66 protein-coding genes (2 of these 66 cut by a window edge) are annotated in these 55578 nt (G+C 55.0%); 32 read left to right on the plus strand and 34 right to left on the minus strand.

Translation table 11 applies throughout. The features are described 5' to 3' along the window. Positions 1-566: the final stretch of an NAD(P)/FAD-dependent oxidoreductase gene (locus tag EL386_RS12470; protein ID WP_126456566.1), read on the plus strand. 706 nt of this gene lie to the left of the window's left edge; only the last 566 of its 1272 coding nucleotides appear in the window; its start codon lies beyond the left edge, outside the window; the stop codon is at positions 564-566. Positions 567-652: 86 nt separating this feature from the next. On the opposite strand, the gene EL386_RS12475 is transcribed toward EL386_RS12470, so the two are convergent. From EL386_RS12475 to recQ, 8 genes are all read right to left on the minus strand, one after another. After that, positions 653-1573 (minus strand): AEC family transporter, encoded by a 921-nt coding sequence (locus tag EL386_RS12475; protein ID WP_126456567.1) that lies wholly within the window; start codon positions 1571-1573, stop codon positions 653-655. A gap of 8 nt (positions 1574-1581) precedes the next feature. After that, entirely contained in the window at positions 1582-2766 is a 1185-nt protein-coding gene (locus tag EL386_RS12480) for a BaiN/RdsA family NAD(P)/FAD-dependent oxidoreductase (RefSeq protein WP_126456568.1), read from the minus strand. A gap of 65 nt (positions 2767-2831) precedes the next feature. Next, positions 2832-3293, minus strand: coding sequence for a hypothetical protein (locus tag EL386_RS12485; protein ID WP_126456569.1), 462 nt, complete (start codon positions 3291-3293; stop codon positions 2832-2834). Between the two features lie 114 nt (positions 3294-3407). Further along, positions 3408-5072: a sensor histidine kinase gene (locus tag EL386_RS12490; protein WP_126456570.1), complete on the minus strand. Its 1665-nt coding sequence runs from the start codon at positions 5070-5072 to the stop codon at positions 3408-3410. 42 nt (positions 5073-5114) lie between these two features. Beyond that, the gene (locus EL386_RS12495; protein ID WP_172597723.1) at positions 5115-5777 is read right to left on the minus strand and encodes a M48 family metallopeptidase; all 663 of its coding nucleotides are present in this window, start codon (positions 5775-5777) and stop codon (positions 5115-5117) included. 128 nt (positions 5778-5905) lie between these two features. Next, a complete protein-coding gene (locus EL386_RS12500; protein ID WP_126456572.1) occupies positions 5906-6496 on the minus strand; it encodes a hypothetical protein in 591 nt (196 codons plus the stop codon). A gap of 55 nt (positions 6497-6551) precedes the next feature. Continuing rightward, on the minus strand, positions 6552-7118 hold the full coding sequence (gene efpL, locus EL386_RS12505) for an elongation factor P-like protein EfpL (RefSeq protein ID WP_126456573.1): 567 nt from the start codon (positions 7116-7118) through the stop codon (positions 6552-6554). Positions 7119-7193: 75 nt separating this feature from the next. Then, entirely contained in the window at positions 7194-9341 is a 2148-nt protein-coding gene (recQ, locus tag EL386_RS12510; RefSeq protein ID WP_126456574.1) for a DNA helicase RecQ, read from the minus strand. A gap of 254 nt (positions 9342-9595) precedes the next feature. On the opposite strand from recQ, the gene EL386_RS12515 reads away from it, so the two are divergent. Beyond that, the gene (locus EL386_RS12515; RefSeq protein WP_126456575.1) at positions 9596-9982 is read left to right on the plus strand and encodes a glutaredoxin family protein; all 387 of its coding nucleotides are present in this window, start codon (positions 9596-9598) and stop codon (positions 9980-9982) included. Positions 9983-10030: 48 nt separating this feature from the next. Here the strand turns inward: EL386_RS12515 and EL386_RS12520 are convergent, their stop codons facing one another. The 3 genes from EL386_RS12520 to EL386_RS12530 all read right to left on the minus strand — a co-directional run bounded on the left by EL386_RS12520 (position 10031) and on the right by EL386_RS12530 (position 13424). After that, the gene (locus EL386_RS12520; RefSeq protein ID WP_126456576.1) at positions 10031-10381 is read right to left on the minus strand and encodes a YdbL family probable chaperone protein; all 351 of its coding nucleotides are present in this window, start codon (positions 10379-10381) and stop codon (positions 10031-10033) included. Positions 10382-10410: 29 nt separating this feature from the next. Then, positions 10411-10608 carry a YnbE family lipoprotein gene (locus tag EL386_RS12525; protein WP_126456577.1) on the minus strand — a complete coding sequence of 66 codons (198 nt, stop codon included), beginning with the start codon at positions 10606-10608 and terminating at the stop codon, positions 10411-10413. Between the two features lie 86 nt (positions 10609-10694). Then, entirely contained in the window at positions 10695-13424 is a 2730-nt protein-coding gene (locus tag EL386_RS12530; protein WP_172597724.1) for an intermembrane phospholipid transport YdbH family protein, read from the minus strand. A gap of 100 nt (positions 13425-13524) precedes the next feature. On the opposite strand from EL386_RS12530, the gene EL386_RS12535 reads away from it, so the two are divergent. From EL386_RS12535 to EL386_RS12575, 9 genes are all read left to right on the plus strand, one after another. Next, positions 13525-14160: a DUF2238 domain-containing protein gene (locus EL386_RS12535; RefSeq protein WP_172597725.1), complete on the plus strand. Its 636-nt coding sequence runs from the start codon at positions 13525-13527 to the stop codon at positions 14158-14160. Next, a complete protein-coding gene (locus EL386_RS12540) occupies positions 14153-14395 on the plus strand; it encodes a DUF3820 family protein (protein ID WP_126456579.1) in 243 nt (80 codons plus the stop codon). Before EL386_RS12535 ends, EL386_RS12540 begins: the two co-directional genes overlap by 8 nt. A gap of 160 nt (positions 14396-14555) precedes the next feature. Beyond that, positions 14556-14792: a hypothetical protein gene (locus tag EL386_RS12545; protein WP_126456580.1), complete on the plus strand. Its 237-nt coding sequence runs from the start codon at positions 14556-14558 to the stop codon at positions 14790-14792. A 41-nt stretch (positions 14793-14833) separates the two neighbouring features. Further along, positions 14834-15043 (plus strand): hypothetical protein, encoded by a 210-nt coding sequence (locus tag EL386_RS12550; protein WP_126456581.1) that lies wholly within the window; start codon positions 14834-14836, stop codon positions 15041-15043. 99 nt (positions 15044-15142) lie between these two features. Beyond that, entirely contained in the window at positions 15143-15478 is a 336-nt protein-coding gene (locus EL386_RS12555; RefSeq protein WP_197722087.1) for a cupin domain-containing protein, read from the plus strand. 78 nt (positions 15479-15556) lie between these two features. After that, positions 15557-16015 (plus strand): hypothetical protein, encoded by a 459-nt coding sequence (locus tag EL386_RS12560; RefSeq protein WP_126456582.1) that lies wholly within the window; start codon positions 15557-15559, stop codon positions 16013-16015. 159 nt (positions 16016-16174) lie between these two features. Continuing rightward, on the plus strand, positions 16175-16420 hold the full coding sequence (locus tag EL386_RS12565; protein ID WP_126456583.1) for a hypothetical protein: 246 nt from the start codon (positions 16175-16177) through the stop codon (positions 16418-16420). Positions 16421-16666: 246 nt separating this feature from the next. Next, entirely contained in the window at positions 16667-16963 is a 297-nt protein-coding gene (locus EL386_RS12570) for a hypothetical protein (RefSeq protein WP_126456584.1), read from the plus strand. A gap of 359 nt (positions 16964-17322) precedes the next feature. Further along, positions 17323-17709, plus strand: coding sequence for a hypothetical protein (locus EL386_RS12575; protein ID WP_126456585.1), 387 nt, complete (start codon positions 17323-17325; stop codon positions 17707-17709). Positions 17710-17954: 245 nt separating this feature from the next. Here the strand turns inward: EL386_RS12575 and fabB are convergent, their stop codons facing one another. Both fabB and fabA read right to left on the minus strand, forming a co-directional pair. Next, a complete protein-coding gene (fabB, locus tag EL386_RS12580; RefSeq protein WP_126456586.1) occupies positions 17955-19172 on the minus strand; it encodes a beta-ketoacyl-ACP synthase I in 1218 nt (405 codons plus the stop codon). A 12-nt stretch (positions 19173-19184) separates the two neighbouring features. Continuing rightward, a complete protein-coding gene (fabA, locus tag EL386_RS12585) occupies positions 19185-19700 on the minus strand; it encodes a 3-hydroxyacyl-[acyl-carrier-protein] dehydratase FabA (protein ID WP_126457360.1) in 516 nt (171 codons plus the stop codon). 203 nt (positions 19701-19903) lie between these two features. On the opposite strand from fabA, the gene purT reads away from it, so the two are divergent. After that, positions 19904-21103: a formate-dependent phosphoribosylglycinamide formyltransferase gene (gene purT / locus EL386_RS12590; RefSeq protein ID WP_126456587.1), complete on the plus strand. Its 1200-nt coding sequence runs from the start codon at positions 19904-19906 to the stop codon at positions 21101-21103. Here purT and EL386_RS12595 read toward each other — a convergent pair whose 3' ends face one another. Then, positions 21104-21316: a hypothetical protein gene (locus tag EL386_RS12595; protein WP_126456588.1), complete on the minus strand. Its 213-nt coding sequence runs from the start codon at positions 21314-21316 to the stop codon at positions 21104-21106. A gap of 9 nt (positions 21317-21325) precedes the next feature. Then, positions 21326-21568: an HP1242/YdcH family protein gene (locus EL386_RS12600; RefSeq protein ID WP_126456589.1), complete on the minus strand. Its 243-nt coding sequence runs from the start codon at positions 21566-21568 to the stop codon at positions 21326-21328. Positions 21569-21800: 232 nt separating this feature from the next. Here EL386_RS12600 and EL386_RS12605 point away from each other — a divergent pair, with 232 nt between their 5' ends. Beyond that, on the plus strand, positions 21801-23276 hold the full coding sequence (locus EL386_RS12605; RefSeq protein WP_126456590.1) for a protein adenylyltransferase SelO: 1476 nt from the start codon (positions 21801-21803) through the stop codon (positions 23274-23276). Here EL386_RS12605 and EL386_RS12610 read toward each other — a convergent pair. Continuing rightward, on the minus strand, positions 23260-24108 hold the full coding sequence (locus tag EL386_RS12610) for an alpha/beta hydrolase (protein WP_197722088.1): 849 nt from the start codon (positions 24106-24108) through the stop codon (positions 23260-23262). The genes EL386_RS12605 and EL386_RS12610 overlap by 17 nt on opposite strands. Before the next feature lie 60 nt (positions 24109-24168). After that, positions 24169-25314 carry an alpha/beta hydrolase family protein gene (locus EL386_RS12615; protein ID WP_126456591.1) on the minus strand — a complete coding sequence of 382 codons (1146 nt, stop codon included), beginning with the start codon at positions 25312-25314 and terminating at the stop codon, positions 24169-24171. 207 nt (positions 25315-25521) lie between these two features. On the opposite strand from EL386_RS12615, the gene EL386_RS12620 reads away from it, so the two are divergent. The 3 genes from EL386_RS12620 to EL386_RS12630 all read left to right on the plus strand — a co-directional run bounded on the left by EL386_RS12620 (position 25522) and on the right by EL386_RS12630 (position 27508). Continuing rightward, entirely contained in the window at positions 25522-25833 is a 312-nt protein-coding gene (locus EL386_RS12620) for a c-type cytochrome (protein WP_126456592.1), read from the plus strand. Between the two features lie 9 nt (positions 25834-25842). Beyond that, a complete protein-coding gene (locus EL386_RS12625) occupies positions 25843-27135 on the plus strand; it encodes an NAD(P)/FAD-dependent oxidoreductase (RefSeq protein ID WP_126456593.1) in 1293 nt (430 codons plus the stop codon). Positions 27136-27202: 67 nt separating this feature from the next. Next, entirely contained in the window at positions 27203-27508 is a 306-nt protein-coding gene (locus tag EL386_RS12630; RefSeq protein ID WP_126456594.1) for a hypothetical protein, read from the plus strand. 27 nt (positions 27509-27535) lie between these two features. On the opposite strand, the gene EL386_RS12635 is transcribed toward EL386_RS12630, so the two are convergent. The 4 genes from EL386_RS12635 to EL386_RS12650 all read right to left on the minus strand — a co-directional run bounded on the left by EL386_RS12635 (position 27536) and on the right by EL386_RS12650 (position 31518). After that, positions 27536-28822 carry a thioredoxin family protein gene (locus tag EL386_RS12635; protein WP_126456595.1) on the minus strand — a complete coding sequence of 429 codons (1287 nt, stop codon included), beginning with the start codon at positions 28820-28822 and terminating at the stop codon, positions 27536-27538. Positions 28823-28896: 74 nt separating this feature from the next. Next, on the minus strand, positions 28897-29118 hold the full coding sequence (locus tag EL386_RS12640) for an RND transporter (RefSeq protein ID WP_126456596.1): 222 nt from the start codon (positions 29116-29118) through the stop codon (positions 28897-28899). Between the two features lie 153 nt (positions 29119-29271). Then, the gene (locus EL386_RS12645; RefSeq protein WP_126456597.1) at positions 29272-31173 is read right to left on the minus strand and encodes an ATP-binding cassette domain-containing protein; all 1902 of its coding nucleotides are present in this window, start codon (positions 31171-31173) and stop codon (positions 29272-29274) included. 48 nt (positions 31174-31221) lie between these two features. Then, positions 31222-31518, minus strand: coding sequence for a DUF3175 domain-containing protein (locus tag EL386_RS12650; RefSeq protein WP_126456598.1), 297 nt, complete (start codon positions 31516-31518; stop codon positions 31222-31224). Between the two features lie 146 nt (positions 31519-31664). On the opposite strand from EL386_RS12650, the gene EL386_RS12655 reads away from it, so the two are divergent. The 5 genes from EL386_RS12655 to EL386_RS12675 all read left to right on the plus strand — a co-directional run bounded on the left by EL386_RS12655 (position 31665) and on the right by EL386_RS12675 (position 37101). Next, positions 31665-32714, plus strand: a complete 1050-nt coding sequence (locus EL386_RS12655) for a class I fructose-bisphosphate aldolase (protein WP_126456599.1) — start codon at positions 31665-31667, stop codon at positions 32712-32714. 49 nt (positions 32715-32763) lie between these two features. Beyond that, the gene (locus EL386_RS12660) at positions 32764-32970 is read left to right on the plus strand and encodes a dodecin (protein WP_126456600.1); all 207 of its coding nucleotides are present in this window, start codon (positions 32764-32766) and stop codon (positions 32968-32970) included. Between the two features lie 226 nt (positions 32971-33196). After that, a complete protein-coding gene (locus EL386_RS12665; RefSeq protein WP_126456601.1) occupies positions 33197-34918 on the plus strand; it encodes an ATP-binding protein in 1722 nt (573 codons plus the stop codon). A gap of 464 nt (positions 34919-35382) precedes the next feature. Further along, positions 35383-36228: a hypothetical protein gene (locus tag EL386_RS12670; RefSeq protein ID WP_126456602.1), complete on the plus strand. Its 846-nt coding sequence runs from the start codon at positions 35383-35385 to the stop codon at positions 36226-36228. Between the two features lie 180 nt (positions 36229-36408). Then, positions 36409-37101 (plus strand): methyltransferase family protein, encoded by a 693-nt coding sequence (locus tag EL386_RS12675; RefSeq protein WP_172597726.1) that lies wholly within the window; start codon positions 36409-36411, stop codon positions 37099-37101. Between the two features lie 103 nt (positions 37102-37204). Here the strand turns inward: EL386_RS12675 and EL386_RS12680 are convergent, their stop codons facing one another. The 3 genes from EL386_RS12680 to EL386_RS12690 form a co-directional block, all read right to left on the minus strand. Continuing rightward, complete coding sequence (locus EL386_RS12680; RefSeq protein WP_126456604.1) at positions 37205-39655, minus strand: spermine/spermidine synthase domain-containing protein; 2451 nt, start codon at positions 39653-39655, stop codon at positions 37205-37207. 68 nt (positions 39656-39723) lie between these two features. Further along, positions 39724-40413 (minus strand): protein-L-isoaspartate(D-aspartate) O-methyltransferase, encoded by a 690-nt coding sequence (locus EL386_RS12685; protein ID WP_197722230.1) that lies wholly within the window; start codon positions 40411-40413, stop codon positions 39724-39726. A 111-nt stretch (positions 40414-40524) separates the two neighbouring features. Next, positions 40525-41850 (minus strand): PQQ-dependent sugar dehydrogenase, encoded by a 1326-nt coding sequence (locus EL386_RS12690; protein ID WP_197722089.1) that lies wholly within the window; start codon positions 41848-41850, stop codon positions 40525-40527. 24 nt (positions 41851-41874) lie between these two features. On the opposite strand from EL386_RS12690, the gene EL386_RS12695 reads away from it, so the two are divergent. The 6 genes from EL386_RS12695 to EL386_RS12720 all read left to right on the plus strand — a co-directional run bounded on the left by EL386_RS12695 (position 41875) and on the right by EL386_RS12720 (position 44539). Continuing rightward, positions 41875-42120 (plus strand): TIGR02647 family protein, encoded by a 246-nt coding sequence (locus tag EL386_RS12695; RefSeq protein WP_126456606.1) that lies wholly within the window; start codon positions 41875-41877, stop codon positions 42118-42120. 14 nt (positions 42121-42134) lie between these two features. Next, the gene (ppnP, locus tag EL386_RS12700; protein WP_126456607.1) at positions 42135-42416 is read left to right on the plus strand and encodes a pyrimidine/purine nucleoside phosphorylase; all 282 of its coding nucleotides are present in this window, start codon (positions 42135-42137) and stop codon (positions 42414-42416) included. Between the two features lie 27 nt (positions 42417-42443). Beyond that, positions 42444-42800 (plus strand): HopJ type III effector protein, encoded by a 357-nt coding sequence (locus EL386_RS12705; RefSeq protein ID WP_126456608.1) that lies wholly within the window; start codon positions 42444-42446, stop codon positions 42798-42800. Next, complete coding sequence (locus tag EL386_RS12710; protein ID WP_126456609.1) at positions 42724-43485, plus strand: hypothetical protein; 762 nt, start codon at positions 42724-42726, stop codon at positions 43483-43485. The genes EL386_RS12705 and EL386_RS12710 overlap by 77 nt, the downstream gene beginning before the upstream one ends. A gap of 93 nt (positions 43486-43578) precedes the next feature. Next, positions 43579-43929 (plus strand): hypothetical protein, encoded by a 351-nt coding sequence (locus tag EL386_RS12715; RefSeq protein WP_126456610.1) that lies wholly within the window; start codon positions 43579-43581, stop codon positions 43927-43929. A gap of 40 nt (positions 43930-43969) precedes the next feature. After that, positions 43970-44539: a GNAT family N-acetyltransferase gene (locus EL386_RS12720; protein WP_197722090.1), complete on the plus strand. Its 570-nt coding sequence runs from the start codon at positions 43970-43972 to the stop codon at positions 44537-44539. Here the strand turns inward: EL386_RS12720 and EL386_RS12725 are convergent. Together EL386_RS12725 and EL386_RS12730 are read right to left on the minus strand one after the other, a co-directional pair. Then, positions 44525-45811 carry a TlpA disulfide reductase family protein gene (locus tag EL386_RS12725; protein ID WP_126456611.1) on the minus strand — a complete coding sequence of 429 codons (1287 nt, stop codon included), beginning with the start codon at positions 45809-45811 and terminating at the stop codon, positions 44525-44527. The two genes, EL386_RS12720 and EL386_RS12725, sit on opposite strands and share 15 nt — an antisense overlap. Positions 45812-45961: 150 nt before the next feature. Beyond that, positions 45962-46585 carry a DsbA family protein gene (locus tag EL386_RS12730; protein ID WP_126456612.1) on the minus strand — a complete coding sequence of 208 codons (624 nt, stop codon included), beginning with the start codon at positions 46583-46585 and terminating at the stop codon, positions 45962-45964. A gap of 90 nt (positions 46586-46675) precedes the next feature. Here EL386_RS12730 and EL386_RS12735 point away from each other — a divergent pair, with 90 nt between their 5' ends. Next, positions 46676-47341: an SH3 domain-containing protein gene (locus EL386_RS12735; RefSeq protein ID WP_126456613.1), complete on the plus strand. Its 666-nt coding sequence runs from the start codon at positions 46676-46678 to the stop codon at positions 47339-47341. On the opposite strand, the gene EL386_RS12740 is transcribed toward EL386_RS12735, so the two are convergent. The 7 genes from EL386_RS12740 to EL386_RS12770 form a co-directional block, all read right to left on the minus strand. Then, entirely contained in the window at positions 47328-47918 is a 591-nt protein-coding gene (locus tag EL386_RS12740) for a transglycosylase SLT domain-containing protein (protein ID WP_126456614.1), read from the minus strand. The genes EL386_RS12735 and EL386_RS12740 overlap by 14 nt on opposite strands. Further along, on the minus strand, positions 47918-48148 hold the full coding sequence (locus EL386_RS12745; protein WP_126456615.1) for a DUF350 domain-containing protein: 231 nt from the start codon (positions 48146-48148) through the stop codon (positions 47918-47920). Before EL386_RS12745 ends, EL386_RS12740 begins: the two co-directional genes overlap by 1 nt. Positions 48149-48218: 70 nt before the next feature. Next, complete coding sequence (locus EL386_RS12750; RefSeq protein ID WP_126456616.1) at positions 48219-48587, minus strand: sirohydrochlorin chelatase; 369 nt, start codon at positions 48585-48587, stop codon at positions 48219-48221. A gap of 16 nt (positions 48588-48603) precedes the next feature. Beyond that, positions 48604-49128 carry a 2-thiouracil desulfurase family protein gene (locus EL386_RS12755; RefSeq protein WP_126456617.1) on the minus strand — a complete coding sequence of 175 codons (525 nt, stop codon included), beginning with the start codon at positions 49126-49128 and terminating at the stop codon, positions 48604-48606. Between the two features lie 2 nt (positions 49129-49130). Beyond that, complete coding sequence (locus EL386_RS12760) at positions 49131-49928, minus strand: inositol monophosphatase family protein (RefSeq protein WP_126456618.1); 798 nt, start codon at positions 49926-49928, stop codon at positions 49131-49133. A 17-nt stretch (positions 49929-49945) separates the two neighbouring features. Continuing rightward, entirely contained in the window at positions 49946-50503 is a 558-nt protein-coding gene (locus EL386_RS12765) for a YecA/YgfB family protein (protein WP_126456619.1), read from the minus strand. 23 nt (positions 50504-50526) lie between these two features. Then, complete coding sequence (locus tag EL386_RS12770; protein WP_126456620.1) at positions 50527-51138, minus strand: NAD(P)H-dependent oxidoreductase; 612 nt, start codon at positions 51136-51138, stop codon at positions 50527-50529. A 243-nt stretch (positions 51139-51381) separates the two neighbouring features. On the opposite strand from EL386_RS12770, the gene EL386_RS12775 reads away from it, so the two are divergent. The 3 genes from EL386_RS12775 to sixA are packed head-to-tail and all read left to right on the plus strand — an operon-like array spanning position 51382 to position 54923. Then, complete coding sequence (locus tag EL386_RS12775) at positions 51382-52368, plus strand: ABC transporter substrate-binding protein (protein ID WP_126456621.1); 987 nt, start codon at positions 51382-51384, stop codon at positions 52366-52368. Then, positions 52365-54419, plus strand: coding sequence for an ATP-binding protein (locus EL386_RS12780; RefSeq protein WP_126456622.1), 2055 nt, complete (start codon positions 52365-52367; stop codon positions 54417-54419). The genes EL386_RS12775 and EL386_RS12780 overlap by 4 nt, the downstream gene beginning before the upstream one ends. Positions 54420-54458: 39 nt before the next feature. Next, on the plus strand, positions 54459-54923 hold the full coding sequence (sixA, locus tag EL386_RS12785) for a phosphohistidine phosphatase SixA (protein WP_126456623.1): 465 nt from the start codon (positions 54459-54461) through the stop codon (positions 54921-54923). Positions 54924-55000: 77 nt separating this feature from the next. Here sixA and EL386_RS12790 read toward each other — a convergent pair whose 3' ends face one another. Beyond that, the gene (locus EL386_RS12790) at positions 55001-55390 is read right to left on the minus strand and encodes a YbaN family protein (protein ID WP_126456624.1); all 390 of its coding nucleotides are present in this window, start codon (positions 55388-55390) and stop codon (positions 55001-55003) included. A 141-nt stretch (positions 55391-55531) separates the two neighbouring features. On the opposite strand from EL386_RS12790, the gene EL386_RS12795 reads away from it, so the two are divergent. Beyond that, on the plus strand, positions 55532-55578 hold the start of the coding sequence (locus EL386_RS12795; protein ID WP_126456625.1) for a cation:proton antiporter. 1123 nt of this gene lie beyond the right edge of the window; 47 of the gene's 1170 nt are visible here — the first part of the coding sequence; it begins with the start codon at positions 55532-55534; its stop codon lies off the right edge, out of view.

Consider the following 55578-nt stretch of genomic DNA (forward strand, 5'->3'; position numbering starts at 1 on the left):
TGAGTGAATACGATGAAAATGGCAATGAAAAGAAGCAGCATGAACTCCCGTTCAAATACAGCATGATGTTGCCTGCCTTTACTGGCATTGACGCAGTTCGGGATGTCGAGGGTCTCGCTAACCCACGTGGTTTCATTGTCATCGATGAATTTCAACGCAATCCCAAATACCCCAATGTCTATGGCGTAGGGGTATGCGTCGCCATTGCGCCGCCCGTTGCTACACCCGTGCCTACCGGCGTCCCCAAGACCGGCTACATGATCGAGACAATGGCCTATGCCGCTGCGGCCAATATCTGCGCGACCCTCGACGGCAAGGAAGCGACGGCAAAGGCGAGTTGGGATGCCATCTGCCTTGCCGACATGGGTGATACAGGTATCGCCTTTGTCGCAAGCCCACAGATCCCGCCACGCAACGTCAATTGGATGAAAAAAGGCAAGTGGGTACATCTCGGCAAAGTGGCCTTCGAAAAGTACTACCTGCGCAAGGTCAGGAAGGGGATCACCGAAAGTGTCTACGAAAAGTACATATTGAAGACCCTGGGCATCGAGAAGCTCAAGAGCTAAAGTTGGGGCGTAGTGATTATTGTTAAATCACCACACTCCCTCCAGTTCCATACATCGGCTATCAAGAACCTGTACCCAGGCCGTGTTTAGCCGATCAGCCAGCCATACCATAACGGCAAGGTGACCAGACTCAGGGCCGTGGTCACGGTGACTGCAGCAGCGTAGAGACTGACATCGAGCTTGAAACGATCACAGAGCACGAGGCCAATCACCATACTCGGCATGGCCGCCTCCATGACCACCGCGGCGCGCAGTTCGCCGCTCATGCCCAGACTGTTGGCTACCAGCATGACAATGGCTGGCACCAGTAACAGGCGCACGACCACCACCGGCACCAGGCTGGGTAACAGGTGCCAGCGTGAACGCGACCATTCCAGGCTCAAACCAAGGGAGAACAGCATCAGCGGCACTACGCCGCGCTCGAGCAGGGACAACATGCCATCGAGCACCAAGGGCAATGGCACATCACCCACATTCAGTATCACCGCCAGCACGGCCGCCCACATCGCCGGGATACGCAGCAGACTACGATAAATTGCATAACTCTTCTCACCACTGGCGCCGAGGCGCGACGCAACCAGCACACCGACGGTGAACAATAATGGCGTACAGGCGAACAGATCATATTGAATGGCCACACCACGCGCCCAGGGGCCGAAGGTCGCCTCCAGGACCGGCAGACCCAGGTAGGTGGCATTGGGGAAGGTCGCAGCCAGGATCACCGCCCCGGCCTCGGCCGAAGAATTCCGGCACAGGCGACAGGAGAGAAAACCGACCGCCAGTCCGGCAAAAATACCGACCGCACCGGCAATGGCGATCAATACCGAGGTCTCACCCAGCTCGGCCTTCCACAACACCGACAGCACTAATGCGGGGAGTAACAGATAATAAACCAGCGAAGTCAGCACGGTACGGGTCGGCATCGCCGCAAGACCTGCCGGCTGCAGCAGGCGCCAGCCAACCCCGCAGATTATCAGCCCCGCCATCTGGATAATCACTTCAAGCATGTGTGCACCTACACCGATTGTCCGGCCACATAGCCGGACGACCAGGCCCATTGAAAATTAAACCCGCCTAGCTGTCCACTGACATCGACCACCTCACCGATGAAATACAGGTCTGGCCGGGTCTTGCTCTCCATGGTCTTCGACGACAGGTCATGGGTATCGACGCCGCCCATGGTAACCTCCGCGGTGCGATAGCCCTCGGTGCCGGCCGGGGTCAATCGCCAATGATTAAGCTTTTTGGCGACCTCCAGCAGCTCCTTGTCGGCAAACTCGGCCATGGGTTTTTCTGCTGACTCCGGCCACCAGAGTTGTTCCAGCTCCGTGACCAGTTTCTTTGCTAACACGGCGTTCAACACCGTTCGCAGCAAGGACTTCGGCTGTTGCCGCTTGGCCTTGCTGACTAAATCCGCTGCATCCGTCTCCGGCAACAAGTCGATTTCGATCGACTCACCCTCCCGCCAGTAACTGGATATCTGCAACACCGCTGGGCCACTCAGGCCGCGGTGGGTAAACAACAACTGTTCAGGAAACGAGACCGACCCACAGCTTATACGCACAGGCAGAGACAGACCCGACAAACGCCCACTCATCTCCTTCAGCGCACCGGAAAGGGTAAAGGGCACCAGCCCGGCGCGACGCGGCAATACCTGCATGCCGTACTGTTGTGCGAGGCGGTAACCAATGTCCGAACCACCCAGTGTCGGGATCGACAGACCACCAGAGGCCACTACCAGCGATTGGGCATGGAATTCACCCAGGCTAGTGTCGAGGTGAAAACCGTGATCACACTCAACCTTGTCCAGTTCACAACGTGTGAGGATCTCGACACCAGCCTGCTCGCACTCCGCGAGCAGCATGGCCAGGATCTGTTTCGAGGAATCGTCACAGAATAATTGTCCCTGGGACTTTTCGTGGTAGGCAATGCCGTGTTTCTCGACCAGGGCGATAAAGTCCCACTGCGTGTAGCGGCTCAGGGCGGATTTACAAAAGTGCGGGTTGTGCGAAAGATAATTGCCCGGCTCGCTATACAAATTGGTAAAGTTACAGCGCCCGCCACCGGACATGAGGATCTTTTTACCGACCTTGTTCGCCCGCTCCAGTAGCAGCACGCTCTTGCCACGTTGCCCGGCGGTCATCGCGCACATCAGGCCCGCCGCACCGGCACCGATAATGATCACATCATAAGACTTCATAGGTCAATCTAACCATAAAAAAACGCCCTTGCGGGCGTTTTTTATTACCACTCAAGAAGTGTTATTTACGCAGCTTTTTTGGCACGCTTTTTACGACGCTTCTTCTTTGGCTTGTTGAGGATCTTGTCAGCCTTCTCAATAACCTTTGTATAGGCTGTGGCCACACGGTGACCCGCCTTCAGCGCAGCCAGTTCAGCGGCATGGACACTTTTTTCAATCTTGGCCTTGTCCAGAATCTTTTTGGTAGCAGCAATATCCTTGGCTACAGTCTTCAGCGCCTTACGGGTTTCGCCAGTTGAATCCTTCTTGTTCTTGGCTGTCGCGGTCTTCTTGCGCTTCATCAGTGTGGCGCGCTTCTTGCTCAGCTTCTTCACTTCAGCCCCTGCCTTCTTAGCAGCCTTGCTGCGTGCTGCAACGGCTGCTTCAGCGTCATTCCATGCAGCTGCCAGGCTTTCAAGGGCGGAGGAAATCTTCTTGTGTACAGATGCGCTGCTAGCGACTGCTTTTGCTTTCTTTGCTTTTGCCATGATTTTTTCCTTGATTATTTACAGAATTTTAAATCGGTGCAGTGACTATAACAAAAAGTACATAGTAAACAATAGCAAACGTATAAAATCGCTTGTTTAAATAATTATTACATGCTAATTCGCACTGCTGGCACATTCAATACATGGAAATTCAATATAAAAAGTGGTCCCCTCACCAAGCCTTGTATCGAAACCGATCTCGCCTCCCATTTGCTCGACCAGCGCCTTCGATATACTCAGGCCCAGGCCGGTTCCCCCTTTAATACGTGCGTTGGTAGCATCGCTTTGCGTAAAACGATCAAATATCGTCGCATGAAAATCCTTCGGGATACCTGGCCCATGATCCGTCACCGCAATGCGTGCCCGGCCATCATTGTTGCTGAGATCGATGTCAACCACACTCCCCGACGGCGAAAATTTTGCCGCATTGGAAAGCAGATTACTTAATACCTGCGACAACCGCACCGGGTCCGCATTGATACAAATTTCCTGCTCACCATCAGAGAGTGCAAAATCTATCCCGGATTCGGTGCCATAATGCCGGTTATCCTCTATATTCTCAGCCAACAGGCCAGACACTGACACCGGCATCATTTCCAGGACAATGTTACCTGAATCAATTTTTCCTATGTCCAGAATGTCGTCAATGATAGAAAGCAGGCGATGTGTATTGGAAACGGCAATGTTTGCCAGGGATGAGACTTCCTCAGAAATTTCACCCGCTGCACCACCGGTGATCAGGCTGACGGCCCCATGAATCGAGGTCAGAGGGGTACGCAACTCGTGACTGACAGTGGAAACAAACTCATCCTTGAGTCTTTCAATTCGCTTTTCATCTGTGACATCCTCAATAATCACAACCACTTCGTCGTTTTGCTCCATGCCACGAAAAAATGCGCGTATGGCGACATTCTCATCACCACCGATGACTCCTGCATGGGTTTCATACTGGTTTGACTCGCCCGCCAGGGTATTGGTAATAAAGCCCCTGAAGTCCTCATCCATCGTCTCGGCCAAAATACCTGAACCAATGAGCTGTTTCCTCTCATGTCTCGCCAGGCGGCAAAAGGTTTCATTGCAGTCAATAATTACGCCATTTTTATCAAAATGTGCCACACCCAGGGGCGCTGAATGAAAAATATTTTCATACTTATTCTGGGTTTCCTTAAGCGTTTTTTCCCTGTCCGCAGCGGCAAAACGCAATTCGATATTTTGTCGTGCATTTTCGAAAAAACGTCTCGTTGAAGATACGATGATAAACATGTAAACCACGATCATCGCTCCCATGGCGAATGCCATGCCTTCACCGTCACGGAAGAATTGTGCGGCAAGCGGGGTCAGCATCAATAACACATGCAGTGTTGCCGGCAGACGTAAGTAGGACAGTGTCGTCACTGCGCCGGCACTCATCCCAGCAAAAATAAAGGCGAGGAAGGCCTGATGGGTAATACTCTCGTCCGGGAACAGAAATATCGCCGCACTCGCCCAGACGCATGCTGTTAACAGTGCGCCTGAGGTAAATAATTGCCCCCATCGCTGTACACTTAACGCATCATTATTGTTTGCATACCAGCCGGCCAGCGCACCACGGTAGAGCACCACCAACAGCATCGCCAGCCCCCATAACACCAGTTTTTCATGTGCAATCACTGCCCATAACACGGCCAGCATTAATGCGCTGTTGATGCTTATCGCCGCAACAGACAGGGGCATGCCTGAAAATAACAGTCGCAACTGCTCGGCGTAGACGGGGTCTTGTTGTTGCCTTGGTGCTGACATACATCACTTTTTTTATGACTATAGCCGGGAAGATAACACGAATTAGTCTTTATCACTTGTCCAGGCAGGGGTGTATTGCCACGCCTGCCTGATAGCCTGGTGAGTATCCCTGTAACCCGGCATGCGGGCGGCAAGCATGGCCCAAAATTGCGGCGAGTGATTCATCTGCACGGTATGACACAACTCGTGCAAAAACACGTACTCGACGTGATGTCTCTCAAGGAACAATAATTGCGCATTGATACTGATCGTGCCACGAGAAGAGCAGCTCCCCCAGCGTGTCTTCTGCATGCTCACCCGGGTCTTTTTATAAGGTAAGGAATGGGTATGGCTGAGCGCCTCAAGCCACGGCACCAGTTCGATATGTGCCTGCCTCAACAACCAGCGACGCAGGGCGGCGCGGCAGGCCTTCTTATCGGTGATATTGCCCCGCACACGGACACGCTGCCCGGTATGGCTTCGCGCACTGACATGTGTCGCTGTGCTATGTGCATACTCGACAGACCAGGTCTGCCCAATAGCCCTCAGCGACAGTTGTTCGGGCAGGCCCTCGTCGGCATCGTCTGGCATGCGTTCGGCAAACTCTGCCAAAACCTTTTCCAACCAGGGTCGCTGCGTCGCCAGCAGGGCCGGGATCTGTCCTGTATCGAAACCCCTGGGCACCACAACCACCAGCCCCTGCGGGGCGGACACCTTCAGGCGCACATGCCTCGCCCGTGCCGACACCCTGACCGTATAGTCAGGCAGCCGCTGCGGCCACGTGTCCGTAGGGCGGGTTTTGTAAAAAAGCGACTGAAGGTAGGTAACGAGATCCCGCATTGATTCGCGCCTGTCTATTTTATTACTGGCGTGAAGATTTTCTTCTTATAGGGGCTGGCCTCAATCCGGCTGCGTTCCTCATCGCTAAGTGTCCTGCTTTGTGTCTGCGTCTCAACAACCTCACTAGAACGAATATTGATAATACTCGTCTCTACCTGGCCATCGGCAAACACCCGTATCCGTTGCATGCGGTCTTTGGAGACCATGGAGGTCGCCTCGGTGTACTTCAACACGGTCATCTCATAGCTGACACCGTCTATTAATGTAACCTCACCGGCATGCGCCGTACCGATCAACCCACCCAGCGCCGCATGCTGTTTGCCCAGACTGAAGGGGATGAACTGGCGCGTCGAACCGCTTTCAACGAGGATGTCACCGGTCTTGAATATCTTCACAGTGACCTCGACACGCATGGCGATCTCGGCAACAGGTTGTATCTCAATCGACTCGACCAGCAATGGGGTCTGCGTCATTAATGCCTGGTTATACTCGGCATTCTCCGCCGGTACCGTAACGAAGTTCTTATACAGTGTATAACCGCCATTGGTGACACCCGCGGAACCAGCCAGAATGCCCAGGGTAAGGGAAATCTCTTTTAATGCCATCGTTCACCCACTCCGGATAGTTGCTGTTAACTTGCCGTTGTTTCCCTCACGGCAGTCATGCCCGGGAGATAAATTTACCGTTACTCGTATTGACCTTAACAAGCTCACCATTCTCCAGGTACTCCGGTACCTGTATCTCGAGACCGGTCGTCAATGTCGCCGGTTTGGTCCGGCCGGTGGCCGTGGCCCCCTTGATGCCGGGGCTGGTCTCGGTAATCGTCATGTTCACAGACTGTGGTAACTCGATACCGATGATCTCCCCGTCCATGAGCAGCGCGGTGATCCCTTCCAGACCTTCGGTCAGATAACCGAGTTGACCTTCCAGGTCATCGCCATTGAGACTGTACTGACTATAGTCTTCCATATTCATAAAGGTGTACAGGTCACCGTCCTGGTAAGAGTACTGGACCTTGGTGCGCTGGCAATCGGCATCCTTGAGCAGGTCATCACCCTTCAGGGACTCATCGAGTTTCTGACCGGTCTTCAGGTTGGTAAAACGCACCTTGTAAAGGGTCGAAGCACCCCGAGAAGAGGGGCTTTTTGCCTCTACTTTTTTGACGGCATGTGGGTCACCGTCGATTTCTACAATCATGCCACGTTTCAAATCACTCGCCTTTGGCACCTTTGGATCCTCATTAAATACTGAATAGTTAAAATTATAACGTATACGCTGCTAAACAGCGTCAGACATATTTTCTCAGCCCTGGTTCAGGGAGGCCTTCACACAACGCAACACGGCATAGTCGTACTCGCCGTTCAGGGCCTCGAACACCGGCTTGAGCTTGTTCGGCTCCTCGCTGTGTTCAAAGGCAAAACGAATCGCAGTGATCACCTCCGCATCCAGCCCGGTGACCTCACGCACATCCAGCTCACCGAGCTCGATAACCTTGGCGAGATGGTTCATGACTGTGCTCGTAGTCAGCCCGCGCTGGTTCGCGATCTGCTCCGCATCCATGCCGAGTCGAAACAGTTGCAGGCTCTCATCAATGGTATCCGTTGCCGGGGCATTCTCATCGGCGAGGTGTTCACGAATCACACCGAGAAACTCATCGCCATAGGCCTCGAGCTTGCGCTCGCCGATGCCGCTCAGTCGCCCCAGCTGTTCGAGTGTCTCTGGACGGTAGCTGACCATTTCCATCAGAGTCGCATCGTGGAAGATCACATAGGCCGGTACCGACTGTTGCGTGGCGAGCTGCTGGCGTTTGTCACGCAGGGCCTGCCAGAGGGCCTTGTCGGCCTTGCCGGCAAACTGGCTGGCCTTGCGGTCCCGTTTCGCGGTTCCGCCACGCGCGACCAGCTTGCGCAACATCAATGGTTGTTCACCCCGTAACACCGGTCGACAGGCCTCGGTCAGGTGCAGGCCGCCATAGCCTTCCAGGTCCACGCTCAACAGGCCGTGTGCGATCAACTGCCGATAAAGATTTCGCCAGGCGTTTTGATCCAGGTCCTTGCCGATGCCAAAGGTGGTGAGTTTGTCGTGACCGGCGTTGCGGATGCGCTCGTTGTCTTTACCGAGCAGGATATCAACGAGGTAATTCACGCCGAAGCGTTGCCCGGTGCGGTGCACACAAGACAAGGCCTTTTGCGTAGCGATGCTCGCATCCCAGGTCTCGGGTGGCGTCAGGCAGGTATCGCAGTTACCACAGGGCTGCGTCAGGCTGTGGTCATCAAAATATTCGAGCAGGGCCTGTCGGCGGCAACGCGTCAGTTCACAAAAGCCGAGCATGCTGTCGAGCTTGTGACGCTCAATGCGCTTGTGGTTTTCATTCGCCTCCGAGCTTTCCTGCATCTGCCGCAGCATGATCACATCCTGCAGGCCATAGACCATCCAGGCATTCGCTGGCTGACCGTCACGGCCGGCGCGACCAGTCTCCTGGTAATAGGCCTCAAGACTCTTGGGTAGATTTAAATGCGCAACAAAACGCACATCAGGTTTATCGATGCCCATACCAAAGGCGATAGTGGCGACGATGATCACACTATCCTCGCGCAGAAAACGTTCCTGATTCTGGCGGCGCTCCTCGGCGGGCAGACCGGCATGATAAGGCAGGGCCTTCAGGTCTTTTTGCGCCAGCCACTTCGCAGTCTCATCGACCTTCTTGCGCGACAGGCAATAGACGATACCCGCATCGCCCTCGTGTTCGTTATGAATAAACCGCAACAGGCGGTCACGGGCATTGCCCTGATTCTCGCTGATGCGATAACAAATATTCGGCCGGTCAAAACCGGTGATGAACTGACGCGCATTGCCCAGTGCCAGCCGCTCAACGATCTCGCGGCGCGTGGCGTTATCGGCCGTCGCGGTCAGGGCAATACGAGGGACATCGGGAAAGCGCTCATGCAGGACACTGAGCTGGATATACTCGGGGCGGAAGTCATGCCCCCACTGCGAGACACAGTGCGCCTCATCGATTGCAAACAGCGCCAGTCGTGACTGCGACAACATACTCAGGGTACGTTCCATCATCAGCCTTTCCGGTGCCACATACAGCAGGTCCAGTTCGCCGTTGCGCACCGCCTGCTCGACCCGATAGGCCTCTTCCTGACTCATCGAGGAATTCAGAAACTCCGCCCGCACCCCAAGTTGCTGCATGGCCGAGACCTGGTCGTGCATCAGCGCGATCAACGGCGAGACCACCACACCCAGGCCCTCGCGCAGCATGGCAGGAATCTGATAACACAGCGATTTACCGCCACCCGTCGGCATGAGCACCAGCGCATCACCGCCTTCGAGCAGTTGACAGATGATCTCGTCCTGCGCAAAACGGAAGCGCTCGTAACCGAACACCTTGGAAAGCAGGTCTTGGGCCGGGCTCAGGGCGTCATTGTGGGCGGAATCTGGCATCAGGGCTGGCAGTCTCGGTCAACGCGCATCCAAGTGCAAGCCCGACCCATCATTGCGGCGCGACCTTAGCCAGAATCCACGCCCTAATATAAAACTGGATTACGGCTAGGGCCCGCCGCAATGACGAAAAGAGCCAAAACCAGCAATTCCTTTGAATTCAGGGCACCACCCGCGCTACACTGCGCACCCTGAGCAAGCCCGTGCTTGCTACTCACAGAAACCGAATCACAGCGTTAGCGAAACTATTTAGAATCATGAAGTACATTATCCGCCCCTTCTTCCAGCTCATTCGACTCCTGCTCGGCCCGGTTATCTTACTCTGGGACCTCGTCACCACGCCAAAAGGCATCGAGCGCCCCGAGATCGAACAGGACGAGGTCGACCGCAAGACGAAGAGCCTGGTCCTCTACCAGTTCCGCACCTGTCCGTTTTGCATCAAGGTGCGCCGCGCCATGAAGCGCCTGTCACTGAATATCGAGATCCGGGATACGCAACGCGACATTGCCAACCGTGAAGCACTGTTGCTCGGTGGCGGCACCATCAAGGTGCCCTGCCTGCAGATCACGGATGAACACGGAAATGTTAGCTGGATGTATGAGTCGGACGAGATTGTCCGCTACCTGCAGGAACGTTTTACTTAACCCATCCCTGGCACAGACACCCCTGGCGGCATGCCCGTTATCGGCGGGTTACTTCCTCGTCCAGGCACCCGAGGGGCTTTGCACATACTGGCCCGGCGGTGTCAGTTCAATGGCCTTCTTGCCAGCCAGCACCTCGACCACCTGAACGGATGTGCCATTGCGCCGGGCAATACCTTCATAATACGTTCTGCGCCCGTCGTTGACCTGCTGCACCAGCGCCTGCACCGCCGCAGAGGCTTTGACGACACCCAGGTAACCATCAAGCTGTTCGCCCACCAGCCCCTGGGCCTTGGCCGCTTGCAGATCAAGCGCCCAGGCCTGCGTTGACCAGGCCGCCATGCTGAAGGCGCTCAGGCTCAGCAGCAGTGTCAGTAAATGGATTGTCAGTGTTCTTTTCATAGTCGTCATCCTGTTATCCCGCGGCGGCCTCAGAACAGCCCGCTGTCTTTCTTGAACAGTGCGTCGAGTTCCTTGTCGACCTTAACCCTGATCTCATGCTCGATTTTTACATTGAGGTTAATGGTGATGGGTTTCTCGGGTGCCTCAAGCTGAACCTTGTGGGTACAGGCGGCAAGCACCAGCAGCATGGCAGCTGAACCGGTGAAGACTAGCAAGAATCTTTTCATATTATCACTTCGCATTCACTGAGCATCTTGTTGTTGACGATAGCACCCTATCCAAACCGCATCCAGTCACGCGTTACTATCGGTTATCAGCGGCCTTGTTCACGTTGCTGGATGCCCTCACCGACCTTTTCGCTGATTTCATCTGCCAGTCGCAGGCTGCGCAACAGCATGAGGACGTTTTCCTCGACATTCACATTAAGATGGACAGGCCGGCCACCCTCAAGTTCCGGATTTTTGCCTTCAAGCCTCAGCTGCATGGTCAGGCTGCCGTCCGGTGCATAGTTCACATCTGTCTGCAGCAGGTGGTAATGAAAGTCTCGCAGGGCCGTGAGCAACAGCTGCAGGTTCGGATTGCCCTGCGCCAGCGCCTGCACCCGTGCATCGCCGGCATAACGCAGCACGCCGCCGGGGGCACGGGCGACCAATCGCCCCTGCCGCATGGACAGGCCATCACGATCGAGCACCAGGGGCAACTCACCATCGATAACACCGGTACCGTAGAGGCCCTTATCCTGTTCAAGCTTGAGCAATGCCCCGATATCCAGCCCGCTGACGCGGATGGTGAAGGGATTCCGCTCGCGCGCCAGGTCCAGCTCGATGTGATCACCGGCGACCTGGCCGCCGAGTGCCTGTGCCTGCAGGGCATTGATGCTGAACACCGGCTTGCCGCCCAGCGGCACCGACATCGCGGCCTGCAGGGAGATGTCGGTAATGGGGAATCCCGGATTCAGCGTCGCCAGGCGGATAGTGGCCGGGGTTTCAAGCCGTGGCGACGTCACGCCACGCAGCATAACCGCGCTGCTCAGGCCGGCGAAGGTCGTTTTCTGGTAGGCACCGCCGATGTCCTCCAGACTGATACGCGTTGTCTGATCCAGCGACAGCGCGCCCTTCTTGTTAGCTGTTTCCGGCCGCCAGTTCAGGCGGCCCCCGGCCAGCAAGCGGCCCTTGTCCAGGTTCAGCGCCGGGGGCCAGCCGTCAAATAGCCGGGCGAACAGGCGCCTGTCTGGCGTGAAGTTTATAGGGTCGATATTGAACGTTGCCTGACCGCGGTTATCGGCCTGCCTATGCACCGCGTCTATGTGCGCGTTGATGCCGCCCCCGGCCGCAGACAATGTTAACTGCGCCTTCGCACCGGACTGGTCCGCCTGGACAGCGGCCTGCACGCTGTCCAGGCGAACAGAATGCCCCCCCGTATGCAGCGACACCGCCGCCATCTCCCCCCGCGCCTGCACCGACCAGCCGTTCGCGGTGCCGGCAAGTGTCTTTAACCGTAGTTGTGTATTGCCCGTCTGCAGGGTCTTGTCGCCCAAGGTGGCCGTGGGCAGCAACAGGCGCAACGCGAACGGTGCACAGTGCCACGACGCAGGGCTCAATGGGTAGGCACAGTCTGCCGGGCTTTCCAGCGTCGCCGTCAGTGACGGGGCCACAAACCCTGCCGAGGCAAACCCGTCCAGCGACAAGGCCGTCCCCGGTTGCAGTGCCAGCATCAGGCGGTCTTCTCTCAGGGCAAGTGTTGCCGTGCCGGTAAGAGCCGCACGCTTGGCCGGCAATGGCTGTGCCTCAAGCAGGCTACCGGCAAATGTCAGCATCGCCCGCCCCTGCAGGGGCGGGCGCAGGCCGATATCGAGTGCCTGTGCGGATAGGTGCAGGTCCATCGCTGCCCCCGCCTCGCCGTAGTCGAGGCGCAAGGTATCGCGGGTTTGCAGGCGCGGGTGGGCAAGAAAGTCTGCATCGATACGGGCCTGACCGGATACCCCGCCCGGGGCCGTGATGATCACCGGCAACCGCTGGCCATCACGGCCCCGGGCCTGTAGCCATGTCTGCATGGCAGAGGGCGCCTCGAGGCGGGGGTAAAAGGTGACACGCGCACCGTCCTCAATATGCCAGTGCAGCAGGCCCTCCTTTAGATCGATCGTGAGGGGTAAGGCAACACGAAGCCCCTCGACCGCCCCCAACACACCCGGCATCTCGACATCCAGCGATGCCCCACCCTCCAGCCACAACCCGGCTAAGGGTACGTGTGGATCCTGTGCAAGCGGCAAGCTCAGCTGACCCTGTCCCTTGAGGTGGCCACGCATGGTCGGCACGACACCGGCTACTTGCCAGGCGCTGAACGCAGCCTGCAATGCCTGCAAATCGCCCTCCACAGCCACCTGCGCCTGCAGGCGCTGGCCGTTGTCGATGAGCGGCCCGCTCGTCAGTGACAGGTACGACGGTTGTGCCCCAGCCGGTGAGACCAATAATGCCATCTCGCCGCTTGGCATAAGACGGAGATCGGCATGCAGCGGTTCCCGCCCCTCGGCCTCCAGATCAAGCCTTGCCTGCAGCCGTCCGCCCCTTACCAGAATATCGGCCCGCATATCAACCGGCGCATCGCCCCCGCTTGATTCGTCATAGAGACGCAGCTGCGTCAGCGTCAGTTGCTTAAACGGCAGGTCGGGCAACCATGCAGCCGGCAAGGGGATCGAAGCTATCGTCGGTAATGGCATATCCACACGGACACCCGGCAACGCACTGATCCGCACCGCCACCCTCGGCAACTGGATATGTCCCAACCGACCAAACAGGAGTTCATCGAGACGGTAACTGATCTGAATATCGCTGGCCGTCACCGCGAAGCGCTTACCGCTGCCACGGTAGACAAACTTTAATGTACGAATACGGCTGGCCTTCAGACCGAGCTCGGCGATCTGCAGCCGCGCCGCATCCACCCCGAGTTTGCTGAGCCGGTGTTCGACCAGCCGCTCCACGATGCCGGGCAGGCTGACTATCAGCATGATCAGTAAGCCACTGAACGCTGACAACAGCATTATCATCCTGCGACGCCTGTTCAAATCCCGACTCCTGTTTGTCTTCATCATACGGCAACTGGCATACTGGAAATCATAACAGCATACGTATGAAGGGTGAGCAGCCGTGACGCCACGACCATTTCGCAACAACCGCCCCCTGCAGGGGCTCATTCTCTGGCTGGTAGTGTTATGGATCATCACCGCTATCGAGCCCTTCAACCGCCGCGACTGGCTGCTCGAGAACCTGTTGGTGTTTATCTATGCCGCCTTGCTCGTGGTTACCTACCGGCGCTTCGCCTTCACCAACCTGTCGTATATATTGTTCGGTGCCTTTATCAGCCTGCACCTGGTGGGCGCCCACTATACCTACGCCGAGACGCCGTTCGGCTTCTGGTTACAGAACACCTTCGACCTTAGCCGCAATCACTATGACCGCATCGTCCACTTTGCCTACGGCCTGCTGAATGCCTACCCCTTCCGCGACATCTTTATGCGTGCCGCCGGGGTACGCCCGAGCTGGTCGTATTTTCTGCCCGTTGTCGCCGTGCTCGCCTTCAGCACCTTTTATGAATTCCTCGAGGTTGCCGTCATGACGATTGTCAGCCCGGAACTTGGTGCGATTTACCTCGGCACGCAGGGTGATATCTGGGATGCAGAGAAAGACGCCTTCCTCGCCTTCTGTGGCGCGATCATCGCCATGAGCATCGTCTGGTTGTATAACAAACGCCACCGTCGCCTGAAAGCAGCCGCGCATGCCTGAAAGGCAACAACCCGCCCTGGCGTATGACCCGCAGCAGTTGCTGCGACTGGCCCGTTACCGCATGCCGTTTGGCAAGTACGCCAATCGCCTCTTGATCGACCTGCCGGAACCCTACGTGGTGTGGTTTGCCAATAAGGGTTTCCCCGAGGGGGAACTGGGGCAACTGCTGGGCATAGTCTACGAGGTCAAGGTTAATGGCCTGGAGTATCTGTTTGAGCCGCTGCGCGAAAATTGATGATCGCGGATTGATGAATGTGAGAACAGCTAATATACGATAGAAATGACTCGCGAGCCCATTTGCTGCCTGTTAGGATTGAGGGAAATTAACTATAAAAGATCAAGTGTATTACATACAATTCTGTCTATATCATTGTTATGTGTAAAAGGAACCCACAATGAACAACGAGCAAAGTAAGCAGCGTCAGCTCGCGATCAAAGTGGCCAGAAGCGCAAATGAAATTGAGCGCGATGCTTTATTAGGTTGGGCACAAAGTCTTCTCGAAATAAAATCACGAGACATCCCTGCAAAAAATAAAGCAAAAGAAGCCGTCCAATTAACCGCCAAAAGTAAAAATAATTTGGCCAGCTACAAAACTTATAGGAAGAGAAGTGAAACGCTTAGCATGGGATGATCGCAGCACAAAAAGTCGACTTGGTTTAATAGGGGTTAGTATTGGCGCAACAATATTTGGTAGTCAAGGTGCAGGCATTGCGGCGCCAGGCACTGCGGTTGGCGTACCACTTTAGGGTTGTTTTAGGGGCAGGTGGTGCTTTTGCAGGAATGCTAATTGAAGAACTAAAAAAGAACTCTAATGAGCCAAAAGAAGAGTCGAAAACAACATACAGTGTAATTAATGCTGAAAAAGATGATAAAAACACATAACAAGGCGCTCCTTAGGACATTCACTACGCTGCGCTTCGTTCACGCCGCACAACTTAAATGTTATAAGCAATACAAACTCACATTACATTGGAGGTAATTATGGGGCAAACATTTATAGACTTGGATGAGCAACATTTCTCTGACCTCGACATTTTCCCCGGAACAAGTTGGTCAGTTCTGACTGAGCCAGTTTCTGATGGATCAATTCATCGCCTAAAAATGAAAAAAGGTACGATCATCCCTCCGCACACTCACCCTTCTGATGAATTTGTTTATATTATTTCGGGCACAGCTATAACAGGTGGAAGAGTGTGTGAAAAAGGGACTTTTTGGAAAACTCCTGCGGGGGTCAGGCAAGGTCCGCATGAGGCAATTACTGATATTGAGTTAATTACTATCCGTCTTGGCTCTATGGGAGAGTTTGAAGGGTTATAACAATAAAGTTACTTATAAGCTCGGTGACAAATACGAATCATTACATAGACGACTACTCGCTTCACAAGAGGTAAGACGATGAATGCCCAGACTTTACCAGGCGCCGAGAAAATCAAAATCCTGCTAACGGCCTATCAAAAGCACGCCACCGAGCTGCTCGCCATTGAAGAGGCCCAGCAAAAACTTACCACGCTGCTCCTGGCCATTTTAGGTGCCGGGGGGTCCTTCCTCGCCGGAATGGGAGAACCCCTGTCGTGCGGGCCGAAACAAGGTGTCACCATTATTGTCGTGGCGATTACGATTATTGGCCTTATCTATACGGTTGTCCGTAGCCGTGCCCGCGCCACGACGCGCGCCCTGCTTGTCCGTTGCGAGGAGGCACTTGGCTTCTACCAACCAGAGGCCTTCATCCCCAACGACACACTCTATGGCGAGACCTTAAAGAAATTCCCCAGTCTCGGTGGCTGGCTGAGCTGGAACTACGCACTCGTTCCCGTAACCGGGCTGGGGTTTCTCGTCGTTCTTTGGACGCTCTGACCCGGCATTTTAAATGCGTAGCCATTCAAAATCGTTATGATTTAAAGCCGAGGGACTGGAATACTTGATCCAGAAAAGAATTGAATAAAACTCAAATGGAATTGACTGCATACAGTCTGGATTACTGTTATACAGGGTCAGCATAAGGGATGAATGCACATGGGGTTTTCCACACACTATTCTAAAGATCATAACTTTATGTTAACCAATATCTCCGGTGACATTACTGATAATGGCCTGATGCAGCATATCGTTGCCTATGATAAAGAAATTGAAAAATTACCTATCCTTAAGGAGCTTTCCGATTGCAGGCAAATACAAAGCATAACCTCGCTATCGACACAAGCCGCCACATCAGCTGCCGATGGTGGAGAGCAAATTAGCCATACTCATACCAGAAGATAATGATGCCATCTATGGGCTGGCCCGGGCTTACCAAACCTTTGCTGAAGGAAAACGCGATTCCGCGCATATATTCCGTGACTTTGATGAGGCACTTGTGTGGCTGGCTGGAGACAACCTTGAGGAAAAAGAATCACTGGCTTCATTTATAAAAAATGCATAACAATCAGCTCAACAGGACGCCCTTTTCTTCGCGCCTGTTACTTAATGTTCAGGTAACTTTCCCGCCCCTGCAGAAGGAGTCATTTCATGAAAAAATCAACACCGAGAGTAATCGCCTATGCGGCTGCATTGTCAATTTCATTGGGATTAAGTACGCCATGTGGCGCCGAACCCGATGTGCAGGAGATCGAAACCCCTCCACCGGCAGTAAGGGGTTCTACAGAGACCAAAAAAATACCCGGCGAATGGGAACTGCAGAAATCCACACAAACACCCAGCCAGAAGGAAAGGTATCCGGAACCACCTCCTCCGAAGATAGACCGATCAGGTGAGTGTCACCCCAGCCATGGGACGCGAACGCGAGAGGCCCTGGGTTGCGACTGAGCCGAAACACTGAAATACCGGCATTTCGACGACGCGCTTAAAAATAGGTACCGTATTAATGCGAGAGAAATTGAAAGGTCATTCTTCAATGGCACGAATCGCATGACGTTAATCCGGAAACCCCTGCGCAGCAAGGCTTTATAAGACATTGCTTATAAACGAAACAGCCGCCAATCTACTGCCCAAATGAGTAAAAAAAACTCGCGGGTCAATTTCAACTTTGTTACGATGGCCATGAAAATAACATACTTAAATGATGGCTATAAATACGCGCCGCCTGAGTCCCTGCTAACCCGTTTACCTCCACACGGGCAGTTATTCATACATAGTGGAGAACAATAATAATGAGGAAATCTGATATGAAGAAATGCAGTATCGCCCTGCTGGCCTTGTTTGCGGTTTTGAACACAGCCAGTGCCGCGGAGTACTTGACCGCAGATGAAGTTAGAGCATTGTTTACGGATAAAACATTTGATGGCCTGTACCTGCCGAAGGACAAAGGATTTAAAGCTTATGAAGCCCCGGATGGCTCACATAATGTTTATTACAACAAGAGTGGCAAGCGTAGCAAGAATAGAAAATGGTCTGTCAATGAAGAAGGTCAGCATTGTACAACATCCAAAAAATGGCCTGAGCCTCGCTGTTCTTATGTAAAAAATGCCGGTGATGGTGAATACCACAAGATCAATAATGATGGTGAACACACCCACACCCTGACAAATTTCAGGGACGGCGACCAGCTATAAAGTCTAACCATGTCCTTCAGCAGAGTAGCCGCTAAGCCGCCTGCTCCGCTGAAGATTCATGTCAGATCTCATTCATAGCAGTTTATTAACGTTGCTGTTAAGCAATGAATACAATAGCCGCTTAATCTACTCTGTTTTAACCAGCATTTATTCCAAACTCTCGCGTCGGTAGATTCCTGAGCAATAAAAAAGCGGGCCAGAGACCCGCTTTTCTAAACATCCTGTTATTGCTGTGCAATTAGCCTTTAGTCTTTGTAACGTCCAAAGATCAAGGTCGCGTTTGTGCCACCAAACCCAAAACTGTTCGACATGACTGTATCAATCTTGGCATTGTCGATGCGTTCCATGACAATAGGAATACCGGCAGCCGCCTCATCGAGCTCGGTGATATTTGCTGAGGCACTGATGAAACCTTCCTGCTGCATGAGCAGTGAGTAGATCGCCTCGTTGACACCGGCGGCACCCAGGGCATGACCGGTGAGTGACTTGGTGGAACTGATCGGTGGAATACTATCACCGAAAACATTCTTCACCGCCTCGAGTTCTTTCATATCCCCGGCCGGGGTACTGGTGCCGTGGGCGTTGATGTAATCAACGGGCACATCGATCGTGCTCATCGCCTGTTGCATGCAACGCATCGCGCCTTCACCGGATGGCGCGACCATGTCGTAACCGTCCGAGGTGGCGCCGTAACCGATCAACTCGGCATAAATCTTTGCGCCGCGGGCCTTGGCGTGTTCGAGCTCCTCAAGCACCACACAACCACCGCCACCGGCAATGACAAAACCGTCGCGGTTGGCGTCGTAGGCACGCGAGGCCGTTTCCGGGGCATCGTTATATTTGGAAGACAGCGCACCCATGGCATCGAACAGGTCGGTCATGCTCCAGTGCAGCTCTTCACCGCCACCGGCAAACATGACATCTTGCTTGCCCATCTGGATCTGCTCATAGGCATTACCGATACAATGTGCGCTGGTCGAACAGGCCGAACTAATAGAATAGTTAATACCCTTGATCTTGAAGGCGGTGGAGAGACAGGCCGAGGTGGTACTGCCCATGGTACGTGTAACCATATACGGCCCAATACGCTTGAGGCCCTTCTCGCGCAGGGTGTCAGTGGCAATGACGATATTCTCATTGGAACCGCCGCCGGAACCCATGATCAAGCCGGTACGGACATGAGAAATGACATCTTCCGCCAGGCCCGAGTCTTCGACGGCCTCTTTCATGGCCAGATAGTTATAGGCCGCGGCACTGCCCATGAAGCGCATCAGCTTGCGATCGATATGCTCGGCAGGGTTAATGCGCACAGGCCCGTGGACGTGAGAGCGAAAGCCGAGATCGGCATACTCTTGTGAAAATTCGATACCTGAACGGCCCTCACGCAGTGACTCCGTTACTTCCCTGGCGTTGTTGCCGATACTGGATAAAACCCCCAGACCGGTGACGACGACACGTCTCATGCGAAACCCCTCTTAGAAATTTTCAGTCGAAGTGAACAGGCCAACACGCAGGTCCTTGGCGGTGTAAATCTCTTTGCCATCGACCTCCATGGCGGCATCGGCGATCCCCATCACCAATTTGCGCATAATGACACGCTTCAAATCGATACGGTAAGTCACCAGTTTGTTCTTTGGTGTGACCTGGCCGGTGAATTTTACTTCGCCGGAGCCCAGCGCGCGACCACGACCCGGGCCACCCTTCCAGCCGAGGAAGAAACCGACCAGCTGCCACATGGCATCCAGGCCCAGGCAGCCCGGCATGACCGGGTCACCCTCAAAATGGCAGTCAAAAAACCACAAGTCCGGACGAACATCGAGTTCGGCGACGATCTGGCCCTTACCATTGGCGCCGCCCTCATCACTGATATGCGTAATGCGGTCGAACATCAACATCGGCGGCAGGGGCAATTGTGCATTACCAGGCCCCAGCAGCTCGCCGTGGCCACTCTTTAATAACTCTTCACGGCTAAAGGCCTTCTTACTACTTATATCTATAACTGAATCAACCACTTAACTCTCCGATACGTCTTTGACCCGGCTTTTATGCCGAGCCCCTTAATTTTGCCCTATAGGCTACCACATCACGACCCCCGCGCCGATAACCGAATGAATCCCCGCTGCGCGCGTACACTCCCATGCACTGGGGCAGACGATCTTTTATCATGGGCACCTTACCCATTTAGGAGACGACCATGAAACTCGGCACCCCCCTCTCACCCGGCGCGACCAAGGTCATGCTTTTGGGCTGCGGCGAACTCGGCAAGGAAGTCATTATTGCCCTGCAACGCCTCGGGGTTGAGGTTATCGGTGTCGACCGCTACGAGAACGCCCCTGGCCATCAGGTCGCGCACCGCGCTCATGTCATCAACATGGCCGACCCGGCCGCCCTGCGGGCGTTGGTCGAACAGGAACAACCGCATATCATCGTCCCCGAGATCGAGGCCATCGCCACCGACGAACTGGCCCGCATTGAGGCCGAGGGCCTCGCTACCGTGATCCCGACCGCACGCGCCGCGCAACTAACCATGAACCGCGAGGGCATCCGCTGCCTCGCCGCCAAGAACCTCGGCCTGCCGACCTCGAAATACGCCTTTGCCGAATCGCTCGCCGAACTACAGCAGGCCATTGATAGCGGCATCGGTTACCCGTGTATCATCAAGCCGGTGATGTCTTCCTCCGGCAAGGGCCAGTCGACCCTGCGCAGTGCCGACGATCTGCAAACCGCCTGGGACTATGCCATGAGCGGTGGTCGCGTGCAGGGGGTTCGCATCATCGTTGAGCAGATGATCGACTTCGATTACGAGATCACCCTGCTCACCGTACGTGCGCTCGGCGCAGGCGGCGAGATCGAGACCCACTTCTGCGAACCCATCGGCCATATCCAGCAACACGGCGACTATGTCGAGAGCTGGCAGCCCCAGGCCATGAGTGAAACCGCCCTCAGGCAGGCCCGTGAGATCGCCGGGGCCATTACCGATGAACTCGGCGGACGCGGCCTGTTCGGCGTCGAGTTATTTATCAAAGGCGACCAGGTCTGGTTCAGCGAGGTCAGCCCGCGTCCGCACGATACCGGCATGGTAACCATGACCTCGCAGTTACAAAATGAATTTGAACTGCATGCCCGTGCCATCCTCGGCCTGCCGGTCTCCACCGCCCTGCGCAGCCCCGGTGCCAGTGCCGTGATCTATGGCGGCATGGATGAAAAGGGCATTGCCTTTGAGGATGTGGATCGCGCCTTGCAGGTGCCACAAACCGACCTGCGCCTGTTTGGTAAGCCCGAGGCCTACACCCGTCGGCGTATGGGTGTGGCACTGGCCTGGGCCGACGATACAGAGACTGCACGCAAGAATGCCAAACTGGCCGCGGCCACAGTGACCACGACCAAGGGCTAATCAGGCAAATTCCGCCAGTTTTTTTTCAATCTCTTCCAGTTCCTCTACCGCAGCCTTGCCGATACCTTCGAGTACTTCGGCATTTTCGAGCTGCACGGCACGTTCCTCGGAATCCGCATCCAGGCCCTGGCGGTAATCCGTTTCAATCGCCTCAATACGTTTGAGAAGCTCATCGCGACGCGCTATCAATTTTTGCAGTTCTTCATCAACCATGTTGACCCCTTATGCCTCTTTGATTATGGCTAATAATTCATCCTTGAGGGCGAGGCGCTGTTTCTTCAACGTTTCCAGGTATTCATCATCCGTATTCTCTATGCCCTCTTCAATACGGTAGATGCTGTTATCTACCTCATTGTACTCACTATAGAGTTTGCTGAAATGAGCGTTGTCGCCCGTCTTCAGCTCATGGATCCGGTCTTTGTATTCCGGAAATTCTGTTGCCAGATGGTGGTGCTCACCGAACATATGTGACTCCTCGTTGAAAATGCTCTATCTAATAATTTAATTTTAATCATATATAACACTGCATTCCTTGAGCGAGATCAATAATCCCTGCAATGCACGAATTTATATCCGCTGCCCATATTGCCGCTGGGTTCATTAACCCTATGAATCGCCTTGATATAAACACCTATAATGAACACGTGTTAAGCCCTGTGACTGGCTATAGCCCGTCACAGTCCCTACAATCCCTGCCATGAAACACGACCTGCATTCCCTGCCTCTGAGTAATTCCTTTGCCGCACTCGGCGAGACGTTTTTCTCGCCTGTGTCGCCGACACCATTTGAACAAACCGCTCGTCTGCTCCACTTCAATGCCGATGCCGCGGACCTGCTCGACCTTGATCACCAGGTTCAGCATGCGCCGGAGTTTGCCGAGGTCTTTACCGGCAAACGGCGCCTGACGGGTGATGCACCACTGGCCATGCTGTACGCCGGCCACCAGTTTGGCCACTTCGTGCCGCAGCTCGGTGATGGCCGTGCCGTCATGCTCGGCGAGACCACCAACCAGCATGGCGATAAATGGGAAATACAATTAAAGGGCTCCGGGCAGACACCCTATTCGCGTGCCGGTGACGGACGCGCGGTATTACGCTCGACCATCCGTGAGTACCTCTGTAGTGAGGCCATGCATGGCTTGGGTATTCCGACCACACGTGCCCTGTGTATCACCGGCAGTGATGACGAGGTCTACCGCGAACGGATCGAGACCGGTGCCATGCTCACCCGCCTGGCACCCTCGCATGTACGCTTCGGTTCGTTTGAGGTGTTTTACTACCGCGAGCAACATGAACCTATCTGCACCCTCGCCGATTATGTCATCGAACACCATTACCCGGAATTAGTTGGACGCGAGGACCAATACCTGGCCCTGTTACAAACCGTGATCACGCGCACCGCGCGCCTGCTCGCACAGTGGCAGGCAGTGGGCTTTGCACACGGCGTAATGAATACCGATAACATGTCGATCCTTGGTCTGACCCTGGACTACGGCCCGTATGGTTTCATGGAGGCCTATGAACCCGGTTATATCTGTAACCACTCCGACCATGAAGGCCGCTATGCCTTTAAAAACCAGCCGCAGATCGGCCTGTTCAATGTCAGTTGTCTGGCACAGGCCCTGTTACCGCTCATCGAGGTCGAGGCCGCCAAGGCGGCCCTGGAAGATTACCAACCGGCCTACATTGAGCACTTCCACCAGCTCATGGCCAGCAAACTCGGTTTTGAACAGGCCGACGCGGATAACGAAAGCCTCTGCAAGTCCCTGCTTGAGCAGATGAAACAAAGTCGCACCGATTACACGACCGTGTTCCGTCAGCTGGCTTATATCAATGATGAGGGTAATGATTGTCACGCCGAACTGCGTGACCTGTTTATTGATCGTGAAAAATTCACACAGTGGCTGAGCGCGTACCGGGCGCAGTTACAACAACAGGGCAAGGCCGAGAGCTTACGCCGCGAGGCCATGCTGGCCTGCAACCCGAAATATGTGCTGCGTAACTACATGGCCCAGGTAGCGATCGAAAAGGCCGAGCGTGACCAGGATTACAGCGAGATCGACGCCTTGATGACACTACTCAAGACACCCTTCGATGAACACCCCGCACACGCCCACTATGCTGAGCCGCCACCCGACTGGGCCGGTGATATCGAGGTCAGTTGTTCTTCGTAACGCCCTCCTGCACCCCGAACACCCGACTCGACATAAACTCGGCCAGGCCCTGCTCATATGCCGGTTGGCTTTGCAGAAAGCCGCTATTGTGGTCACCCTGCATGGTTAAAAAGATTTTCGGCTGGTTGGCCGCCGCATACACCGCCTGGCCGAGCTCAAACGGGATAATGTCGTCGTCCGGGCTGTGCGCCACCAGCACCGGGCACGTCACCCGCCTGACGTATGCCGCCGTATCAAAACGATAACGCATGACCACGAGCCGCGACAACAACGGCAGCACCGACTGCGCCATGTCGCGCGCCGAACTGAAGCTCGACTCCAGGATCAGGCCGGCGGGTCCGACCTCCGCGGCCAGTTTGGCGGCAACGCTGGCACCGAGGGAGCGACCGAACAGGACGATATCCTCACCGGCAAAGCCGCGCTGCTCGACAAGGTATTGCCAGGCCGCGGCCGCATCCTCATACAGACCCTGCTCACCGGGCACCCCCTCGCTGCGGCCATAGCCGCGGTAATCGAAAATAAATATATTGAAGCCGAGGCGATGGAAGATCGCCAACGAGTCGCCGCGATGGGAGATATTGCCGCCGTTGCCATGCATGAACAGTAGCGCCCGCTGCGCCCCCTCGCGCGGCAGGTACCAGCCGTGCAGGCGGGTCCCGTCCGGGGTGGTCAGAGAGACATCCTCGTACGCAAGCCCCCAGTCGCTCGGCGTTTGATAAAACTGGCGATAGGGATAAAAGGTCATCGCCGGCTGCTGGAAATACATCCAGACATTCACCAGCAACAGGACGAGCAAGACACTGGCAATGATGTTAATCATTTTATCCTTCATGCAGTTTGCCTGCCTCCTGAAGTGTATCGTGACATCCCGACCAGACGAGACCGACGGTTGCTATTCTACGGCCATGCGCTGATCCAGCAACGCCTGCATCATGTCGAGAAATTGCGGGATGTCCTCGCGCTGTGGTCGCACACTCGTATGCGCGTAGCCCTCGATGATAAACAACTGCACCTGCCCGGGCGGTAGCGCCCGTGCCATGGCGATACTTTCCGTGTAGGGAATAAACGTATCACCACGACCGTGCATCAGGATCACCTGCGCCCGTATTGCCGACAGGTCGTGTGCGGCAGGATTGATGCCCGCCAGTTCATTGCGGATGCGCGGTGACAACTTCTCGATAAGTGCTGGCACCCGATCCGGATCCTCGTTGTTGAGCAATGCATACAATGCCTGTGCATCAGCAGAAAATTCGGCCGTCGTGATATCAATATCGTTGTCATCATCAGCCATCGCCTGCGCGAGGTCTCGCAGGGTCGCGCGGTCCCCGGCGTGTTCCAGCAGGTCGGCATTGGAAAGCGTGAATACCCACTTCAGATAGGGATGCGGGCTACGGTACCGCCAGTCGGCGCCGGGTGTCTCCCGGTAATGTCCGGTGGTGAAATAGGTCACGATGCTGCGCAGGTCATAGTAACCGCCGAAACTGACGGTGAAACGTACCTGCTCACGCACATCCGGTTCGAGGGCCGCCAGGACCACGAGTCCACCGCCATAACTGAAACCGGCAATACCTGCATGCCCTGCCGGCACCAGTTCCGGACGGGAGAGCAGGTAACGAAAGGCATCTGCCACTTCACGCACGTCATGTGCACGCAACCGGTTACGACGCAGCCCTTTCAGATCAGGCACCAGCACGGCAAACTGCAGGCGTGCCAGCGTCTTTGCCGTTGCGACCAGCCGGGCGTCGTCCTTGCCGGCAGGAAATACGCCGGGCACCAGTACGAGGCCCGCGCGCACACCCTGTGCTGAACGGTACACATCACCCGTGTAGCGACGACCATCGACCACGTAGTCGTAACTGCGGCGCGACGGCGGCGGTGTCTGCGCCTTCAGCCTACTCGGCTTGTCAGCAGCGGCAATATCTTCCAGGGCAATGGCCGCCTCGCTATCATCGAGAGGCGGTGAGGCGCAGCCACTCAGGCTGGAGAGCAACACGAGCACAACCGGAACAACATGACGCAAGAAACGAACAAGCAACACGCACAGCCCTCCTTTTCTTCTCGTGAGATAACCGGGTTATTGCCCTACCCGTGACCTTATTACAAAGCCGTGCCGATGTCTTGCCCGGCCACAGGCATTGCATTAATTTGACCGCGATCAAGGATCATGACTTCCCGTTCTGTTATATAAAACAATATCTTTTCGTTATGTTGAACCCATTGCCAGACTACAGACCGGAGGTGATATATGCGCTCCCGAATTCCTACCTGTTCACTCCTCATTACTGCCCTGTTGTTAGCGGCTACCACCACTGCGCAGGCCGTTGGCATCAGCCAGGGGGCCATGCTGGCTAACTCCTGTGCCGCCTGTCATGGCACCGATGGTAGGAGTCCCGGCGCCATTCCCAGTATTCACGGCAAATCAGCTGAATTTATCAGCAGCGCCCTCACAGAATTCCGCTCCGGTGAACGGGCCTCAACCGTCATGGGCCGCCATACCAGGGGCTACTCGGATGAAGAGATCCGCCTCATCGCCGAACACTTCGGCACGCTGAAGTAGGAGACTGTCATGAATACGATGAACCGTAGAAAATTTATCCAACTCCTCGGTGGTAGCAGTGTCATGCTTGCCACGCTGGGACCACTGGCCGCCTGCAGCAAACCTCCTGCCACCACGGGCAGGGTTATCGTTGTCGGTGGCGGTTTCGGTGGTGCCACCTGCGCCAAGTACCTGCATCGCTTTGACCCCGATCTTGACATCACGCTGGTCGAACCGGCCACACGCTTTGTCACCTGCCCGTTCAGTAATGCCGTGCTCAGCGGGATGCGTGATATGGATGCCATCAGCCATGGCTACACGGCGCAAGAAAAACGCGGCATCAAGGTTGTTCATGCCATGGTGCAGGAAGTGGATGCGCCGGCACACAAGCTCACCCTCAGTAACGGCCAGACCCTTGCCTATGATCGCCTGGTGCTGTCACCCGGGATCGATTTCCGCTGGGAGGCCGTCGAAGGCATGACCGCAGAGGATGCGCAAGCCATCCCGCATGCCTGGCAAGGCGGCTCGCAGACCACGCTGTTGCACGATCAGCTTACCGCCATGTCCGATGGGGGGACCGTTATCATCGCGCCGCCCGGCAACCCCTTCCGTTGCCCGCCTGGTCCCTATGAACGCGTCAGCCTGATCGCGCACTACCTGAAGCAGCACAAACCGAGGTCGAAAATCCTCATCCTCGATACCAAGGACAAGTTCTCCAAGCAGCCCTTGTTTATGCAGGGCTGGCAACAGCTCTACCCCGGCATGATCGAGTGGGTCAGTGGCAGTCAAGGTGGTCGCATCGACGAGGTCGATGTCGCAACGCGGACGCTGTTCACCGAGTCTGGTGACCGGCACACGGGCGATGTGGTGAATTTCATTCCGCCGCAAAAGGCCGCTGCACTGGTGCACAAGGCCGGGCTGACCAATAACGACGGCTGGTGCCCGGTCGACCAGCGGACGTTCGAATCAAGCCTGCAGGCCGACGTGCATGTCATTGGTGATGCCTCGATTGCCGGCAAGATGCCGAAATCCGGCTTTGCCGCGAATAGTCAGGGCAAGGTCTGCGCGGCCGCAATTGTCTCCGCGCTACACGGTATCAGCATGCCGGAGCCCTCTTACGTCAACACCTGCTACAGCCTCGTTTCGCCCGACTATGGCATTTCGGTCGCCGCGGTGTACCGCTACAGCGAGGAAAAGGGGATCTACGCGGTTGAGGGTTCCGGTGGCGTCAGCCCGAAGGATGCCGACGCCGCCTTCCGTCAGCAGGAGGCTCGTTACGCAGCGGGCTGGTATGACAGCATTACCTCGGATACTTTTGGCTGAGGCTGCTTTATGCGCGTTTGACGACACATACAAAACTACTCACACGTACCCTAACAAGGAGCTATTTATGGCTGGAATTGAATCGTTGGTCGAACAACACATCAAGGAGAACGAGGCGCGCCTGAAGCATGTCGATGAAGTGCTGGCACAGGCCCACAAGGAGGCGGGTGAAACGGCCAAGACATCTGAGATCGAGGATGATCTCGCCGTCCTCAGAGGGGAGCGTGACCGACTCGCCAGCCACTTCGATGAACTCAAGATGAGGTCACTGCAAGACTGGCAGCAGGAAAGCATCGAGAAGGCCGGGCCGATGGCTGTCTGGGACAGCCTCGCCCAGCAACTCGAGAAGTTGCTGGAGCGCATTACGCGCTAACGTGTAAACACCAGCGCGGTTGGCGCGTTATGCACCTTCGGCCTTGTGCCATTTTTCAACATAGATGGCAACAAGGGCGACTCCTACTGCGACAGCCAGGATAACCATGGTGGCCACAATATTCTGCAATAGGCCGGGGTTTATCAATAACACGAGGCCAAGTGTCGCCATCATGCTGCCGGAGATAAGTTTAAGCCTCTTCCCCTCTCGTTCCTGTAGCTTGCGGCCACCCATTGTCCAGGCAAACAACATAACAATCGTCAGTAACGGCACGATATAAATAAGGTTATACAGTGCCAGGTAGGCGTAATACCGGGGCGTGGAGAGATCGCTTAAAGTCAAAATCCGTGTGTACACCATCGGGAAGCCCGCCGTGCACAGAAACTCATAGAGATTCGCAAACACAGCCAGCCCGGTTGTTGCCAGTAACAAGGTGATCAATGAGCGTGTCTGCAACAGCTTACGCATGCGCAGATAGAGTGCCGGTTTGGCACTGTCGGAGATCGTCAATGACACGCCACGTTTAAACCAGATGAAGTCCTTGATATTGATCAGTCCCACGGCCAGCGCGACCATGCCGGCTATGACGGTAATAGCATCGAGGTGACCGATAAGCCGGAACAGATTAAGCCAGGCCGTCATGAACAGGAAATACATAAGGCCCGAGATAGTCACGAACACCCCGCCGACCAGCAGCATCCGCCCACGACTGCCACTGTGCAGCATCATGCCCATCAGGAACATCAAGACAAAAAACGCACAGGGATTAAACGCATCCACAGCGGCGATGAACAGGGTGATCACCGGCAAGCCATCTACGTCGCCCGTGTTCACCCGCCCGAAGAAGGGCAATGTCAGATCAACATGTTTAGACGGTACAGTAGAAAACCCTTTCAGCGAACCTGTTGCCACGATATGCCGGCGACAAGCGGATAACAGCGAACTCAACTGCTGCGGCGTCGCACGCTCATCAAAGCCCGTCAGCATCGTATTGCACAACAGCAAGGCGGGTACCGACTGTGCCTTCTGCCCCAGCTCCCCTGCCATTAACTGGTAACGTATTACATTGTCGGGCTCACCGTCGAGCTGGTAGGCATGCAGTTGTAGATCCGGTTGCGTTGCCGCCAGTTGCTCAATATGCGGCTTCGCCTTGAGGCAATGCGGGCAGTTGCTGGACCAGAAAAAATAAACGTGGATGACGGGAGCAGCATCACTGACCCGCTCAAACCAGACCGGCCCGGACAATGCCTTCTGCGCCGCACCCGTGACCAGGGGCGACAACAACAGCACAATCATCAGCATCAGGTAGCGCATCAGAACGAATCCTTATCGTCTGTTAATAAAACGTGCCCGCTGTCATATAAATGATGGGCTGCAGCCGCTAGCGCTTATTGCTTTACCTGAGCCATGCGCAACAGTTTCAGTATCAATAATACCCATGGTGTACCGTGCATAAACAGGTCAAAAATATCGATCGGCTTGCTCAGTGTGCCGTCGGCGAGCATTTTCAGTTTTTCCCAGACATGCGGCTCGGGCATAAACGGCGCCAGGCCAAGCAACAGTGAAATGACCACCAGGGTCGAGAGCGGGATCTTGTCTAACCATTTCATATAGAAAACCTTTATTTATGATTGCTGATTGTAAAACCAATCATTAATGTTTGTGTCAAGCCGTAGGGTGCGCCCTGCGCACCTTGTATAACTCGAAGATATTTTCAACACTGTCCGGTGCGCAAGGGCCACCTTACGACTGTTGATAACAGATTAATCTTGCAGGGCCTCAAGTGCCTCACTGGCTTCCAGCCATTGTTCTTCCACATCCCGGAGTTGCTGGGTAATCGCGGCCTGTTGTTCCAGCAAAGTTTTTAGCCTGTCCTTGTTGTCGTCACTATACAGGTTGTTGTCGGCGAGTTGTTCCTCGACCCGGGTCTTGTCTGCACCCAGTGTTTCCATTTGCTGCTCAAGTTTTTTTACCTTGTTACGTTGCGGCTGCAACTGTTTACGCCTCTCGGCGGCATCCTGGCGCAATTGTTTTTTATTCATGGCGGTGAGGCCGGGTGTCTTATCATCCTGATTGCCGACGCCCTCACCCTTCTGGCCCTGCTCCCTGACCCATTGCCGATAATCATCCAGGTCACCGTCAAACGGTCTGACCTTGCCGTCGGCGACCAGTAACAGGGTGTCGGCGACCGTGCGCAACAGATGCCTGTCATGCGAGACGATGATCATCGCGCCCTCAAATTCCTGCAGTGCGGCAGTCAGGGCATGGCGCATCTCCAGGTCGAGGTGGTTAGTCGGTTCGTCGAGTAACAACAGGTTCGGCTTCTGGTAGACGATCATTGCCAGCACCAGGCGTGCCTTCTCACCACCGGACAGGGGAGCCACCGGGTCGGTGGCCATATCACCAAAAAAGGCAAAACCACCGAGATAATTGCGCAGGTCTTTTTCCTGGGCCTTCTTATCCAGGCGTTGCAGGTGCAACAGTGGGCTGGCCTCGCCATCAAGTTGTTCTAACTGGTGCTGGGCAAAATAGCCAATATGAATGTCCTTGGCCTCCTTGCGCTTGCCGGATTCCAGCGCGATCTCACCAGCGAGGAGTTTAATCAGGGTCGACTTGCCGGCACCGTTATGCCCGAGCAGGCCGATGCGATCACCTTCGTGGACCTTCATATCTATACCATGGAGGATCGACAGACCACCGTAACCGACACTGGCATGTTCCAGCTCCAACAACTGGTGCGGCAGGACGTCGGGGCGCCGAAAATGGAAATGGAACGGCGAATCGACATGCGCCTGGCTGATCACGGTCATGCGTTCAAGCGCCTTGATACGGCTCTGCGCCTGGCGGGCCTTGGTGGCCTTGGCGCGGAAACGCTCAACAAACTGTTGCATGTGCTTGACCTCGCGTTGCTGCTTTTCATACGCGGACTGCTGACAAGCGAGTTGTTCGGCGCGGCGCACCTCGAAGGCCGAATAATTACCGGTGTGGAGGGTCATTGCGGCCTGCTCGATATGCGCGATGTGCGTGCAGACCCGGTCGAGAAAATCGCGGTCATGTGAGATCAGCAGCAAGGTGCCCGCGTAGGTTCGCAACCAGTCTTCCAGCCAGATCACGGCCTCGAGGTCGAGGTGGTTGGTCGGCTCGTCGAGCAATAACAGGTCGGAACGACACATGAGTGCCTGGGCCAGGTTCAGGCGCATGCGCCAGCCGCCGGAAAAACTCGTGACCAGGGCCTGCTCCTGCACAGAGGTAAAGCCGAGCCCGTGCAGCAGCTTGCCGGCCCGGCTCGGCGCGCTATAACCGTGGATGGCCTCCATCTCGGCATACAGGTGGGCCAGTGCCTGGCCATCGTGTTTTTGCTCGGCCTCGGCGATCGCGGCCTCGATACGCCGCAGTTCGCTATCGCCGTCCATGACGTAATCGATCGCGCTGCGCTCGACCGCCGGGGTCTCCTGCGCAACATGGGCGATCACCGTCGCCGGCGGCATGGCAAACTCGCCGGCATCGGGCTGCAATTCACCGCGGATCAGGGCAAACAGGCTCGACTTGCCGACGCCGTTGGCGCCGGTGACGCCGACCTTCTGCCCGGTATGGATGGTGCAGCTGACGTCATGCAGCAATTCGCGCACGCCGCGGCGCAGGGAGAGTTCGGTGAAGTTCAACATGGGGCGGGAGAATAGCAGTTTTCAGCGACAGGATGGCAGCCGAGGCGCTTAGCCTTTGCCATAGAGTCGGCGCAGGGCATCCTTGGCCTGCTCCAGGACCTGCCTCTGCCCGGCATCGAGATTCTTGCCGGCACGGTTGATATAAAACACCAACATCGACATGGCCGAACGGAACGGCGATACCTTGCGGCGTGTGCTGGCCTCAGCCGAGCGCTTCAGTGAGCGGGCGATCTTGTCCGGGTCCTTCCAGGTAAACACGCCCTCGTCCAGGTCCAGCGCATTGCTCTCGCGGGTGACCTTTGCCGACCATTTGCTGCTTGCCGGTTTCCTTGGGGCCTTTGCCATCTGTCCTGCCTTCCGTTGAGAACGGTTCTCAAAAATAACCCATACCTTCAGTGTAAACCATTCGATCTGAACCGGCAGCGGGAGTAAGCTTGAAAAATGGGCTGTCAGCCTAAAATTGAATACCCAACACGTGAAAGGAGTTCAGCATGACCGACATTCACACCATTCTCGGTAAGGAGGCCGACAGCCTCCTCGGCCACCGCTGCGAGGGGATCCCGAAAGACCGGCTGCATATCCCCGGGCCTGACTACATCGACCGGGTGGTCTGCCACAAGAACCGCAAGCCCGGCGTGTTACGCAACCTCGCCGCCATCTATGGGCATGGGCGCCTCGCGGGCACGGGTTATCTCTCCATCCTGCCCGTTGACCAGGGCGTGGAGCATTCCGCCGGGGCCTCGTTTGCCCCCAACCCCGATTTTTTCGACCCGGGCAACATCGTCAAGCTCGCCATTGAGGGCGGCTGTAATGCGGTCGCCTCGACGCTCGGTGTGCTCAATGCCGTGGCCCGCGACTATGTGCACAAGATCCCGTTCATCATCAAAATCAATCACAATGAACTCCTCACCTACCCGAATATCTATGACCAGACGCTGTTTGCCAGCGTTGAGCAGGCCTTTGACATGGGCGCCGCGGCGGTCGGGGCAACCGTCTATTACGGCTCACCGGAATCACGCCGCCAGATCCAGGAGGTCAGCGAGGCCTTTCAGCATGCGCATGAACTGGGCATGGCCACGGTACTATGGGCCTACCTGCGTAACCCCGCCTTCAAGCAGGGCGACACCGATTACCACGTGGCCGCCGACCTGACCGGGCAGGCCAACCATCTGGCCGCCACCATCGATGCCGACATCATCAAGCAGAAACAGGCGCAGACCAACGGCGGCTACACGGCGCTCAAGTTCGGCAAGACCCATGACAAGGTCTATAGCGAACTGACCAGTGATCACCCCATCGACCTGACCCGTTACCAGGTGGCCAACTGCTACATGGGGCGCACCGGCATGATCAATTCAGGTGGCGCCTCCGGTGCCGATGACCTGCATCAGGCCGTGCGCACGGCCGTAATCAATAAACGCGCAGGTGGCATGGGGCTGATCTCAGGGCGCAAGGCCTTTCAGAAACCCATGCGCGACGGCATCGAGTTGCTGAATGCCATTCAGGATGTGTATTTGGCAAAAGACGTCAGCATCGCCTGATAACACCGGCACGCAACAATAAACAAACCAGACCAGGGAGCAAGAGGTTATGAGTGACCACGTATACAAAATGATCGAAGTTGTCGGCACATCGAAAAAAGGCACCGATGATGCCATCGAGCAGGCGATTGTCAAGGCCGGCGAAAGCCTGCACAACCTGGACTGGTTCGAGGTCCTCGAGACACATGGCCACATCGTCGACGGCAAGATCGCCCACTACCAGGTCAAGGTAAAGATCGGTTTCCGCCTGGACTAAGCCTTTCGGTTTGTTCACCCAACTATAATTGTTCCGGTGTATGCGCGCCGCATGACCAATGGCCATGCGTGTTCCCGGCACTTTCGCGATCACCTAAAGAGGATTGTCTTCGTCGGCTCGCGTATACGCTTATTGCTATACTAATCCCACAAAAACAGAGACAGTATTTTTTCTCTTTTATGTTAATGGCGTATATTAATAACTACGCATCAGGAAGTTAGTGAACATGGATCTTCAGCGCCTGAACAGAAAAATAGCATCACTCATCGCTATGACACTGTTTACCCCCATATTATTTGCCATGCCCGGTGCCTCCGCTGGCGAGACCAAAGCTAATTCAATCGATGCCGCCCGTATAGTCGAGGAGAAGTCGTCTGACGAAACATTATCATTAACGCCACAGCAACGGACATGGCTTAAAGCGCACCCGGTCATTCGGCTCGCCCCCGATATCGCCTGGCCACCGTTTGAATGGGTTAATGACCAGAAGCAATATCAGGGCATTGCGGCAGACTATATGCGGCTCATAGAAAATAAACTGGGGGTCCGCTTTGAGGTGGAGAAAGACAAACCCTGGCCGGACATGATTGAGGCCGTAAAAAAACGCGAACTGGACGTATTTTCCTGTGTTGCGAAAAACCCTCAGCGACTGGAGTACGTAAACTTTACCCGCCCTTATCTTTCATTCCCGATGGTGATGGTCACCTCTGACGAGGTCAACTACATAGATGGTATTAAGTATTTAACGGGCAATCTCGTCGGTGTAGTCAAGGGCTATGCAACACATGAATATCTAAAGGCTAACCACCCCGAGATAGAATTACATCTTGTCAAAACTTCCGAGGAAGGTCTAACAGCGGTATCACAAGGTCAGATAGATGTATTCATCGACAACATTGCGACCGCAAGCACCCTCATGCAAAAAAAAGGCCTGACCAATCTGAAGATATCCGGTGAAATGCCAATCCGCTATGAACTCGGCATGGCAGTGCGCAAGGACTGGCCGGAACTGGTGGAGATATTACAGCATGCCCTCGATTCCATCAGCGATGAAGATCGTAAACAAATTCATAATAAGTGGATTGGCATTCGATACGAGCATGGTTTTGATTATGGCCTGTTCTGGAAAAGTCTGACGGCCTTCATTTTCATTGTTGGTTTCCTGTATTTCTATAACCGCAAGCTGGCGCGGGAAATTAATCAGCGAAAAGTTGCGGAAATGGAGGCAACGCAGGCCCGCGATGAAGCCAACAGGGCCAATCAGGCCAAATCGGAATTCCTCTCTGTGGTGAGTCACGAATTACGCACCCCGCTTACCTCTATTAAGGGTGCGCTGGGCCTGCTGTCGAGCGGCGTAACAATGGAGAATCCCGAATCCGCCCAGAATATGCTGCGTATTGCCTACAACAACAGCGAGCGGCTTAGCCTGCTGGTAGATGACATTCTGGATATTGAGAAGCTGTTGGATGGGAAGATGGTTTTTCAGAAAGATGTCGTAGAAGTGAGCGAACTGATTAGCAAGGCGGTTACGGCCAACCAGGGCTATGCCGATCAGTATGGTGTGCACTTTTCGGTCGAAGAAAATAAATGTGGTGCTTGTACGGTTATTGGCGATGAGAATCGTTTATTGCAGGTCCTTTCCAATCTTATGTCTAATGCCGTCAAGTATTCGCCGGCAGGGGCATGTGTTTTAATTACTACTCAATGCAATGAACATAAAGTACGTGTTGCCGTCACCGATCAGGGAGAAGGCGTCCCCGCAGAATTCCGCGAACATATTTTTACCCGTTTCTCACAGGCGGATGCGTCCAACACTCGCAAGCGAGGCGGCACGGGCCTTGGCCTGGCCATCTCCCGGGAGATTATTCAACGTCATGGTGGCAAAATTGGTTTTGATAGCCCACCCGGTCAAGGGGCAAGTTTTTATTTTGAACTCGATATAAATTAGGCCAAGGTATATAGAGGGGATAAAAACGCTAACGAACCGGCTCAGGCGGACGCTCTCACTTCGTCTTGCTCAGACGAAACAAGCCATGAATGCCGCAAAAAAAACAGGAATAAGAGGGGACAGACCATGTTTCTCTGTAGTTGGTCAGCTGTCGATTTACAACTAAGAAGCAAATGGTCGCGCCTATTGGCCAATCAGCGACATAACCAGGCAAAAATTGGCTAGAATGGAGTAAGCGTAGCGGCAGGAGCCGACCCAAAGTGGACAGCGCACGGGTCGTAACCAATTTCTGATCCATTGAATCCGCAAACCAAAGCAGACATCGATGTGCTGTACTATACTTCCTTCAGATTGCCGGGTACTGTCAGTAATCGGTTGTTTGAAGCATCGCCTGCCAACCGTAGTGCCGTTGGCAAGTACTCGACTCCACACAGTCCCGGAGATCGGGTTTGAAAGGGGGCTACATGCTCAACAAACGATATGCAGGGATGTTCGTCGCGGCGATCATCGTTTTAGTCGTCATATGGGCGCGGCTTTTCCACCCCACATGGGATTACTACCCTCCTGAGCGCCTGCTGAATGCCCTTGAGCGCAGCTGGGCTGTCACTGTCGGTGTTCGACGCTTGTCCATCTTCGTGTACATCGTTGTTGCGCTCGGCATGATGGCCTTGTTCTTCTCGATTATACAGCGCCGCTGGGCGCTTCACGCTGGATTGAAAGGACTGCTGTACGGGATGTCGCTCGGCGTGATTTGGGCGCTTGGGTTTCTCACTGGCTGGGCCTTTCTCGGCACAACCCTTCGCGCCGAGTTTCTGAATATCCTGGTCGATCTCACAGGGTTGACGGCCGCTGGGTGGTTTGTTGGGCTGCTGGTTGGTCAGGATATACCTTCGGCTCCGCATGAAATTTCGAAACCCTGGCTGGCCGTCGTATTCGTAGCGTTGGGATTCGTAGCGGCGCACACTCTCGGATCTATATTGCTTGCCGTTCCGTTCGCTGAGACGGCAGAGATACTGCTACGTCCCGAATCATTGCTGCAGTACGGTTTGCTGCTCGCGCTTGGCGCTTGGGCCGGGCAGATGTTTGTGATGCTGCGCCACACGCTGCCGTTCAAGAACGTTGTGCCGCGCTCGGCGTTTTTCGCTTTTGGCGTGTTCGGGCATAGCTGGATATGGTTCCACGTCTTTTTTGTCCACGATTTTGCCGGCGTCTTCACGACAGCAGTCCTCACCGGCCTGATGGGGTCAGTAGGTGTGTTTGTCGGCACCGTTGTGTACGAATGGACCGCCGGCGATGAACGACCGGTTTGAGAACAAAGATTCTTCTCATCGCAGGGCGACGTATTCTACCGTTAGCTGTGACCGCTTATGGCCGAATGCAGACATGGTTGTTAACGATCCGAACCAGTCGCTCACTCGGTAGTTGGACGAATTTAGCAGAACGGTAGAGAACTGCCGATAAGCCGCATGTTCCTGAAAAGAGTGAAGCCAATGATTACACGGAAAACATGGTCTACGACCCGGTTGCTCATCGCTTCCATAGCAGGGCTCGGGTTTTTCGCTGTGATTGTCTTCTGGCCCGCAGGGAGAATTGACTGGGTAGAAGGCTGGCTCTATTTCGGGATTGTCACGATGTATATGTTTATCAACTTTGTCTATCTTCGGCGTGTAAATCCCGAGGTTATCGAGCATCGGCTCCGATTGGGCAAAGGCACGAAGCTTTGGGATAAGATATGGCTCACTTTCTTCACACCGGTCTTCCTGGCAATCTACGTCATCGCGGGATTCGATACGGTCCGTTTCGAATGGTCAACGATGCCCTTGTGGCTATGGCCCTTGGGGTTGGCGCTCTGGCTACCGGGTACCGCACTGTTTACGTGGTCCATGGGAGTTAATCCCTTCTTTGAGAAAACGGTTCGGATTCAGACAGAACGAGGACACCGTGTAATCGATACCGGTCCGTATAGCTTTGTTCGCCACCCCGGCTATCTGGGACTATTTGGTTGGAGCCTATCCACCCCTCTGCTCCTGGGCTCATGGTGGGCATTTCTTCCAGCCCTGCTGTCCATTGTCAGCCTTGTGATTCGGACCGCGTTGGAAGACCGGACGCTACACGAAGAACTCACCGGTTACCGAGAATATGCAAGCAGAGTTCGCTATAGATTGATCCCGAGTATTTGGTGAACCTGTGTGTTTACCCTGTTTTCCAAGATTCGTTTTCTGCCTGGATTAGTCCTTTCCCGTGGCAACTGACTGGAAATAAACCTGGCCGGGCATATCACTAATACTAACGCAGCCATCGTTGTGCGCTTATCGCGGCCAGACCATACAGGGCGAGTGCTGCGAGAATTACAAACGTGAAGCCGAAATGGATCGCGAGCAGGCTTGCGAGTACCGCGCTGAGCACCGAGGCGCAACCATTTACCCCCCATACCCATGGCACCAGCCCGGGGCCTGTCTCGGCAAGTCGGGAAAGCCCCAGCGGGAACGGCATGCCCATACAGAAGGCCAGCGGTGCAATCAACAAAACAGACACAATGACTTTTATCATTGTTGGTTGTGCAATGAATAATGAAAATAACGGCCCGAGCAGGAACAGATAGGCAACCGCCATGGCCACTATCATCGCTACTGACCACCCCACCCCCCTGGCGTGACGGCCGGTGGCGGCAAAACGACCTGACCACGCACTGCCCAGGCCGGCGAAGACGAGGAAGGCCGCCAGTACCACGGTCACGGCAAAGATCGGGTGATGCAGGAATAGAATGAATTTCTGTATATAGGCGATCTCGATGAACAGGAAGGCCAGGCCAAGCGCAAGAAAATAGGTGAAGGCTCGCAACCTCAAGGCAGTGCCGGCAGGTGGCCCAACGCCCCGGTGATAGAAAACCAGTGGTAATAACACCAGCACAATACTGGCCAGCAAGGCCTGCAACAAGGTGGCAACGAGTATCAGGTAACCCCACTCGAGCAGCGGCATGCCCCCCTGCCCTGTCAGCGACCAGATCTCGGGCAACACGGCCCATTTAAAGAACTGGAAGAAGTACGGCCGGTCATCGGTGGCGGGTTCGAGGTTGAACTTGTAGGCCTGCATAAAGTCTTCACGCCCCTCACCAAGCATGGCGGTGGCGCCAATATGAAACCAGGCCTTTGCCAGTACGTTATAACGATTTGCCTCCCCGGCGGTCATGCCCGGGTAATAGGCCACATCAAAAGAACGTTGCCGGCAAAACGCCCGCAGCATGGTCAACTCGTTCGCCGTGAAGGGCATTTTCTTGATCAACAACGTACTGGTCTGCAGGCTGCGTATTAATACGAGGTGTTGTTCAGGGTTCTTGATACCATCGCGCCGCAGTGCATCAATGGCGGTCGCAAACAGTCGCAGGGTGTCGCGCGGCGGCAGCTTTATCCAGCGGCTGATACCTAGATAACCATCCGGCTTCAGGCGGGCCAGGTAGGTCTGCAAGGCCTCGACGGTGTACAGGTAACTTTCACTCAGCGCATACAGCCCGGCAGATGAGGCACTGAACGAGTCCACCATGGCCAACTGCACAAGGTCATAATAGGCCTCGTCACCGGCAACAAAACCGCGCGCCTCTTCTGCAAATACCTTAATGGTCATGTCATCATAAAGCTGCCCGGAAAAGTCGCGGTAATTGTCACGCAACAGGTCGATGATCTGCCTGTTGAGTTCCACCGCGCTGATGTGTGTCACGCCATGATAACGGGCCTGCAGAACTTCCGCGCCACCACCCGCGCCGAGCACCAGCACATCGTCCATGTTTGATAGATGGTAGGGCAGTGACGAGGTCAGTTGCCCAAGGTAGGCCAGTGCCTGCCGTTCACCGCTGTCGCGCGTGATCGCGGTCATGGCATCGGCATCGATAAATACCCCGACCTGTTCAGGGGGTTCGGCATGTGCATTCAGGCTCAGACCGGGTGCCTGTCGAAACGGCACCACAGGGTTCTCCACCACCGTGACCAGGCCCAGTGGACTGGAACGCTGCTTAACCACGGTTGCTCCGCTTACCCTTAATGCCTGGGGCAGGCCCTTGTAAGGTGATATTTCCGGTTCGGTCCATGAGCCTGGCAAGAAAAACGGCACGATGATTCCGGCCAGAAAAATCGCCAGCAGCGGACGAAATATTCCAGGGCTATTCCGGTATAACTCCCAGCTTGCCAGCGCCGCGGCGAGCATGGCCAACGCCATTATATATGCCGGGATCTCGCCGGGGAGTACGGCAAACAACAGGATGATGATAACCAGGCTGCCAAACCCTGCACCGATAAGGTCGGCGGCATAGATGCGCGACATGTCACCCCGGTAGCGGATAAAGCTCAGGCCAATGGCATTGGCGGCAAAAAAGAATGGCAATGCGAGCAGGACATAGATGCCCACCAGCCTGGCGGCTTGCCGTGGGTCCCAAAGGATCTCTTCGGCATTGAAGGGTATGTACTGGGCAGCCAGGTAACAGGCATAGGCCGACAGGCCAAACAATACTATGTTGCCAAGATAGACGCGCTCATAACGTGGCAACAATCGGTTCCTGAACAAGGTGAGAAAGGTGCCGCTCGCGCCATAGCCCAGCAGCGCCAGGCTGATAATCATGTAGGCAAAATGATGCCACTGGATGATCGAAAATACACGCATGAGGAGGATCTCATACGCCAGCGCAGTCATCGAGATCACGGCGATGGAACACCATGGCGGCTGTGCATGCTGCGCTGTTGTTGTCATGCTCTGCTTCCCCCGGAGACTACTCCAGGAATAATTACTCCGTGTTGGGTAACTACAGATGGCACAAATCAGTCGTGCTTACCCGTGAGCGGTACAAACCTTACCGGCAGGATCTGGCGGGTTGTGACTTCTCCATGTTCGTCCTTTACTACCAGCACCAGCTGTTGTGTCATGAACCGGCTACCTACCGGTATCACCATGCGACCGCCCGGCTTGAGTTGCTTGATCAGCGGTGGCGGAATATGACCGGCGGCGGCCGTCACAACAATGACATCAAAGGGCGCCTGCTCCGGCCAGCCATAGTAGCCATCCCCGCTGCGGGTATGGACGTTCGTGCAGCCTTGTTGTTCGAGTACCGCAGCGGCCTGTTCGGCAAGTTCATCGATGATCTCAATGCTGTACACCTTGTCGACCAGTTCCGCCAGGATTGCCGCCTGATAGCCCGAGCCGGTACCCACCTCCAATGCCTTGTCAGTGGGTGCCGTCGACAGGAGATCGGTCATCAGTGCGACAATATAGGGTTGCGAGATGGTCTGGCCATGGCCGATGGGCAGGGGGCGGTTCTCGTAGCTGTAGTAGCGATATTCTTCCGGCACAAAGGCGTGGCGTGCCACCTTGCCCATGGCCTGCATAACGGCGGGGTCAAAACTGCTCTTGCCTATATATATCTCTGTCTCGCGGACGTCCTGTTCTATCGCCTTGAGTAGCCTCTGACGTTCCCGGTCATAATCAATATCGGCAGATACCAGTGCCGACATGAACAGGCCCAGCAGGGCCAGCCCCGGTACAAATAGTTTTGTCAGACTATGGGCATGCATCACACAAGTCCTTTTCCCTGAACAACGGACACGGCCAGAGGACAGCCTGCCTCAGTTCATTTTGGTCAGACGGAACAAGCCATTAATACCACTATCACTGCTAAAGTAAAGGGCGCCATCGGGGCCAAACGCGACGCCGACGGGGCGCGCCCAGCGTGCACCACTCTCAAACTGGAAGCCGGTCACCAGGTCATCGACTCCCTGTACCTCACCGCCCCTGAAGCGTACGGCGACGAGCTTCGGCTCCCGCCGTGTTGCCGGGTTACCGAAGGCGTCACCGCGTGGTTGTGTCCCCCACGAGCCCTTCAGGGCCACGATCGCGTCATGCTCGAGTGCCTGGATAAAATGCCCCTTCGGCACAAAAGCCACCGCCATGGGTGCATTACGAGCCGGGAAGCTTGCCGCCGGCAGGCTGACCGCCGTCATCGGTCGAGGTGGTTTGCCGTTGATGCAGTCGTCACGTTGTAACCGTTTACCGTCATATTGAAACCACGGCATGCCATGAAAGGAACCCGGGGTCAGGCGGGCAAAATACTCCGGTGGCAATTCGAAACCCCAATGGTCCGGACCATTATTGCTCGCATACATGATCCCACTGCCTGGGTGCCAGTCAAATCCCACCGGGTTACGCAGGCCGCTGGCAAAGACCTGCCATATTGGCCTATCGCCGCTTTCATCCAGCACCAGTACCCCGCCACGCCGGTCCTCTATATCGTAACCATCACCCAGGTATTGGTCGCTGCAATTACCGCTGATACCGAGGCTGACATAGACTCGCCCGTCCGGGCCGATGCGTAAGCTACGGCTGTTATGCCCACCACCTCCCGGCAGGGGGGCCAACAGGCTCAGTGCCTCAGGCGCCAGCGTCTTCTGCCCGGGCTGGTAGCTGGCACGGTAGACACCGGCCGTCTGCGCAATGAGGATCTCACCATCGCGGAAGGCAACACTGTGCGGGTAGTCATCCAGTTCAACCAGTATCTCGGGCTGACGGTAAGGGGGTGGTAGGCGGTAGACATGACCGGAGTGTGACCCCATGAACAGGTCACCATTGGCGGCAAAGCTGATCAGCCGGGGTCCGTCCAACTCGTCCGTCAGCAGCTCCAGATGGTAGCCCTGCGGCAAACGGACAACAACCGTTTCGCCATTCAGGCTTATGCCCTGCTGCCGGTACTCAAGCCGCTCGCTTGCCGCCATGGCCTCAGCCGGAACCACGAAAAACAGGAAAAAAACGAGTATTTTCTTCATGTGACGCATCGCTCCATCATGCTCAAACCGGGTCTTGTTCAAGAATAAGACGATCGGCGGGCAATGTCGCGCATAATATTTCCGGCAGGCGATTAGTCCTTGCTCGGTAATACTTATATAATCAGCGGCCATAGCAAACCGTCCCGAGGAAAGACCATGCCCTTTAGTCCCGACCTGGTAGAAGAACTCAATGTTCTAGCCCGTTATAACCTGACCACCACCCAGGAGGGCATCAAGGTACACAAGACCGCCGACCCGGCCATGGTCGACACCATCAAGCGCATGTACGAAAAGGGGCTACTGTCACAGGCCGACGGCGGTTACCTGACCGACCTCGGACGTGAGGCGGCCGAGCATGCGCAGATCGCCCTGACCATCCTCGCCTCGAGCGCACATCATTAATAACAGGGATCAGCATGTTTGACGTAAACGACTATTTTGATGGCAAGGTCAAATCCCTCGCCTTTACTGCCGAAGGTGGCAAGGCCACCGTTGGCGTCATGGCCGCAGGTGAATACGAGTTTGGCACCAACTGTATAGAACACATGACTTTGATCAGCGGGCAGATGGCAGTAAAGCTGCCCGGTGAAGATGCTTTTCGTGATATTGCCGTGAACGAGACCTTCATCGTCGAGGCTAATGTAAAGTTTCAGGTCAGGATCGGCGAAGACAGCGCTTACCTGTGTCTGTATAAATAGATCATCCATAACACCAGGGTTTTACCTATGCCTGTCAATACACTGATTGAAAAAATCCGTACTAGCCCTGACAGCGTTGAGTTTAACGAGGTCATCGACTGTATCACCGAATATTATGATTACACCCGGAGCCGTTTCACAAACGGTGCCGCCGAAGACATGGTAGTTAACGAGGCCGGCGCGAACGAGGGTTCCTGCAAGATCTTTGCCTTCGCAAGGCTAAATGACCTCAATGAACAGGAGACGTTGACCTGCTTCGGCAGATATTACCGGGAAGATGTACTGGCAAATCCCGGTGGCGAGGACCATGCCAACATCCGCACCTTCATGCGTCACGGTTGGGCCGGCATTCAGTTTGACCACCCTGCACTGGCAGGCAGGTAAGCGACTAACACCGATGGCAACCCGGGGCGGCATGATCATCCTGCTTTTCGCCCTGCTGTCATCACTATCAGCCGACGAGTCCATGACGCCGGGGCAACTCGAGGAGTGGTTTAACCGTGACGATGAAACCTCAAGCGCAGAGGTCAACGAGGGTACGCTGCAATTCATTGCCCCGCCGGAAAAGGCCGTCCTGCACTCCGTTAATACCCTGACCATTGACGAAAACAGTATTGATAACGGCTGGGTGGACCTCGCACAGTGTTACCGACACCTCGACGCGGTGGCCGTGGCAGAGGTGGTCTATCGCTACCGGCAGATGCGCGGGCTGCGGATAACGTCTACGCACAATATTGGCTCGGCGCAGCGGCAGGGACAGTCTATCCAGCTCAAGGATGTGCTCAGGGGTGCAGAATTATGCATACGGGCCGAGGTGAGGATTTTCTACCAGAACCCTGATCGGACCTACAGCCTGGTCAATGGCCCCTTCCACCGCCGGTTTCTCGATGGCTACTACCCTTACCATGTCACGCTGACGATTCATTATCCGGGGCAACGACTGACGGTCGAGAAAACAAACCCCACCATGCAGCTGGGGTTCGAGGTCAAACAGCTTGCCAGTAGTTTGACTATAGACAGCCACTTTGAGGGGGTGCTGAATACGGAAATTATCTTCCGGGAAAAATAAGGCACCTGTTTCTTAACAGACCCTTTCCTTCCCGTGTTGTATAGTACTGGACAGAAGTCCGGTAAACCAAAAGACTAACAGGAGAAGCACATCATGAAACCTATCCTTATGGTTGAATTCAGTGCCAAGGTTGGCGGAGTTGAGTCCAGGGAGGAGAGCGTGCCATTGCATAGCCCGGAGGAGCTGTTTGCCTTCGTTGCCCCCGGTGGTGGCTGCGAATTAATACCTAATGAGGTAGGCGAGATCAAGATGGTCTTCCTGCCGCCCGCACACCCGAACACACAAAATCCGATCGCGGACGAACCGGCCACCCTGCAGCTGGGCATGGTGTTTTTCAGCGGGCCGCTGTCGGAAATCGCGCAAACCGCGACAGAGATCCTCGACAAGGCCGGGCGTGGCGAACTCTCAAGTTCCTTCCTCAAGGTTATTGGCGCACCGGCCTGAGTCGCCAGTCCTTTTATTGCCACAGTGTATTCAGACCGGCATGACGCCGGCCATTATGGTCTGTATCATAATTGACACCATGTCAGACCTGTATTTTCGAATAGCCAAAACCAGCGATGCTTCACTGATTGCAACACTGGTAAACAGCGCCTATCGTGGCGATAGCAGCCGACTAGGCTGGACCACCGAGGCAGACCTGTTGGGCGGGCAGCGCACGGACCCGCAGGCCATCGGCGATATCCTCGGCAGCGACAATAACGTCATCCTGCTCTGTTATCGACAGCAGCAGGCTATCGGTACGACGCACCTGCGACGTGATGCAGGCACCTGCCATTTTGGCATGTTTACCGTTCAGCCCGGCTTGCAAGGCCAGGGTATCGGCAAACAATTTATTGCCCATGCCGAACAATACGCTCGCGATACATGGGGCTGTGCCACGATGAGTATGACCGTCATCACGCTGCGACAGGAATTACTCCGATGGTATGAGCGCCGTGGTTATATCAATAGCGGTGAACACGCCGAGTTCCCCTATGGAGATGAACGCTTCGGACTCCCGCGCCGTGATGACCTGCAACTGACCATCCTCAAAAAATCACTTATCAAGTAAGCTGTTGAAGGTGTTAATCACCTCCGGGCTATCCCAGAGGATGCCACCATTAACGCCGTAGAGGATAGTGCCATCGGGGCCGATAACAAAGGTTGAGGGAAATACCAGCACGCCCCAGCTCGCGGCGAGCTTGCCATCACTGTCCAGTAATACAGGGAAATCAACGTTTACCTGCTGCAGGAATTTTTTAATACTCTGTTTGTCTTCGGCGTAATCAATCGAGATCAACTCAAAGGGCTTACCGCGCATGGCCTGACGCAGGCGATTCAGCGAAGGGATCTCCTCCACGCAGGGCGGACACCAGGTCGCCCAGAAATTCACCACGGTGACCTTGCCCCTGTAATCATCGCGGACAAAACGTCGCCCATTGACATCCGGCAGATCGAGCCGCTGTGGTAGCCGCTTACCTATATAAGGTTTGAGGCTGCTGTCCAGGCCATGCTGTTGCACCGGCAGACTCTCCGGCAGCGCGACCACTGTTAATGGTGTGGGCGTTTGTTGTAATAAGCTAATGACATCAGGCAACTCATCCACCAACTGTGTAAATATTTTTGCAGCCGCCTCACTGGTGTCGCCCTCATAAAAAACCCCGGTGACACCCGCTAACACCTTCAGATACACGGCGGCCCCACCCTCTTGCAGCGATGTAAGCACATGGCTTAGCTGCCAGCGATTACCGCGATTGCCGGCCTGGTATAACATGATGGGGATATTACTCGCCGCTATCTCCGGCACATAAACCGGCTCAAGCCCGAGCGCGGGTACCGTGGCATACAGCTCCGGTGAAAAGAGTATGGCACCGTTCAGGTAGGCATCACGCTGCCCCTTGATGGCCTGGTTTATCTGCCATTGCCGTGCCCCACGCAACACCGGGATGGCGGCATAAGACCGCGCCACCAGGGTAATACGTTTACCGGTCTGTGCCCGGGCCTGCTCGATCAGGCCGGCAACATATTTGCCACTCAGGCCGCGTAAGGTCGAGGTGCTCCTCGGTAAAAACAGGCTGCTTGCGAGGTCGACACGCCAGACCTCAATGCCCCGCTGTGCCAGTTGTCCCGCCATTTCCAGGGCGCGTGTCTCGGAATCAAATCCCGGTGTTATCCAGAGGAGCAACTGCTCGCCGCTGGCCGGAAAACGGGTAACCGTCAGTTCCTGATCCAGTACCGGCACCTCAATAGAATCAGGTTCCAGCGCTTGTACCGACAAGCCTGTCGTCAATAACAACAGGGCACACATGCAGAAGATATGTTTTAGAAGCCTATTCGGCATCATCAAGGACCGTCCGGGAATAATGCCATCATATGGCAGAGTATAAAACAAACAAGGTGCAGACTTATCTGGAAATGCCCTCAGTAATGGCCCTGTGCGAGACAGGGGCTGGAGATATTATTGCTGACCTTTACCCGTTGACACCCAGGGCCTCTATTTCGCGGGTGTCAGCGCAGCCTCGATCACCTCTAACATGGGTCTGTAATCATTATACTCTACCGGGACCCGCCATTCGCTCTCGCCGTTTTTGAGTACGAGTGAAGGATAACTTTCGACTAGCAGCTCACCGGCCAGGGTCATCTCTGCCTCCAGGGCTTTACGGGTCTGGTCTGAATGCAAATCGGCGCGAAACTGTTCAATATCCAGAGACAGTTCTGTCGCCAGTTCCAGCAGGGTACTGTCATCCGAGGGGTTACGCGCCTGTTGATAATATGCCGCCTGAATGGCCCTGTTCATATCCTCATCGCGTCCCTGCCGGCGTGCTGCCAGCACCGCACGGCAGGCCGGGTAGGTAGCGCGGCGCGGCTGGCATTTTTCCCAGAACTCAAAATTGAATTTAATGCCCGGGATCACCGCCTCGATACGTCGCCAGCTGCCCTGAACCATGGCGCGGGTTTCCTCGTCCATCGGCTCATCCGTGTCGGCGGCCAGCCCGCCGAGCAGGCGCTGAAATGCGATGTCTTCGGGCAGGGCCGCGATCAGCGCCTCGAGTGTCGAGGTAAACCCCCAGCACCAGCTGCACATTGGGTCGTGTACATAATAAAGGATGGGCTTCATACTTGTGTAAATCCGGCCGATAAGAGCTTTAATAGTTTACTTCCTTAGGCTAGCCTTTATTGACTCCCCCGGCAAACAAGGACAACGTCTATGCGTTTTGTCAGTGTCTTATTGCTCTTGCTGCTCTTCGCCCCCTTACAGGCCGAAGAGCATAGCCAGCGGGCCTCAGCCGCCATGCGCGCGGGCAACTACGCCATTGCCTACTGCATCTGGCAACCACTGGCCGATGCCGGCGATGCCGATGCCCAGTACAACATTGGCTGGCTATATCACAATGGCTACGGTCTGGCCGTCGATGACCGACAGGCCCTGTACTGGTGGCAACAGGCCGCTACGCAAAAGCATAATGATGCCCGGCTGGCCCTCGCCGCACTTTATACCCATGGTGGTATCGGCGTTGCCGCCGCGATCGACAAAGCCATACCCTTATATATAGATAGCCTGACTTCAGGTGATGAAGAGGTACGACTGATCCTGCGCAACCTGTTACTGACGGATAAAAAATCTCGCCAGCTACTCGCCGGCCATTTGAAAATATCTGACTGGCGACAACTGGGGGATATCCGCACAGTCAAAAGCAAGCGTGCCAATATCCGCCAAGGACCCAGTCTGGGGAGTGCCGTCATCCATGTGCTTGATCAAGGGGACTCGTTGCTGGCGCTGTCGCGTCAGGGGCGCTGGCTGCAGGTCGTGGTCACGCAAACGGGTCTTGGCGGCTGGGTGCATGCCTCGCTACTTGCGCCTAGTTCGCCGTGAATCGTTGTTTCTGCCAGCGTGGTGGCAGACGTTCCTCGGCATCCTTAAGTTCACGGATGCGGCTGACATAATTCTGCGTCTCGAGCGGAATATAAGGTTCGATATGCTGCCAACTGGAGACTGGCCCGGGCGCACGTTTATAGTCACGCCGTATACGGCCATAGCCGGCGTTATAACTGGCAAAGGCCAGGTACAGACGCTCTTGTTCGGGTAAGTCCTGCCAACGACGGTACAACTCACGATCATAAAAAATACCCGCAGCGATATTCCAGCGCGGTGACTGAATATCCTTGAAGTAGGGGTTTTTTTCCTTGATCTCGGCATAGGTCGAAGGCAGGATTTGCATCAGACCGACCGCGCCGCGGTGACTCTCTGCCGTCGCCTTCAAATGCGATTCGGCAATCCCCTGGGCCTTGAACCAGTGCCAGTCATAAAACGGACCGAAGTAACGCTTAGTGTATTTCTTGAAATGATGATCATATTGCCGGGACCACGTATCAGAGTCGACGCGCTGCTCGGCCGCCCAGCCAGTGTGGCTGAACAACCAGCCTGTCAGCACCAGGCAAGTCAGTCGCATTAATTCAGGCCCAGGCCAATCACCAGCCCCAGTGCGATACCGATGCCGATGAAGATCCCCATGATCATCAGGCCCACGGCGATATTTCCCTTCGCCAGCTCTTCACTGATATTGAAACACACCAGGTGATTGAATAGCTTGCAGCCCAACCACATAAAGAACAGCGTTAAAGCGCCGCCGAGTATGGCATAGACAAAATTCAGGACTATCGGGTCCAGCGATTCGAGCATGGTGTTCTCCCGGTTAAAGACTCATGTCTTCTTCAGGATAGCAGGAAGCATGGATTTGTAACGGGGCAATCTACTTTTGCAGCGTACTCGCGGCGATCAGGGCCGGCAGCTCAGTCGCCATACCCAGATGCGGCGCAATGCTGACGCGAACGGCGGGATACTTTTCCTGCACCGGGCCGATCTCGGCCGGGATATCCTCGACCACGTGGCGACCGGCCGCGAGGAAATACGGGAACACCAGAACCTCGCTGGCACCTCGCTGGATGCAGGCCTCAAGCCCTGCGGGGATGGAAGGTTCGGCCAGTTCGAGAAAGGCCGTCGTCACCTCGTCGACGGCCAGATCCTGCATAGAACGGATCTGTTCCGCCAGCTTTCTGACCTCTTCATTCGAAGACTCACGGCGACTGCCATGGGCAACTATTAATAAACTCTTCATCATTATACTCCGTGACAGGTTAGGCCTGTCTTGCCTGGCGGTAATGCAACACCCGCGAAATAAAATCGGTTCGTGCCGCTTCTTCCAGCAAGGCCTCTTCAGTACTCCATGGCAGGTCCGGCAACAGCGCCTGTATTGCCTGTGCAAACAGCCCGCTCGCGGATGCCGATTCAATGCTGCCATCTTCCCGATAGACGGGTACATCGGCGACGCCACAACTGGGCGAACGCGATTTGAAGATGTAGCCGCTCAGCATAGCCAGTTGTGGCGACACCTCTTGCACATAAGCCAGTATGTCACGAGTAACATCCTGTTGCGGCGCCTCCACGCCACGTAACCGGACCCCACCCGCGATGGACACGAGCCGGATCGGTGGGCGTGGCACACCCAGGCCAATAGCCATCTCGGGGCAAAAGGCAATCAATGCAAACTGCCCCGCGAATGCGTCGGCAATATGTTGACAATACTTATCGCTGCCATCGTAACGCACCTTGTTGCCCAACAGGCAACTACTGATACCGATCTGTGTCTTCGTTTGCCCCATGCTTAATGTCTGATATCAATTCCCAGCCACTGCGTCCATTCCCTGAACAGCGGCAGGTCGACGGCCCCCACCGAGGAGCGCGCCCGCAGGGCGTTCACAAATAGCGGCTCACCCTCGAGCGTACAGGAATGGCCGCCAGCCATAGTAAAGATGAAGTTACCCGCCGAGTAATCCCAGATATTCGATCTACCGTGCAGATAAACATGGCTGCGCCCCGTCGTCAGCCAGCACCAGTCCAAGGCCACCGAACCGAAGCTGCGTTGCGAGGCATAGGGCGGCTCACTGACCAGGCGTACCGCCAGTTCCGGGGCAAGGCGCTTGAAATCGATGATCGCCGTGGTATGCCGCAAATCCAGACCACTGGCGGGCACCTGCAGGGGTACTCCGTTCAATGTTGCACCACTTTCCTTGCTGGCGGCAAAACATTCATCGCGTAGCGGGTCATAGACAATACCGAGTACCACCTCACCCTTTTCCAGCAGCGACAGTGATACGGCAAAGTAAGGGATACCGGCGGCAAAGTTACTCGTGCCATCAAGGGGGTCCAGGCACCAGATCGGCTGCGCTGAGTCCAGCAGACCGGCCTGCTGTTCTGCCGTCATTTCCTCACCGAGAAAGACCGTCTCCGGCCAGTGTTGCCGCAATTCCGCGGCGATGCGCTGTTGCACGGCGAGGTCGGCCTCAGTGAGGAAACTGCCATCGGCCTTGTGTTCACGCGCCACCCGGGCAAAACGCGGCAATAGTTCCTCGCTGGCCGCCCGCACGATAATGGCCTGTAACAATTGTAGATCATAGTGCATGCAAAATACCTGAAGCGTCAGGCCTGTTGCTGCCAGTATTGATACAGTCCGACTGCCGAACCCGGCAGCAACTCGGTGAGCATTTCGTATTCGTCGTCTTCCATGTCGACGTCCTCATCGGCATACAACAGGGCCAGCTTGGCAATAGGTGCCAATAGCGACTGCTCGTTTTCCGGCAATTTGCCCCAGCGTTCTTCATCGCCGGTGACCGCCAGCATGAAACCAAAACACCAGCCTTCATACGCCACCAGTATCTCGCCCTCGTCCTCGATCTCTACCGCCAGGGGTTCGAACGAACGGCCTTCCTTAAGCTTGAGGACAATGTCCTGATACAGGCGAACCAGGTAATCCGTCATGTGCTGTTTTTCTTCGTCATCCTTGAAGGTCGGCTCTCCCCACACGGCATGCATGGCCTCTTCCATACTTAAAGGGGCATGGCCGACGATCAGGCCCGTGAGGTAACCATGTGCCTCATCTATCGGCAGGCGCTGTTCATCGCCCTCGGCAGCAAGCAGGAACTCATCAAGTTCCATTGCTTCTTCGTCTGTTAATGGACCACTGTTTGCAACTGGCATTGGGGTTTCGACTCCTGCTGGGATCACATCCCGTTATTGAATGTATCGGTCTGGGTCACACCGCTTTCCCGTACCTGTGCAAGGGCTCCGGCATAGGCCTTGAGGATATTCAGCGCCCAGCTGATCCGTTCGCGGTAATAACTGTTTGAACGCTCGTCGTTATCGGCGGGGTCTTTATTCAAGACGCTTTCCACTTTACGCAGAATGATTTGCTCGGGGATATAACACAGACGGCTGTTCTTATAGCTGCTCATGCGTAATTCGGCAACCGGATAGGCACCACCGTCACCCGAGGATACTGTGACGATCAGGGCCGGTTTATGGCCGAGTTCATTCTTGCCGAACAACAGAAAGAAATTCTTCAGACCCGCCGGTACCTGACCATGCCATTCCGGACTGATCACGACAAAGGCATCGCTGCCGGCCAGTTCTTCGCGGATCGGCGTGAGTAGCACATCCCATTTTTCATCACCCTCCCAGACGCCCTGGTCCCAGAGCGGCAGGGGATTATCGGCGAGGCTGACAATGGCGCATTCTTCACAAATACCCGCCAGCAGGGTCTGTTGAATAAATGCCGCGACCTTGTGGCTTTGTCCCTGGGGACGGTGGCTACCGCTGATAATGGTAACTTTCATAACAACTCCGGGCTTAAATGGCCGATCATGGTAACAAAGTTCGGCGAGACTGGCAGGGCTTTATTCCGGGTGAATGTAACCAGAAAGTCCCTACATACCACACCACATTACGCCTGCATAAATTGTTAATTTATTGTTAAATAGGCCTCATTGCATGAAAACCGCCACTATATGGCATATTATTTATGCATCCGTAAACAAGGTTAGCCATGTGTCATCAAACCCTGGTCAAGGAATACCGGAATGAAAAGCAAAGCACTTGCTCACCACCCCGCCTGGCACATCATTGCTGCCTTTTGTTTTAGTCTTGTCCTCACGGCCTGCGATACAGCGCCGCCACAACCGGCACTGCGCATCGCCAGCAGCGTATGGCCCGGTTATGAACCCCTGTACCTGGCGCGCGACCTGGGCTACTTCGATACCACCAAGGTCAGCCTGTTTGAATTGCCATCGGCAGATATCACCATGGAAGCATTTCGAAATCATTCAACCGACCTGGCCACCGTGACACTCGATGCAACCCTGGAGCTGATCCACGATGGTACGCCGTTGAGAATTCTGCAGATCATGGATATTTCCCATGGCGGTGATGCCGTCATGGCGGCCCCCCATATCAAGAGCCTGGCCGACCTCAAGGGCACACGCATCTCTATCGTTAATATCCCGCTTGGACTTTATATGCTAAGCCGTCTGCTCGACAAGGCCAGCCTGAACCGAGCCGATGTCGAGGTGTTTCCCATGTCGGATAGCAAGCAGGTCAGTTTCTATGAGCAGGGCAATGTCGATGCCGTCATCACCTTCGACCCCATCAAGACGCACCTGGCCGCAAAGGGTATGCATGTATTGTTTGACAGCAGCGATATTCCCAATGAGATTTTTGACATTCTGGTGGTTCATGAAGATATCTATCAAGCACGTCGACAGGAGCTCTGCGACGTGGTCAAGCAGTGGCACAGGACGCTCGACTACATGCATACCAATAAACAGGATGCCGCCAGACGCATCAGCGCCCGGCTTGCCATTAACATTGAGGATTACGATGCGGTGATGTCAGGCCTCATTCTGCCCTCGGCCAGCGATAACCAGCGTCTGCTTGGCGGTGAGCATCCAGAGATTCTCGGGGCGGCAAACACACTTTCCCGCATCATGTTTAAGGAACAACAACTTTCACGCCTTATAGACATCAGTCCGGCACTGGATACAACCTTCACCCGTTGTTATGCAAAATGAAGTTACGCATTACCCTGCTGATCCCTACCCTGCTGATTGTCGTAACGATAGCCAGCTCGGTGCTTACGTTTATCTATAACAACGATCTTGCCGAACAACAGATACGCGCCGAGGCAAAAGAACAACTGCGACTGGATATCACCCGTCTACAGAATATCCTCTACAACCTGTTAACTGAAAATAATCTCCCTGAGGCCCGCCTGAATATATCGGTTATGGCCATGGATTCCACGATAAACCATATTGTCCTTGCCGATGAAAACGCAAACGTATTAATCGCCAATCGTTACAGCTGGGAAGGCCAGCACGCCAGTATTTTTCCTGGCTTTGACAGTAAGGTTGTCAGCCAGGTCCGCAGCAGCAACCGGCCCCACATTGCCTTCAGGAGCAATGACAGCTCGCTGCTAAATGGCTTTTACCCAATCGTCATTAAAATCGAAGATAGTTTCGGCCGACCTATAAAGCATGTTGGCATTTTGTATACCGAACTGAGCATAGCCAGAAAACTATACACTGCGCGCAATCAAGCCTTCAAACAATCAGCCTTCCAGGGCGGCTTCATGCTGGCTGCCGCTCTGATTATTGCCTTACTGCTACACGTTCTTGTTTCAAAACGCCTGGGCTCACTGGCCAACTCCGCCACCAACCTTGCCGAGGGCGACCTCGCCACCACCATTACGGTCGGCGGTAACGATGAACTGAGCCACCTTGCCAGTGCCTTCGATAACATGCGTGAACAGGTGAGAACGCAGATTCATCACATGGAACAGGCCGAATCCGACTTACGCGAGTTTAATAGCATGCTCGAACACCGGATTAACAAGCGCACGGCATTACTGAAGGACGAATTGGAGAAAAGAGAGGCCCTTGAAAAACAGCTGTTGCATGCGCAAAAGATGGAATCCCTCGGTCAACTCACAGGTGGCATCGCCCATGACTTTAATAACATCCTCTCCAGCATCATTGGTTTTACCCAGCTCGCACGCGGTCTTGATGTCAGCAAGAATCATGAAAAACTTTCTGGATATCTCGCGCAGATTCAACAAAGTGGTGAACGTGCCGCCAGCCTGGTCGCACAGATGTTGACCTACAGCCGCACCGAGGGGGATGTTAAACATAAACAAAATCTCTCGGCAACAGAGTTGTTTGCCGACACCTTTTCCATGTTGCGTCCCATCATTCCGAGTAATATTAAATTACACATAGCACCCGCTACCAATGACCTGATAATCAACGCCAACCCTGTAATGATGAGCCAGGTGCTTACCAACCTGTGTCTGAATGCCAGAGATTCGATTAAGGAAGGTCAGGGGGAGATCAGGATAGAGGCAGAGGCCGTCTATGACGTCTCCAGTTTATGCTCATCCTGCCAACAACCTATCAAGGGTGACTTTGTAGTGATTCACGTTACCGATAATGGTTGTGGTATTGATGAAGATGTTGTCAGTCGCGTATTCGACCCCTTCTTTTCTACCAAGGAAACCGGTAAGGGCACCGGCATGGGTCTGTCAATGGTGCACGGCATTATTCATAAACATGGCGGGCACGCTTGCATAAACTCGGTTCCCGGAAAAGGAACGACTATCAGTATTTACCTGCCGCCGGCGGTCATTGATACCGCGCCTGATGAGACAAAAGACCCCGCGGCCGCAACCAGTAATACATATGACCATAGCCATGACCATAACCACATACTTATCGTTGATGATGAGGCCTCCCTGACTGACTTTCTTGGCGAATTACTGGAACTGCATCATTACAAGGTAACCAGCATGAATGATAGCCAGGTGGCGCTTGAGTATTTTGAACGACACAAGGACACGATTGATCTTGTGATTTCCGACCAAACCATGCCCGGGCTGCTTGGTACTGACATGGCCCTGGCCATGCTGAAACTCTCGCCATCGCTACCCTTTATTCTCTGCACCGGACACAGTGAGCACGTCAACCGCCAACAAGCACTGGACATGAATATCGCTGCCTTTATGCAAAAACCCATCGATTCCGACACCTTACTGGAAACCATCAGACGCCACCTACAAAAACCGTGAATCTTTGCTATGCTATGTTCCAATCCGGGGGGATAGGGAATGAAACTGTATTTAGTACAACACGGCCAGGCCTGTACCAGGGATATCGATCCGAACCGCCCACTCACTGAACAAGGCAAAACCGACGTAAACCGGCTGGCCGTGTTTCTGCGCAAGAGCGGCGTGCGTGTCGAACGCATTATTCACAGTGGTAAATTACGAGCCCAGCAAACCGCCGAGCGCCTCGTCAGTGCCATCGCTGCAGGCACGGCAGCCGACGTCAGCGATGTCATTAACCCCAATGACGACCCGGTAACGTTCTTACAATTATCTTCCTCATGGAACGGCGACACACTCATCGTCGGCCACCTGCCCTTTATGGCAAGGCTCGTCTCTCAACTCACCCTAGGCAATACACGGACCATGTTTACCGAATTTACCCCGGGCAGTGCCGTGTGTCTCGAACGCTATGAAGATAATCACTGGGCACTGAACTGGATGGTGCGCCCGGAAGTGTTGAACTAGGCTGACTTGCCGGTCTTCCTCAGGCTGTTCATCTCATATTCCCCATAGAGGACTGCTAACAGGGAACGGGTGTTACCTTACGGCGACTTCTCTCCCGGGGGCTGTGAGGGCTTGCTCAACACATAGGCCGCTCCGTAGAGCATAAACAGGGTAACCCCCGCCTTGGCCCAGGGCGGGATACTGCTATAGACCAGCATCAGCACCAGGCTGAAACTTATCATCGACACCGACAGCAACTTGGCCTTCAGCGGGATGACCCGGTGTTGCTGCCAGCGCTGCAGGGATGGACCAAACAGCTTGTGGTGATACAACCAGTCGTGGAAGCGCTGCGAACTCTTCGAAAACATCCACAGGGCCAGGATCATAAATGGCGTGGTCGGCAACACCGGCAAAAAGGCGCCAATCACCCCTGTGGCAAAGAAGGCCCACCCAAAAATGGCATACAAGGCTTTATGTGGCATGGTCATAGACTGTGTATCGACAGCACGGAGTGAAAACTTCAGTCCAGTTTAACACTTTTCGCCCCTGCCCCCGCCGGGATGATGGCGTGACGCGAACTGTCCGGTACGCTAAGCTTGTATCATCCCTGGCAACACACAAGCGACAGCATGCCTAGCGAACCTATCATTTTTACCATCTTCCTGATCTTTGCCGG

The sequence above is a fragment of the Sulfuriflexus mobilis genome (assembly GCF_003967195.1).
GTDB lineage: Bacteria > Pseudomonadota > Gammaproteobacteria > AKS1 > AKS1 > Sulfuriflexus > Sulfuriflexus mobilis.

Coding starts and splice junctions, on each gene's coding strand:
- EL386_RS12635 (WP_126456595.1), bottom strand. CDS start 28,822: ATGCGCTACCTGATGCTGATGATTGTGCTGTTGTTGTCGCCCCTGGTC.
- fabB (WP_126456586.1), bottom strand. CDS start 19,172: ATGAGACGTGTCGTCGTCACCGGTCTGGGGGTTTTATCCAGTATCGGC.
- EL386_RS12570 (WP_126456584.1), top strand. CDS start 16,667: ATGAAAAAATCAACACCGAGAGTAATCGCCTATGCGGCTGCATTGTCA.
- EL386_RS12770 (WP_126456620.1), bottom strand. CDS start 51,138: ATGAAAGTTACCATTATCAGCGGTAGCCACCGTCCCCAGGGACAAAGC.
- EL386_RS12710 (WP_126456609.1), top strand. CDS start 42,724: ATGCCAACATCCGCACCTTCATGCGTCACGGTTGGGCCGGCATTCAGT.
- EL386_RS12675 (WP_172597726.1), top strand. CDS start 36,409: ATGATTACACGGAAAACATGGTCTACGACCCGGTTGCTCATCGCTTCC.
- ppnP (WP_126456607.1), top strand. CDS start 42,135: ATGTTTGACGTAAACGACTATTTTGATGGCAAGGTCAAATCCCTCGCC.
- EL386_RS12540 (WP_126456579.1), top strand. CDS start 14,153: ATGCCTGAAAGGCAACAACCCGCCCTGGCGTATGACCCGCAGCAGTTG.
- EL386_RS12780 (WP_126456622.1), top strand. CDS start 52,365: ATGAAGTTACGCATTACCCTGCTGATCCCTACCCTGCTGATTGTCGTA.
- EL386_RS12475 (WP_126456567.1), bottom strand. CDS start 1,573: ATGCTTGAAGTGATTATCCAGATGGCGGGGCTGATAATCTGCGGGGTT.
- EL386_RS12640 (WP_126456596.1), bottom strand. CDS start 29,118: ATGAAATGGTTAGACAAGATCCCGCTCTCGACCCTGGTGGTCATTTCA.
- EL386_RS12790 (WP_126456624.1), bottom strand. CDS start 55,390: ATGACCATGCCACATAAAGCCTTGTATGCCATTTTTGGGTGGGCCTTC.
- EL386_RS12745 (WP_126456615.1), bottom strand. CDS start 48,148: ATGCTCGAATCGCTGGACCCGATAGTCCTGAATTTTGTCTATGCCATA.
- EL386_RS12685 (WP_197722230.1), bottom strand. CDS start 40,413: ATGTCGGCACTGGTATCTGCCGATATTGATTATGACCGGGAACGTCAG.
- recQ (WP_126456574.1), bottom strand. CDS start 9,341: ATGCCAGATTCCGCCCACAATGACGCCCTGAGCCCGGCCCAAGACCTG.
- EL386_RS12655 (WP_126456599.1), top strand. CDS start 31,665: ATGACCGACATTCACACCATTCTCGGTAAGGAGGCCGACAGCCTCCTC.
- purT (WP_126456587.1), top strand. CDS start 19,904: ATGAAACTCGGCACCCCCCTCTCACCCGGCGCGACCAAGGTCATGCTT.
- EL386_RS12755 (WP_126456617.1), bottom strand. CDS start 49,128: ATGGGGCAAACGAAGACACAGATCGGTATCAGTAGTTGCCTGTTGGGC.
- EL386_RS12595 (WP_126456588.1), bottom strand. CDS start 21,316: ATGGTTGATGAAGAACTGCAAAAATTGATAGCGCGTCGCGATGAGCTT.
- EL386_RS12485 (WP_126456569.1), bottom strand. CDS start 3,293: ATGGCAAAAGCAAAGAAAGCAAAAGCAGTCGCTAGCAGCGCATCTGTA.
- EL386_RS12545 (WP_126456580.1), top strand. CDS start 14,556: ATGAACAACGAGCAAAGTAAGCAGCGTCAGCTCGCGATCAAAGTGGCC.
- EL386_RS12610 (WP_197722088.1), bottom strand. CDS start 24,108: ATGAAGGATAAAATGATTAACATCATTGCCAGTGTCTTGCTCGTCCTG.
- EL386_RS12530 (WP_172597724.1), bottom strand. CDS start 13,424: ATGATAATGCTGTTGTCAGCGTTCAGTGGCTTACTGATCATGCTGATA.
- EL386_RS12680 (WP_126456604.1), bottom strand. CDS start 39,655: ATGACAACAACAGCGCAGCATGCACAGCCGCCATGGTGTTCCATCGCC.
- EL386_RS12565 (WP_126456583.1), top strand. CDS start 16,175: ATGGGGTTTTCCACACACTATTCTAAAGATCATAACTTTATGTTAACC.
- EL386_RS12730 (WP_126456612.1), bottom strand. CDS start 46,585: ATGAAGCCCATCCTTTATTATGTACACGACCCAATGTGCAGCTGGTGC.
- EL386_RS12480 (WP_126456568.1), bottom strand. CDS start 2,766: ATGAAGTCTTATGATGTGATCATTATCGGTGCCGGTGCGGCGGGCCTG.
- EL386_RS12670 (WP_126456602.1), top strand. CDS start 35,383: ATGCTCAACAAACGATATGCAGGGATGTTCGTCGCGGCGATCATCGTT.
- EL386_RS12620 (WP_126456592.1), top strand. CDS start 25,522: ATGCGCTCCCGAATTCCTACCTGTTCACTCCTCATTACTGCCCTGTTG.
- EL386_RS12650 (WP_126456598.1), bottom strand. CDS start 31,518: ATGGCAAAGGCCCCAAGGAAACCGGCAAGCAGCAAATGGTCGGCAAAG.
- EL386_RS12775 (WP_126456621.1), top strand. CDS start 51,382: ATGAAAAGCAAAGCACTTGCTCACCACCCCGCCTGGCACATCATTGCT.
- EL386_RS12575 (WP_126456585.1), top strand. CDS start 17,323: ATGAAGAAATGCAGTATCGCCCTGCTGGCCTTGTTTGCGGTTTTGAAC.
- EL386_RS12720 (WP_197722090.1), top strand. CDS start 43,970: ATGACGCCGGCCATTATGGTCTGTATCATAATTGACACCATGTCAGAC.
- EL386_RS12740 (WP_126456614.1), bottom strand. CDS start 47,918: ATGCGACTGACTTGCCTGGTGCTGACAGGCTGGTTGTTCAGCCACACT.
- EL386_RS12735 (WP_126456613.1), top strand. CDS start 46,676: ATGCGTTTTGTCAGTGTCTTATTGCTCTTGCTGCTCTTCGCCCCCTTA.
- EL386_RS12630 (WP_126456594.1), top strand. CDS start 27,203: ATGGCTGGAATTGAATCGTTGGTCGAACAACACATCAAGGAGAACGAG.
- sixA (WP_126456623.1), top strand. CDS start 54,459: ATGAAACTGTATTTAGTACAACACGGCCAGGCCTGTACCAGGGATATC.
- EL386_RS12605 (WP_126456590.1), top strand. CDS start 21,801: ATGAAACACGACCTGCATTCCCTGCCTCTGAGTAATTCCTTTGCCGCA.
- EL386_RS12515 (WP_126456575.1), top strand. CDS start 9,596: ATGAAGTACATTATCCGCCCCTTCTTCCAGCTCATTCGACTCCTGCTC.
- EL386_RS12695 (WP_126456606.1), top strand. CDS start 41,875: ATGCCCTTTAGTCCCGACCTGGTAGAAGAACTCAATGTTCTAGCCCGT.
- EL386_RS12600 (WP_126456589.1), bottom strand. CDS start 21,568: ATGTTCGGTGAGCACCACCATCTGGCAACAGAATTTCCGGAATACAAA.
- EL386_RS12660 (WP_126456600.1), top strand. CDS start 32,764: ATGAGTGACCACGTATACAAAATGATCGAAGTTGTCGGCACATCGAAA.
- EL386_RS12560 (WP_126456582.1), top strand. CDS start 15,557: ATGAATGCCCAGACTTTACCAGGCGCCGAGAAAATCAAAATCCTGCTA.
- EL386_RS12645 (WP_126456597.1), bottom strand. CDS start 31,173: ATGTTGAACTTCACCGAACTCTCCCTGCGCCGCGGCGTGCGCGAATTG.
- EL386_RS12705 (WP_126456608.1), top strand. CDS start 42,444: ATGCCTGTCAATACACTGATTGAAAAAATCCGTACTAGCCCTGACAGC.
- EL386_RS12760 (WP_126456618.1), bottom strand. CDS start 49,928: ATGCACTATGATCTACAATTGTTACAGGCCATTATCGTGCGGGCGGCC.
- EL386_RS12715 (WP_126456610.1), top strand. CDS start 43,579: ATGAAACCTATCCTTATGGTTGAATTCAGTGCCAAGGTTGGCGGAGTT.
- EL386_RS12665 (WP_126456601.1), top strand. CDS start 33,197: ATGGATCTTCAGCGCCTGAACAGAAAAATAGCATCACTCATCGCTATG.
- EL386_RS12690 (WP_197722089.1), bottom strand. CDS start 41,850: ATGGCCGCTGATTATATAAGTATTACCGAGCAAGGACTAATCGCCTGC.
- EL386_RS12750 (WP_126456616.1), bottom strand. CDS start 48,587: ATGATGAAGAGTTTATTAATAGTTGCCCATGGCAGTCGCCGTGAGTCT.
- EL386_RS12500 (WP_126456572.1), bottom strand. CDS start 6,496: ATGGCATTAAAAGAGATTTCCCTTACCCTGGGCATTCTGGCTGGTTCC.
- EL386_RS12520 (WP_126456576.1), bottom strand. CDS start 10,381: ATGAAAAGAACACTGACAATCCATTTACTGACACTGCTGCTGAGCCTG.
- EL386_RS12625 (WP_126456593.1), top strand. CDS start 25,843: ATGAATACGATGAACCGTAGAAAATTTATCCAACTCCTCGGTGGTAGC.
- EL386_RS12490 (WP_126456570.1), bottom strand. CDS start 5,072: ATGTCAGCACCAAGGCAACAACAAGACCCCGTCTACGCCGAGCAGTTG.
- EL386_RS12725 (WP_126456611.1), bottom strand. CDS start 45,811: ATGATGCCGAATAGGCTTCTAAAACATATCTTCTGCATGTGTGCCCTG.
- EL386_RS12525 (WP_126456577.1), bottom strand. CDS start 10,608: ATGAAAAGATTCTTGCTAGTCTTCACCGGTTCAGCTGCCATGCTGCTG.
- EL386_RS12555 (WP_197722087.1), top strand. CDS start 15,143: ATGGGGCAAACATTTATAGACTTGGATGAGCAACATTTCTCTGACCTC.
- EL386_RS12765 (WP_126456619.1), bottom strand. CDS start 50,503: ATGCCAGTTGCAAACAGTGGTCCATTAACAGACGAAGAAGCAATGGAA.